Source organism: Staphylococcus sp. HMSC034C12 (assembly GCF_001835895.1).
Taxonomy (GTDB): domain Bacteria; phylum Bacillota; class Bacilli; order Staphylococcales; family Staphylococcaceae; genus Staphylococcus; species Staphylococcus hominis.
Genome location: NZ_KV826322.1, coordinates 1 through 57671, shown reverse-complemented (window position 1 = coordinate 57671; position 57671 = coordinate 1). Strand labels below are relative to the sequence as shown.

Genomic DNA, 57671 nt, shown 5'->3' with positions numbered 1-57671 from the left:
TCCTATGTGGGTTGAATATGAATTTCAACTTAATGAAAAATATTTCAAAATTATTCGTCAAGGTGCTTTTACTAAAGAGGGAAACACTAGTCAAACACCAGGAAAACTAGATGTGTATGAATATGATTCTAAAAGTGAAACATATGAATTAAGAGAAAGTAAAATCAGTGCTGGAAATCAATATATTAAGTCATTACTAGGCGTTAATGCTGAACAATTTAGACAGTTATTTATTCTTCCACAAGGTGAATTTAAAAAATTTTTAGTATCCAATAGTACAGATAAACAGGGGATATTAAGAACTTTATTTAATAGTATACGTTTTGAGGAAATTCAAAATTTGCTCAAAAATGAAATGAAAGAAGAGAAAAAACAAATTGAAAAAAGATACGATCAAATTAAATTACTATGGGAAGATGTTGACGCATTTGATGATGAGCAATTAATTCAATTGAAACAAATCCATCATATAAAAACTCAAGAATTATTGCAGGCTATTCCCAACTTCAAAACGATAGGTCATCAACTCGAAGAACAAAGACTACATATAAAAAATGAGCAAAAAGAACAATTACATTCTATAATAAAACGCATTGATTTAAATAAAAATTTAGAACAACAACTGATTGAATTAGAAGAATACCACCAATTAAAACATCAATTAGATGAACAGATTGAAGACATACAAGCATTAAAAGTAAAATTAAATCGATTAAAAGATACTGGCATGCTATTTAATTTATATGATCAACAACGTTTGAAAGAAGAGAAGTATCAAATAATAAAAACCAAAATAATAGAGACTGAAAATAAAATATCGCAAATAAATAATAAAATAAACATACTTGAAAAAGAACATAAACAATTAAACAAGATGAGTGACTCATACCACTTAAAAAGTGAGAATTTAGAACAATCGAAGCCTTTTTATCATCAATTGGATAAATATCAACAAGCATTTGAAGAGCAAGAACATATTATTCATAATTATAATGAAATGATGGAAGAGCAAGAGCAGTTAATTAATAAAGAACATAAAATGAGTCAATCTATTGATAGCTATAAAATGGATAATAAAGCTATTGATGAGTTGACTGAACAAATATATCAATTACAAAAACAATTAGATGAACAACAAAGTTTAAAAGATAAGTATGAAAAGCAAGTTTCTCTAAAACAACAATATCATCAACATTCAAAAAAGATACAAAATTTAAAAAATGATATTGAAACACTCAATCAACAGTTAGAAAGCATTGATAAACGTAATATTGATTTAAATGATAAACAAACCTTTATTATTGAAATACAGTCAGCGTTACGTATTGGCGATACATGTCCAATATGTGGAAATGAAGTTGAATCTTTAAATCAGCATATTGATTTTGAAACTATTAATCAAAATCATCAATTACTTGATAAACTTTCTGATGAAATTAATGAAAAAAAACAGCATTTAAGTAAAAGCGAAACGACGTGTGAATTACTCTCTCAAAACATATCAGATTTAGGAGAGATAGAGTATGAATCGATTAATTTAGACCAAATCAAAGAAAAGTTACAATGTGCAAAGTCTGAAAAAATACAATTACAACAACAATTAGAAGAGTTAGATAAATTACAACAACAATTTCATGCGTTACAGCAAGAGAAGCATCAGCAGGAACTTAAATTAGAGAAATTAGCTTCTCAAAAACGTCAGAATCAAACTTTAATTCAAGATTTTGAAATAAGCACAGGATATTCAAGTATTGAAACTTTTAAAAATTATTACTTAAGTCTTCGAAAAGAGATTGATGAGTATCATCAACATGTTGATGATACTAATAAAAATATGCAATCATATCAAAATGCGCTAGCTTTAGAAAAAAATAGTGTTGATAATTATTTGACTACGAGTAAAGAACTACAAAACGAATTAGATTATTTTACAACAACTATCCGAAAAGAAATGAAACGATTAGGTTTAGAAAATGAAGATGAAATAAAAAAATTAAAACATGAACTTCAAGATATAGAGCATATTGAAAAAAGAATTAATCACTTCGATAAGGAACAATATAAATATAACGTTGAAATAGAACGATTAACACGTCTTACAAGTGAAAAAGAACTTGAAGATATATCTAATCTTGAAATGCAAAAAGAACATATCGAAGAAAAATATAATCAGTATGTTAATGATGTTGTATCAATACAATATAAAATTAAGAAAAATGATGAAAAATTTGCAAAAATTGAAAAACATATTCACTATTTAGATGAAGAGTTAAAAGAGCAGCAACAAATTTTTAATTTATCTGAGGTTTTATCAGGAAAGAATCATCAAAAATTATCGCTTGAAAACTATGTATTAATCTATTATTTAGAAAGAATTATACATCAAGCAAATATTAGATTAGATATAATGAGCGGGCGAAGATATCAACTTAAACGAAGAGAATCAATATCACAAGGATATAGTGGATTAGAAATCGATGTATTTGATTTATATTCTAATAAGTCAAGACATATTAGCTCATTATCAGGAGGAGAAACGTTTCAAGCATCACTGGCTCTAGCATTGGGATTAAGTGAAGTCGTACAACAAGAATCTGGAGGGATAACGTTAGAATCAATGTTTATCGATGAAGGATTTGGCACACTTGATCAAGAAACTTTAGAAACATCTCTTGATACATTATTAAATTTAAAAACATCTGGACGGATGGTAGGAATTATCTCTCATGTGAGTGAGTTAAAACAACGAATCCCATTAATACTTGAAGTAAATACAAATCAGTATCAAAGTTACACAAAATTTAAATGGAAGTAACAAAAAACATTGGAATATTAATATTCCAATGTTTTTTGATTTATTTATTTGTTTTTAAAAGATCTCGAATTTCTGTAAGTAATACCGTATTTGTATCAATTTCTTCTTCTGGTTCTTCTTTTCTTATAATTGTATTGGCAATCTTAACAAAGATAAATAATGCAAAAGCAACGATAATAAAATCAATAATTGACTGAATGAAAAGACCATACTTAATGCCCCAAATCTGCCAATCTTTAGCAAAATCGACCGAACCGAACAGTTTACCAATCAATGGCATGATAATATAAGTTACTAAGGATGATACAATTTTATTAAATGCTGCCCCCATAACTACAGCAATTGCTAAATCTAAAACATTTCCTTTAAATGCAAACTCTTTAAATTCTTTTAGCATAGTAATCTCCTATTTATTTGATTTTTATATAATATATCATACAAAACATAAATAAATTAGTAAATATTAAAATTAATGAAATTTGATTAAGATTAAAACGTTTGTTATTATATTAAAGTGGTTTACCGAAAAATTAATTAATTATTTTTATAATTAATTGTGTATTTTTCATTTTGAAAAAATTTAATATTAGGATGAAGGGAGTTATATTAGTTATGAATTCTTCTTCTGAATCAAGTAAGAAAGGAAAGAAATTTTCGCCGGTATTTATTTATAGTGCGATTATCGTAGCGATTATTGTACTAATTGGGGCAATTGTTCCGGAACAATTCGATTCAATTACTAGTTCAATAAGTGGATGGATTACTGATAAACTTGGTTGGTATTATTTAATACTTACAACTATTATTGTTTTCTTCTGTGTCTTTTTGATTTTCAGTCCAATTGGGAAATTAAAACTTGGCAAACCTGATGATAAACCAGAGTTTAATACGATTTCATGGTTTGCCATGCTATTTAGTGCAGGTATGGGTATTGGTTTAGTATTCTATGGTGCAGCAGAACCTATGTCACACTTTGCAGCACCACCAACTGCTAGTCCAAAAACGACAGAAGCCTTTACTGAATCACTTCGTTCTACTTTCTTCCATTGGGGATTTCATGCTTGGGCAGTTTATGGTGTCGTAGCTCTTGCCTTAGCATACGCTCAATTTAGAAAAGATGAACCAGGACTTGTTTCTAGAACATTACGCCCATTGCTTGGAGATAAAGTAGAAGGACCTATTGGTACGATTATTGATGTACTTTCAGTATTCGCTACAGTAGTAGGGGTAGCTGTATCATTAGGTATGGGTGCATTACAAATTAACGGTGGTTTAAATTACTTATTTGGTGTCCCAAATAATGTATGGGTTCAATCACTTATTATTGTTGTTGTTACAATTTTATTTATTATTAGTGCTTGGTCTGGTCTAAGTAAAGGAATTCAATATTTAAGTAATGCTAATATTGGTTTAGGTACAATATTAATGATTGTTGCTTTAATTGTTGGACCGACTGTATTAATTTTGAACATGTTTACAAGTTCAATTGGTAGTTTGTTCAATACATTCTTATTCAACAGTTTTGATACAGCAGCATTAAATTCTCAAAAAAGAGAATGGATGTCTTCTTGGACACTATATTATTGGGGCTGGTGGTTAAGCTGGAGCCCATTCGTAGGTGTATTTATTGCACGTGTGTCTAAAGGACGTTCAATTCGTGAATTTATTTCAGGTGTATTACTTGTTCCGGCTCTAGTAAGTTTCTTATGGTTCAGTGTGTTTGGCGTATTAGGTATTGAAATGGGTAAAAAACATTCTGAGCTATTCAAGATGTCAGCAGAAACGCAACTCTTTGGCGTATTTAATCATTTACCTTTAGGAATGATTTTATCACTTGTTGCACTTATATTAATCGGTTCATTCTTTATTACATCAGCCGATTCAGCAACATTTGTATTAGGTATGCAAACAACATATGGCTCATTAGAACCATCTAACGTGGTAAAAGTAACATGGGGTATTGCACAATCTCTTATTGCCTTCATCTTACTCTTAGCAGGTGGTGGAGATGGCGCAGAAGCATTAGGCGCACTACAAAGTGCTGCAATTATTAGTGCATTACCATTCTCCTTTGTGGTCATACTAATGATGATTAGTTTCTATAAAGATGCTAACCAAGAACGCAAATTCTTAGGATTAACATTACAGCCTAATAAACATAGACTAAAAGAATATATTGAATATCAACAAAAAGACTATGAATCTGATATATTAGAAAAACGTCAAAATCGACGTAATGCAGAGAAAGCAGAACAATAATTAAAAAAAACGCCTAAGACAACTTATTTGTCTTAGGCGTTTTTTAATATAGTTAGATCGAAATATAAAGACTTTCAAAAGAAAATCCACATCCAATATATGTTGATATTGGAGCCAAAAATTCAAAATGAATTTCTATTCTACTTTCCTTTTTATTTCATTTAGCTTATTGAAAAAAATTCTCATTTAATAAAAAATACTTATAGTTTAAATGTACTATGATAAGTATTTCTTATATTAACTGATTATAAAACCAAAATTCAAATCACTCAAATTCTAGTGATATATAGTTGTTTTAAAAAACATATAATTATACAATTTAATTAAAGAAGTATAATTATGAATGTTTAATATTCAAGGGGGATAATCAAATGACTTCTAACATTAAAGAACAAGCAAAAAAATCATTTGAAGTTCGAGGTAAATCATATACATATTATGATTTAAAAAGTCTTGAAGAACAAGGTTTAACTAAAATTAGTAAGTTACCTTATTCTATTCGTGTTCTACTAGAATCAGTATTAAGACAAGAAGATGACTTTGTTATTACAGATGATCATATTAAAGCATTAGCCCATTTTGGTAAAGAAGGTAATGAAGGAGAAGTACCTTTCAAACCTTCTCGCGTAATCTTACAAGATTTTACAGGGGTGCCTGCGGTTGTCGACTTAGCTTCATTACGTAAAGCTATGAATGATGTAGGTGGAGATATTAATAAAATTAATCCAGAAGTACCGGTTGATTTAGTCATCGATCACTCTGTACAAGTAGATAGCTATGCAAACCCACGTGCGTTAGAACGCAATATGAAATTAGAATTTGAAAGAAACTATGAACGTTATCAATTTTTAAACTGGGCTACAAAAGCATTTAATAATTATAATGCTGTACCGCCTGCAACAGGTATCGTACACCAAGTTAACTTAGAATATTTAGCTAAGGTAGTTCATGTAAGAGACGTGGACGGTGAACAAACTGCTTTCCCAGATACACTTGTTGGTACAGATTCACATACTACTATGATAAATGGTATTGGTGTATTAGGCTGGGGTGTTGGTGGTATTGAAGCTGAAGCAGGTATGCTTGGTCAACCATCATATTTCCCAATTCCTGAAGTGATTGGAGTACGCTTAACTAATTCATTACCTCAAGGATCAACTGCCACTGACTTAGCATTACGAGTAACTCAAGAGCTACGTAAAAAAGGTGTAGTTGGTAAATTTATAGAATTCTTCGGTCCTGGTGTTGCCGATTTACCATTAGCTGATCGAGCGACTATTGCTAACATGGCTCCTGAATATGGTGCAACTTGTGGTTTCTTCCCAATTGATGAAGAGTCACTTAAATATATGAAATTAACTGGCCGCTCTGAAGAGCATATTGAGTTAGTTAAAGCTTATTTACAACAAAACAATATGTTCTTTACATCAGATAAAGAAGATCCACAATATACAGATGTAATTCATTTAGATTTATCGACAGTTGAAGCTTCACTATCTGGTCCTAAACGTCCTCAAGATTTAATTTTCTTAAGTGATATGAAAAAAGAATTCGAAAAATCTGTAACAGCTCCTGCTGGAAACCAAGGTCATGGTTTGGATCAAAGCGAATTTGATAAATCAGCTAATATTCAATTTAACGATGGTTCTGAAACAACTATGAAAACAGGAGACATTGCAATTGCAGCGATTACTTCATGTACAAACACATCGAATCCTTACGTTATGTTAGGTGCTGGTTTAGTTGCGAAAAAAGCAGTTGAAAAAGGATTAAAAGTGCCTGAATATGTTAAAACATCATTAGCACCAGGTTCAAAAGTAGTGACAGGTTACTTACGTGATTCTGGATTACAAAAATATCTTGATGATTTAGGATTTAATCTAGTAGGTTATGGATGTACAACTTGTATTGGTAACTCTGGACCGCTATTGCCAGAAATTGAAAAAGCTATTGCTAAAGAAGATTTACTAGTTACTTCTGTATTATCTGGTAACCGTAACTTTGAAGGTCGAATCCATCCATTAGTAAAAGCGAACTATCTTGCTTCACCTCAATTAGTCGTTGCGTATGCTTTAGCTGGTACAGTTGATATTGATTTACAAAATGCACCACTTGGTAAAGGTAAAGATGGTCAAGATGTATACTTAAATGATATTTGGCCTTCAATTAAAGAAGTTGCTGATACAGTAGATAGTGTTGTAACACCTGAATTATTTAAAGAAGAATATAAAAATGTATACAACAACAATGAAATGTGGAATGAGATTGATGTTACTGACTCTCCATTATATGACTTCGATCCTAATTCAACATATATTCAAAATCCAACATTCTTCCAAGGTTTATCAAAAAAACCAGGTACCATTGAACCATTAAAAGATTTACGTGTAATGGGTAAATTTGGTGACTCAGTTACAACTGACCACATTTCTCCAGCAGGTGCTATTGGTAAAGATACACCAGCAGGTAAATACTTATTAAATCATGACGTGCCTATTCGTGATTTTAACTCATATGGTTCTCGTCGTGGTAACCATGAAGTTATGGTGCGTGGTACATTTGCGAATATTAGAATTAAAAACCAATTAGCACCAGGTACAGAAGGTGGCTTTACAACATATTGGCCAACTGATGAAATTATGCCAATTTATGATGCTGCAATGAAATATAAAGAAGATGGCACTGGCTTAGCAATATTAGCAGGCAATGATTATGGTATGGGATCTTCACGTGACTGGGCTGCTAAAGGTACTAATTTATTGGGCGTTAAAACTGTAATAGCACAAAGTTATGAACGTATTCACCGTTCTAACTTAGTTATGATGGGTGTATTACCATTACAATTTAAAGATGGAGAATCAGCTGATTCACTTGGTCTAAATGGTAGAGAAGAGATTTCTGTAGATATTAACGAAGATGTACAACCACATGATATTATTAAAGTTCATGCAAAAAAAGAAAGTGGAGAAGTGGTTGATTTTGATGTCATTGTTCGTTTTGATTCACAAGTTGAAATCGACTATTATCGTCACGGTGGCATTCTACAAATGGTATTAAGAAATAAACTTGCTCAATAATACGATTATTCGAAAAAGTATTTAAAAATTTGAATGTATTTTGAATCCTTAGATGGCAATCTCATCTAAGGATTTTTTCTTCATTCGTGTCATTGAGCTATTTCAGTAATAAAAGTAGTAAATGGGAATTCTATAGCAATCATCCTTTTTATGTTAATATTGAAAGTGAACTTAATTGGAAAGAGGTACATAAATATGATTTATAGTATGACTGAAATTGAAGCGAGATACCAAGAAACAGATAAAATGGGAGTAATTTATCATGGGAATTATGCTACATGGTTTGAAGTTGCTCGTACTGATTATATTCGTAAATTAGGTTTTAGTTATGCAGATATGGAAAAAGAAGGTATCATCTCACCCGTCGTGGATTTACAAGTTCAATATAAGAAATCCATTTTTTATCCTGAAAAAGTTAAAGTGAAAACATGGGTAGAACATTATTCAAGATTGCGTTCAACGTACTGTTATGAAGTATATAATGAAAAAGGGGAATTAGCTACCACAGGTTCCACTCAGCTATTATGTATTAAAGCAAGTGATTTCAGACCAATTCGTTTAGATCGTTATTTTCCAGAATGGCATCAAATATATAGTGAAGTCGAAGCATTGAATAACGAAGGTAAGGAATTAGAAGTCACACAACGTAGCGATTTGAATATATAAATATAAGACCATAAATATCTGTAAATATTAGATATTTATGGTCTTTTTTTAATTAGTTGTAGAATAAACAATTTCGTCTTCATGGTCTACTTTTTCAACTAGAACTTTATGATCTTCAAAATACCATAAGTCATCTTCTGAAACTACAACAATTAAATCATTATAATTTTCGTGATAACCTATCTCAACATCATTGCTCAATTCCACACGAAATGCTGGGCTAAAACCTTGTTTAAGTTGAAATTCTCCACCATACCTCACATAAAATTGTAAGACTTTATTCTCTTCAGGTAAATCTAATTCATTTTTAAACCATTCAACTGCTTCATCAGTCAAGTTGATTTTCATTGTATGACCCATCCTTTATATTAATTATTATGATATTTATAATGTAAAAATTGTTTGAACTAAAACATATTGTTCTCATGATTAAACATGAACTGTTTATCATATTTAATTAATAGAACTAATAGTGCAAGAAACACCCATTTTACATCCATTTGATTTTTGGTTCTTCACCTTTAAAAATTCTAATAATATTAGAACGGTGTCTAAAAATTAAAATGATTGATACAAAAGCACTCATTCCAAATAATATGTAATCATGAATAATTAATGAACCTATCACACAGCTGATTGCCGCAATAATACTAGATAATGACACATACTTTGTTAAATATAAAATTCCAAAGAATATGACCGCTAAAATTAAAAGTAAGATTGGATTAACTCCTAATACAACTCCGGCACTTGTGGCTACAGCCTTACCCCCTTTAAATTTAAGATAAATAGGATAAACGTGACCGATTATTGCAAAAATACCGACAATTAATCCATGTGTGAAGAATGTACTAATTGGTCCCTGCGCATGCACTGAAAACCATAATGGGAAAAATACAGTAATGAATCCTTTAAATATATCTAAAAAAGTAACGATAAATCCAGCTGGTTTTCCTAAAACTCTAAAACTATTTGTGGCACCAGTATTACCGCTTCCAAATTCTCTAATATCTTTTTTAAAAAAAACTTTTCCTATAACATAACCATTTGGAATAGCTCCAATGAGATAGCTTAAAATCAACATGAGAACTATCATCATAATTTGTTTACACATCCCTTATATAATGTAGGTATATTTTATCACAAAGTATTCCTGACAACGATTAAAAATTGAAAAAACGTCTTATATATTAAGTTAAATGTTTATCTTATAGAACTCATACTTGCATTTTAATGCGTTTTATATAAGAATAACTATTGTAAAGTTAAAAAAACGAACGTACGTTTGTAGGAGGCGAACGCATTGGCAACAAAAATGACAAATCATTATTCAGATGATTCGATTCAAGTATTAGAAGGACTTGAGGCAGTTAGAAAACGTCCTGGGATGTATATTGGGTCGACTGATAAACGTGGATTACACCATTTAGTATATGAAATTGTCGATAACTCCGTCGATGAAGTTTTAAATGGTTATGGTAATGAAATTGATGTAACAATCAATAAAGATAATAGTATTTCAGTGGAAGATAATGGGAGAGGTATGCCAACTGGTATGCATGCGTCTGGTAAACCTACTGTAGAAGTTATTTTTACTGTATTACATGCTGGAGGTAAATTTGGACAAGGTGGATATAAAACTTCTGGAGGACTTCATGGTGTTGGTGCTTCCGTAGTTAATGCTTTAAGTGAATGGTTAGAAGTTGAAATTCATCGAGATGGACAAATTTATAAGCAATCTTTTAAGGATGGTGGTATTCCAACTTCTGGTTTAGTGAAAGCGGGAAAAACTAAGAAAACAGGTACAAAAGTCACATTTAAACCAGATTCAAGTATTTTTAAAGCAACAACGGCATTTAATTTTGATATATTAAGTGAGCGCTTACAAGAATCTGCATTCTTATTAAAAAACTTAAAAATTACATTGAAAGATCTACGTGATGGAAAAGAACGTGAAGATGTTTATCATTACGAAGAAGGTATTAAAGAATTTGTAAGTTATATCAATGAAGGTAAAGAAGTATTGCATGATGTTACGACGTTTACAGGTGCTGCAAATGGAATCGAAGTAGATGTTGCTTTTCAATATAATGATCAATATTCTGAAAGTATATTAAGTTTTGTTAATAATGTACGTACAAAAGACGGCGGAACTCATGAAGTAGGATTTAAAACAGCAATGACACGCGTATTTAATGACTATGCACGCCGTATCAATGAACTTAAAGATAAAGATAAAAACTTAGATGGTAATGATATTAGAGAAGGATTAACAGCAGTGATTTCTGTACGTATTCCAGAAGAATTACTGCAATTTGAGGGACAAACTAAATCTAAGCTTGGTACATCAGAAGCGCGTAGTGCAGTAGATTCTGTTGTTTCTGAAAAATTACCTTATTATTTAGAGGAAAAAGGACAATTATCTAAATCACTTGTGAAGAAAGCTATTAAAGCGCAACAGGCAAGAGAAGCGGCTCGTAAGGCACGGGAGGATGCACGTTCTGGTAAGAAAAACAAACGTAAAGATACATTATTATCAGGAAAGTTAACGCCTGCTCAAAGTAAGAATACTGAGAAAAATGAATTATATCTTGTCGAAGGTGATTCAGCAGGGGGATCAGCTAAACTTGGAAGAGATAGAAAATTCCAGGCTATTTTACCTTTACGAGGTAAAGTGATTAATACTGAAAAAGCAAAACTTGAAGATATTTTCAAAAATGAAGAAATTAATACAATTATTCATACAATTGGTGCTGGTGTTGGTAATGATTTTAAATTAGAAGATAGTAATTATAATAGAGTTATTATTATGACTGATGCTGATACAGATGGCGCCCATATTCAAGTGTTATTATTAACATTTTTCTTCAAATATATGAGACCTCTTGTTCAAGCAGGTCGTGTTTTTATTGCATTACCTCCGTTATACAAATTAGAAAAAGGTAAAGGGAAATCTAAAAAAGTAGAATATGCTTGGACAGATGATGAATTGGACAAACTTCAAAAACAATTAGGTAAAGGCTTTATTTTACAGCGCTATAAAGGTTTAGGTGAAATGAATCCTGAGCAATTGTGGGAAACTACAATGAATCCTGAGACAAGAACGTTGATTAGAGTCCAAATCGATGATGAAGTACGTTCTTCTAAACGTGTAACAACATTAATGGGAGATAAAGTTGCACCAAGACGTGAATGGATTGAAAATCATGTTGAATTTGGCATGCAAGAAGATCAAAGTATTTTAGATAATACAGAAGTTCAAATACTTGATACTGAAGAATATGATGAGGAGGAAGTCAATTGAGTGAGATAATTCAAGACCTATCACTTGAAGATGTTATTGGTGATCGCTTTGGAAGATATAGTAAATATATTATTCAAGAACGTGCGTTACCGGATGTGCGTGATGGTTTAAAACCTGTACAACGTAGAATTTTATTTGCTATGTATAGTAGTGGCAATACGTATGATAAAAATTTCCGTAAAAGTGCGAAAACAGTTGGGGATGTTATTGGTCAATATCATCCACATGGTGATTCTTCAGTTTATGATGCAATGGTACGTTTAAGCCAAGATTGGAAGTTGCGTCATGTATTAATCGAAATGCACGGTAATAATGGTAGTATTGATAATGATCCACCTGCTGCGATGCGTTATACAGAAGCGAAGTTAAGTCAACTTTCTGAGGAGTTGGTTCGTGACATTAATAAGGAAACAGTGTCCTTTATACCAAACTATGATGACACAACACTTGAACCTATGGTGTTACCGGCAAGATTTCCAAATTTACTAGTAAACGGTTCGACTGGTATTTCGGCAGGATATGCTACTGATATTCCTCCACATAATTTAGGTGAAGTAATTCAAGCAACATTAAAATATATTGATAATCCTAATATTTCAGTAAATCAATTAATGAAATATATCAAAGGTCCTGATTTTCCGACAGGCGGTATTATTCAAGGTATTGATGGTATTAAGAAAGCCTATGAAACAGGAAAAGGAAAAATTGTTGTTCGTTCAAAAGTAGATGAAGAAGCGTTAAGAAATGGACGTAAACAATTAATTGTGACAGAAATTCCTTATGAAGTGAATAAAAGTTCGCTTGTGAAACGTATTGATGAGCTTCGTGCTGATAAAAAAGTAGATGGTATTATTGAAGTACGTGATGAAACAGATCGTACAGGTTTAAGAATTGCTATTGAATTAAAAAAAGATGTTAATTCAGAGTCTATTAAAAACTATTTATATAAAAATTCTGATTTACAAATTACTTATAATTTCAATATGGTCGCTATTAGTGATGGACGTCCAAAATTAATGGGTCTACGTGAAATTATTGACAGCTATTTAAATCATCAAATTGAAGTTGTAGCTAATCGTACAAAATACGACTTAAATCATGCTGAAAAGCGCATGCATATTGTAGAAGGTCTTATGAAAGCTTTATCTATATTAGATGAAGTGATTGCGCTGATTCGTCATTCTAAAAATAAAAAAGATGCAAAAGATAATTTAGTAAAAGAATTTGACTTTACTGAAGCACAAGCAGAAGCCATTGTGATGCTTCAATTATATCGTTTAACTAATACTGATATTGTTGCACTTGAAGAAGAACATGAAGAATTACAAAAATTAATAGAAGCGTACCGAAATATTCTTGATAACCATGACGCATTATTAAATGTTATTAAAAAAGAACTTACAGAGATTCGAAAACGTTTTAAAACATCACGTTTATCTTCAATTGAAGCGGAAATATCAGAAATAAAAATTGATAAAGAAGTTATTGTACCAAGTGAAGAAGTGGTTTTAAGTGTGACTAGACATGGATATATAAAACGTACGTCTACACGTAGCTTTAATGCAAGTGGTGTGACAGAAGTAGGTTTAAAAGAGGGAGATAGTCTACTCAAATACCAAACTGTAAATACTCAAGATACAGCTTTAGTATTTACAAATAAAGGAAGATATCTCTTTATTCCAATTCATAAAATTGCAGATGTGCGATGGAAAGAGTTAGGTCAGCATGTATCGCAAATTGTGCCTTTAGAAGAAAACGAGAGAATTATAGATGTATTTAACGAAAAAACATTTGATGGTAAAGCATTTTATATTATTGCAACTCGTAATGGCATGATTAAAAAGAGTAATCAATCATTATTTAAAACCACGCGATTTAATAAGCCACTCATTGCAACAAAATTAAAAAATGAAGACGAAGTGGTAAATGTACTTCGCATAACTCAAGAACAAATGATTACTGTTATTACACATAAAGGCATGTCATTAACGTATTCTACAGAAGAACTTTCAGATACAGGATTAAGAGCGGCTGGTGTGAAATCTATCAATTTAAAAGATGAAGATTATGTTATTATGACTGATACTGTTGATCAGAATAATTCAATAATTATGGCTACCCAAAGAGGAGCAATAAAACGTATTGCTAAAGATATATTACAAGATGCCAAACGCGCACAAAGAGGTATTACACTTTTAAAAGAATTGAAAAAAAATCCTCATCGTATTGTAGCTGCATATGTTGTCAGAGATGAAACATACTATACACTTTATTCAGATAAACATGCTGAAACAGGTGAAATTTCTAATATTCATCTTTCTGAACAATATACAAATGGTTCATTTGTAGTTGATACAAATGAATTTGGAAATGTAAAATCAATGATAATAAATTAATATGATTTTAAAATTTTTGTTTTCAAGTAATTCATAAGATGATAAAATTAATTTAATATTTAACTATTTATAACTCACAAGAGATTTATATTGTTGATAAGTATATCAAAGTGATGACATGAAAAACATGTACATTTTGACCTTTAATACTACAATATAAATCTCTTGTAATGTATATCATAACAATAATTTTGATGAGAGGGATTTAATTGAGAGATTTTGATAGTTTAATACCTGATTGGTTTAAATCTGTTGTTCAAGTTGGAAATGATTTAATCTGGTCACAGTATTTAATAGGTTTACTATTGACAGTAGGTATCTTCTTTACTATTAGTTCTAAATTTGTTCAATTACGAATGTTACCTGAAATGTTTAGAGCATTAGTTGAAAAACCAGAAACTTTGAAAAATGGAGAGAAAGGTATTTCACCTTTTCAAGCATTTGCTATTAGTGCAGGTTCCCGTGTTGGAACAGGAAATATTGCTGGTGTAGCAACAGCAATTGTGTTAGGGGGTCCTGGGGCAGTTTTTTGGATGTGGATTATCGCATTTATCGGAGCTGCGAGTGCATTTATAGAAGCAACACTTGCACAAGTTTACAAAGTTCATGATAAAGAAGGTGGCTTCCGAGGAGGTCCAGCTTATTACATAACCAAAGGTTTAAATCAAAAATGGCTTGGTATCACATTTGCTGTGTTAATTACTGTTACATTTGCATTTGTATTTAACACTGTTCAATCGAATACTATTGCTGAATCTTTAAGAACACAATATCATATTAGTCCAGTCATTACTGGTATTATTTTGGCTGTCATTACAGCAATCATTATCTTCGGTGGTGTACGTAGTATTGCAACGTTGTCATCTTTAATTGTTCCAATAATGGCTATCGTTTATGTTGGTATAGTTTTATTTATCTTACTAATGAATTTTGATCAAATCATTCCAATGATTGGTACAATTATTAAAAGTGCGTTCGGAATGGAACAAGTCGCTGGTGGCGCGGTAGGTACAGCGATTTTACAAGGTATAAAACGTGGCTTATTCTCTAACGAAGCAGGTATGGGTTCAGCACCCAATGCGGCTGCTACTGCTGCTGTACCACATCCAGTAAAACAAGGATTACTTCAATCTTTAGGTGTCTTCTTCGATACAATGCTTGTTTGTACAGCAACAGCTATTATGATTTTACTTTACTCAGGCTTAAAATTTGGTGAAAAAGCGCCACAAGGTGTAGAAGTTACACAATCTGCATTGAATGAACATCTTGGTTCTCCAGGTGGTATCTTCTTAACTGTCGCGATTACGCTATTTGCATTTTCTTCTGTAGTTGGTAATTACTATTACGGACAATCTAATATAGAATTTCTATCTAAAAATAAAGCAATTTTATTTATTTTTAGATGCTTAGTTGTTGTATTAGTATTTATAGGCGCAGTTGTTAAAACTGAAACCGTATGGAGTACAGCGGACTTATTTATGGGATTAATGGCCATTGTAAACCTTGTTTCCATTATAGGTCTTTCAAATATTGCATTTGCTGTTATGAAAGATTATATTCAACAAAAACGTGCCGGTTTAAAACCGGTATTTAAACCAGAAAACCTTGAGATTAATTTATTTGGTATTGAATCTTGGGGACGCGAAGATAAAATATCTAAAAAACATTAATAATTTAAATCAACACTTCTTTTCTCCATCTCTTAGAGTAATGCGAGAAAGAAGTGTTTTTTAAAAGAATGACTTTTCAAATATAATGTTTAACTATATAATTTTAATAGTAAAAAAGGATGATAATGATGAGCAAATATCATATTTCAAAAATTTTAAATAATAACGTCATCATATGCATCAATAGTAATCAAGAAGTTATTTTAATCGGTAAAGGCATTGGTTTTAATAAAAAGCCTGGAATGGTCGTAGATGATAATGCTTCTATTGAGAAAGTGTATAAATTAGATCAAAAACAACAACAAGAATATTATAAATCTCTAGTTGAAATAGCTGATGAAGAGGTCTTACAGGCAATTATTGAATCAGTTAACTATATTACAAGTACAACTTATATGAAAGATGATAAACAACTAGTCATTGCCTTAACCGATCATATTACTTTTGCATATAAACGCTTAAAACAAAATCAAATAATTAGTAATCCCTTTGCAATGGAAACTAAACATTTATATAGTGAGGCATATGATATCGCCACACAAGTTATACAGCGATTAAATGAGAAATTAGACGTCACATTTCCTGATGATGAAATAGGTTTTATAGCATTGCATATTGCTTCAAATAAAGAAGATTTACCTATGAGTGAAATATCTTTAATTAATAAAATGATAAGTAAATGTGTATTAATTATCGAAAATGACATAGGGTATCCTGTAAATCCTCGAACTGTTCAATATCAACGATTTATTAGACATATTCAATTCCTAATTCGTCGTTTAAATAAAAAGGAATACGTTCATGCACAAGATGAGTTTATCAATATGGTCAAAACATATTACCCTAATTGTTATAGTACAGCATATAAGATTTCTAAAGTTATTCAAAAAGATCTAGATATTGATATAGATGATTCAGAAATTGTTTATTTAGCTTTGCATATTTATCATTTTCAATCTCAAAATAACACACAAAATTAATAAGCTACATGGTATGATATAATATAGATTATTTTATTTTAGATTAAAGGGTACGGTGAAAATGATATGTCAATGGACCACAAAAAGGTTGAAGGAAAGAAAGCTAATAAGCTAAGCTTTTCTGAAACACGCTTTATGAAGTTTCTGGGTGGTAAAGATTTATTATTTGCGCTAGTTTCATTAGTATTACTTGGTATTACTATATTCATCTTTGACAAAATTTCTTATGTTTTTCAGCCTTTTGTCATTATCTTTAATACTATTGCAGCGCCAATTATTTTATCGCTTATTTTGTATTATTTGTTAAATCCAGTAATTAATTTGATGGAACGTTATAATATTCCAAGATTATTAGCAATTACAATAGTCTTTCTAGTGATTATTGGAGGTGCAACATTAATTATTGATTTATTAATTCCTGTGATTGGTGATCAAATTAAACAACTTGCAAATAACTTCCCAAAATATATTGAAAAATTTAATAGAGCTATTGATAAAGTGACACATATGTCTATTTTATCTTCATTTTATAATCAAATTCAGGAATGGCTTGATTCTACTTCTAAAAAGATTCCATCGTTAACATCAGATTATTTTAGTGGATTTGGAACTAAAATTAGAACATTTGCAGAAGCTATTGTGAATGTCGGTGTTGTGATTGCAACTACACCATTTGTATTATTCTTTATGTTGAAAGATGGAACTAAATTTAGAGACTATACAACTAAAATTATGCCACCTAAATTTAGAAAAGACTATCATGATTTATTAGAAAAAATGAGTGTACAGGTCGGATCATATATTCAAGGCCAAATTATTGTATCATTTTGTATTGGTATTTTATTGTTTATTGGTTATTCGATTATTGGTTTGGATTATGGGTTAGTTCTAGCTTCAATTGCTGCAGTAACGAGTGTAGTCCCATACTTAGGACCAACAATTGCAATTTCTCCGGCAATTATTATTGCGATTATTACTTCACCGTTTATGCTATTAAAATTGATTATTGTGTGGACGTTAGTTCAATTTATTGAAGGTCATTTTATTTCTCCTAATATTATGGGGAAAACATTAAAAATTCATCCTCTAACAATTATCTTTATTTTATTAAGTGCGGGTAATTTGTTAGGTATTGTAGGAGTTATTTTAGGTATTCCTGGCTATGCTATTTTAAAAGTATTAGCTTCTCACATTTTCTTATTATTTAAACGTCGTTACAATAAATATTATGGTGACGATGCAGGTCAATATGAAATTAAAAAAGAAGAACATAAAAATTACACAGAAGCAGAATAAAGCACTATATTAAAAAGCCTGAGACATAATGAGTTGTCTTAGGCTTTTTAATATAGTACTAATCATCTTGCAAAAGTGGGACGATGAATTCTCTTCCACTCTCTTTTATCTTACAATTATGTTAGTTCAATAGTCTAAAGATATATAACTAGAATATGATATGATATATTTTATATTAATATAATGTAAAGGATAATAATGAATAATGACTGAAGAACATAAAAATAGATTAATATCTATATTAAAAGTGGTATTTGCTATCACACTTTTTATTGTAGTAGTTGCTACTTTATATCATGAATTGTCACATATTAACTTCAAACAAACATTAGAAGCATTTAGTAAAATCAATCGATGGTTTTTAATTGGTTTATTTATATGTGGTGGCGCATCAATGCTACTTTTAAGTTTATATGATGTCATTCTTGTTAAAACTTTAAAGTTGAGTATACCACTGAACAAAGTATTTCGTTTGAGTTATATTATTAATGCATTTAATGCTATTGTTGGATTTGGTGGATTTATAGGCGCAGGATTTAGAACATTTATTTATAAAAATTATACTTCTGATAGAAAAAGATTACTTCACGCTATTTCAATCATATTAGTTTCAATGTTAACTGGTTTAAGCTTCTTATCTATTTTAGTCGTACTTCATATTTTCGATGCTTCTCATATTCTTGATAAAGTACGTTTTGTAAAATGGGTATTGTACGTAGTCGCTTTATTTTTACCTATTTTTATAGTGTATACAGTCGTTAAACCGGTTACTGAACATAATAAATTGGTAGGGATATATTGCACGCTTGTTTCAAGTATTGAATGGATAGCTGCTGCTGTTGTACTTTACTTGTCGGCATGGATTATTGATATTCATGTAGCTTTTACAACATTACTTGGTATTTTTATTATTGCTGCACTCTCTGGACTGATTAGTTTTATTCCAGGTGGATTCGGGGCATTTGATTTAGTTGTTTTATTAGGACTAAAATCTTTAGATATTCCTGAAGAAAAAATATTGATTGCCTTACTGCTATATCGTTTTGCTTATTATTTTGTACCTATTATCATTGCTTTAATTCTATCTACGTTTGAATTTGGCAATTCTGCGCGTAAGTACTTTGAAGAATCTAAATATTTTGTACCCGCTAAAGATGTTACCTCATTCATACTGTCTTATCAAAAAGATATTATTTCAAAAATCCCAGCATTTGCTTTATCTATTCTTGCACTATTAACAAGTTTTATTTTCTTTATTAATAATGTGACGATTGTTTATGATGGATTATATGATGCTGATCATTTTATTTACTATATCATGTTGTCTATTCATACAAGTGCATGTTTAATATTACTTGTTAATGTAAGGGGTATATATAAGCAAAGTAAGAGAGCAATTATTTATTCAATGATTTCACTTGTGTTAATATTTCTTGCAACGTTATATACGTATGCTTCTATCATGTTACTTACATGGCTCATCATTATTTTTATCTTACTTATTTTAGCTTATCGACGTGCGAAAGTATTTAAACGTCCATTTAGATTAAAAAACTTAATATTTACCTTAGTCATTAGTGTGATTGTTTTATATATTAATCATTTCATTATTTCTGAAACTTTATATGCTTTAGATTTATATCACTTGGAAATGGATACGTCATTATTAAAATACTATTTCTGGTTAACTGTGATAGTTGTTATATTATTAATTGTTGGTATTGCATGGTTATTTGGTCGTCGCTTTGAACGCCCACATCAATTACAAGAATATTCTCAATGTAAATCAATCATAGAAACATATGGAGGGAATTATTTAAGTCATTTGATATATAGCGGTGATAAAGATGTATTTATGTATGACAGTGAACAAGCTTTTCTTATGTATAGATATAAATCAAATGCGCTGGTCGTATTGGGAGATCCAATTGGAAATACGGCATCATTCCAATCATTGTTGGCTGATTTCTATAGTTATGCTGAAAAGTTAGGTTATGATGTCATTTTCTATCAAGTATCTGATCGTTTTATGCCGTTGTATCATAATTTTGGAAATCAATTTTTTAAATTAGGCGAAGAGGCTATTATTGATTTAACACAATTTACTACTTCTGGAAAAAAACGACGTGGTTTTAGAGCAACACTGAATAAATTTAATGATTTAAATATTAAATTTGACATTATAGAACCACCATTTTCTAAAGCGTTTATAGAAGAGCTTAGAAAAGTAAGTGATAAGTGGCTCGATGGACGTACTGAAATGCATTTTTCTGTTGGGCAATTTACAGAACAGTATTTAGATAAAGCCCCAATTGGAATTATGAAAAATGAAGAAGGTAAGATTATTGCTTTTTGTACATTAATGCCGACATACTATAACGAAGCAATTTCAGTAGATTTAATTCGTTGGTTACCTGAATTAGATTTACCTCTAATGGATGGATTATATCTACATATGTTATTATGGGGTAAAGAAAAAGGGTATAAAGCTTTTAACATGGGTATGGCTACCTTATCAAATGTAGGTCAACTCGATTATTCTTATTTACGAGAACGTATTGCGGGACGTGTGTTTGAACATTTTAATGGTTTATATCGTTTTCAGGGGTTACGAAGATATAAAGAAAAATATAGTCCCCAGTGGGAACCGCGATTTTTGGTGTATAGAAAAGATAGTTCTCTCTGGTACAGTATGTTAAAAGTAATGCGAGTGATTAGACATAAATAAAAAAGATATCCGAAAACAATTTCGGATATCTTTTTTATTATGAGTTAGAACGAGGATCATAATTTGCACGATCTCGCTGTTCTTGTGCGTAACGTTCAGGATTTTTTTTATAGAAATTTTGATGATATTCTTCTGCTTTATAAAAATTTGAAGCGGGAAGAACCTTAGTAGCAATGGCTTTATCAGAATGCATCGTTTGTTCTAAATCTTTGATATAGTTAATCGCAACTTTTCTTTGATCATCATTTGTATAAAAAATAGCTGTTTGATACTGTGACCCTCTATCTTGGAATTGACCCCCAGCATCTAATGGATCAATGACTGAAAAAAATATTTCTAATAATTTATGATAAGAAAATAAAGCAACATCATACTCTATTTTAACAGTTTCATAGTGTCCAGTAGTTCCGCTCTTTACTTGTTCATAGGTTGGATTTTTAACTGATCCTCCCATAAAACCTGATGTTACTGATTCAATACCTTCAAATTGATCAAACGGTTTTGTCATACACCAGAAACAGCCTCCTGCGAAGTATGCTGTATTAATATTCATTTACGCCATCCTTTCATAACACCTTTGTAATATTTATTGAAAACACTTGATTTTTTAAGATATTTTATATAACTTATTTATATATTATAGTATATCCGAATATTATTTTGAAGATTTTAGAGAGTGTAAGGTAGGTAAATATGACAGAAGAGAAGGATAATACAATATTAAGACGACAAACGGGGACAACGATACCTTCTAAACGACGCAAGAAGAAAAAATTTCGAAAATTACCTTTTGTAATACTGATTATTGTAGTTTTACTTATTGCAATGATTACGTATGTCGTTCATGGATATCAAAGTGGTATGAAATATGCACAAGAACATGCAAAAGATATTAAAATTCATAAATTTAATGGAGCCGTTAAAAATGACGGGAAAATCACAGTATTAATGCTCGGTGCTGACCAAGCTAATGGTGGAAAATCAAGAACTGACTCTATTATGGTTGTACAGTATGACTATATTAAGAAAAAAATGAAAATGATGTCAATTATGCGTGATATTTATGCGGAAATTCCTGGTTATGACAAATATAAAATTAATGCTGCATACTCACTTGGGGGACCAGAGTTGTTGAGACAAACACTAAATAAAAATTTAGGTATTAATCCTGAATACTATGCAGTCATTGATTTCACTGGCTTTGAAAAAATGATTGATGAATTAGAACCTAATGGTGTGCCAATTGATGTTGAAAAAGATATGTCAGAAAATATAGGGGTTTCATTAAAAAAAGGACACCATCGATTAAACGGTAAAGAATTATTAGGTTATGCGAGATTTAGACATGATCCAGAGGGAGACTTTGGACGTGTGAGACGTCAACAACAAGTTATGCAAACACTTAAGAAAGAATTGATTACCCCAAGTACAATCGTGAAATTACCTAAAGTAGCTGGTATATTGAGAGGATATATTAATACAGATATGCCAAACTCAGCTATTTTCCAAACAGGACTAAGTTTTGGAATACGAGGCGATAAAAATGTGGAAACACTAACTGTACCGTTAAAAAATTCTTATCAAAATATCAATACTAATAACGATGGTAGTGCATTAGATATTGATAAAGAGAAAAATAAAAAAGCAATAGAATCATTTTTAGACGAATAATAAATAAGCAGGCCAAAGTGGCCTGCTTATTTATTATCTATTTAACTACAATAATATTATTATGTAAACTTTGAAGATTATAATATTATTAATCTGATTTTCTTACGCCAGCTACACCGTAGTGATTTTTCTTCATTTCATCAATGACTACATGGATTGCTTCTCTATTTGCGCCTGTTGTTTTCTCTACTGCATTTGTAACCTCAGTGACTAAGTTTTTTAATTGCTCATCTGAGCGTCCTTCTAATAATTTTACATTTACAATCGGCATGATGTTTTCCTCCTTACATAATTATGTGCTTAGTATATCATTTTTAAAAAATGAACTTCAAGATATTTAAATAGAACATTTGTTCTTTTTAATGTTGTAAGAGAACAAGTGTTCTTATATAATTGAATTATCTAAGGAGGGGGTTGATATGTATGATTATAATTTACTTGAAGATAGAGACATACTATGTGTAGATCAGAAAAGTTTTTATGCTAGTGTGTCTTGTATAGAAAAAGGATTAGATCCTTTAATGACAAAATTAGCAGTGGTAGCTGACACTAAGCGACAAGGATCTGTTGTTTTGGCAGCAACACCTAAATTAAAAGAACTTGGTATTAAAACGGGATCTAGATTATTTGAAATTCCACAACGTAATGATATTTATATTATTAATCCAAGTATGAGAAGATATCTAGAAGTATCATTAGAAATTTCTAAAATTGCTCTTAAATATGTTCCAGGGGAAGATTTACATCAGTATAGTATTGATGAATTTTTTATGGATGTAACAAATAGCTACCATCTTTTTAATACTACAGTATATTCTTTTGCTAAGTGTTTTCAAAAAGAAATTTTGGATAAGACGGGAATATACTGCACAATAGGTATTGGATCTAACTTGTTACTTAGTAAAGTAGCTATGGATATCGAAGCTAAACACACCAAAGAAGGTATTACTGAGTGGCGGTATCATGACATTCCCGATAAATTATGGTGTATTTCACCATTAAAATCATTTTGGGGAATCAATAAAAAAACAGAAATAAAGTTAAATAAAAAAGGAATTATTACAATAGGTGATTTAGCCCATTATCCTCATAGATATTTGAAGAAAGACTTTGGTATATTAGGCACTGATATGCATTTACATGCTAACGGTATAGATCAAAGTAAAATAAGAGAAAAAAGTAAAATTAATAATCCAACTATATGTAAAAGCCAAATTTTGATGAGAGACTATCAATTTAATGAAACAAAAATTGTGATGCAAGAGTTGATTGAAGATGTTGCTTGTAGATTAAGAGAAAGAAAGCAATTAGCACGTACTATACATTTTTCATTTGGATATACTCAAGGTGGAGGAATACATAAACAACACACTTTAACTGATGCTACAAATCTAGAACAAGATATATTTAAAGTCGTTAATGATTATGCGAATCAGTTGTGTGATAAACAGGCTTTGTATCGTACGTTAAGTGTTTCACTAACACAGTTCATTAATGAAGAAAATCGACAATTAAATTTATTTGTAGATGAATATAAAAGACAAAGAGATGAAAATTTAGCTAAAACGATTGATACGTTACAAAAGAAATATGGTAAAGGCATCGTTTCAAAAGCAATTTCTTATACTGAATCTGGAACAAAACATAATAGATTAGGATTAATGGCAGGTCATAAAATGTAAATAAACGGAAGTAGGTCAAAACTCATTTTGAATTTTGGCCCACTTCTATTTTTATGGAATATAAGTATCAAATTCATTTAAAGCAACAATACCTAATTCACGATCTTTTGGAGTTTTAAAGGTAACTTGTAAAGCACCTAAAATATCCTCACGAACTTCTAAAATTTTTAAGTTTCTTATAGAAATATTATGTAAACTAAGTATAGAAGTAACTTTATTAATCATACCCGCTTTATCTGGAATATCAATATATAAATCATACCCAACATTGACTACACCATGTTGCTTAAGAGGTAATTGATCTCTAAAAATTTTTGCATCTTCAAAGAATTGATATATTTGTTGTTCTTCTTCATTTTTAAGTTTAACTATCATATCCTTAATATTGGTTTGCATATCTTCTAGTAAACTAATGATATTTTGTTTATTACTAAGTGAGATATCCTTCCACATTTCGGCATTACTACTTGCAATTCTTGTAATATCTCTAAATCCACCAGCAGCAAGCTGTTTGACTAAAGCATGATCATTTGCATGGCTTGAACTCAAGTGTACTAAACTAGAGGCAATAATATGTGGAACATGACTAACAATTCCCGTTACATAATCATGTTCTTTCGCATTAGTAATAATAAATTTAGCTAGTGTAGGGGAGAGCAAATATTGTAATGTTTTAGCCGCTTGTGTATTACGTTCATCATCGTAAACTAAAATATAGTATGCATTTTCAAATAAGTGTTTTTTAGAATTAAGGACACCAGATTTATGGCTACCAGCCATTGGATGCCCACTAACAAGATGAATATTTGATTCTAATAAACGTTTTTCAAAATTTTGAATGATAAGTTTTGTACTGCCAGTATCCGTTACAATCAAATGTGATTTGGTTTCATAATTAGGTAATGAATTTAGATATATTGCTGTTTGATGAACTGGAGTAGCAAAGATAATAATATCCGCTTCCTTAACACCAAGAGCATAATCATTAATCTTTTTGTCAATTATACCAATAGACATTGCTTTATCTAATTGAGTTACATCAGTATCATAGGCAGAAATTATAAGATCAGATTGATAAAATTTTAAATTACTAGCTAAGCTTCCACCAATTAATCCTAAACCAACAAATAAAATATTTTTCATATGAGCCCTCCTTATTTCTAAATATTCAGAATATCTATATTTTAAATTAGTCATTTATTTTAAACAATACTATTCATTAGAGTTCACTATTTATCTAGGTTAAAATATATTTAAAGTATTAAAGGGGGAAGTTGAATGGAATCAAAGATATTAGAATTAATTCAAAACTTAACTAACATTAATAGTCCTTCGGGAAATGCTTATAATGCAATAAGTTATGTAAAACAAAAAGTAGAACATTTAGGATATTCAACTCAATTAACAAATAAAGGTGCATTAATTATCACAGTTGAGGGTGAAGATAATGAACGTCAACGTTGTATTACTGCTCATGTAGATACTTTAGGTGCAATGGTAAAAGAAATTAAAGAAGATGGTCGTTTAACAATCGATCTAATTGGTGGATTTAAATATAATGCGATTGAAGGAGAATATTGTCAGATTGAAACAGACTCTGGCGAAACGTACACAGGGACAATATGTTTACATGAAACAAGTGTTCATGTATATCGCGAAAATGAAAAAATACCAAGAGATATTGAACATATGGAAGTCCGTATAGACGAAAAAACGTCTTCTAAGAAAGAGACAGAAGATTTAGGAATAGAAGTAGGTAATTTTATTAGCTTTGATCCAAGAACAGAAATAACATCATCTGGATTTATTAAATCCCGACACTTAGACGATAAAGCAAGTGTAGCAATGATATTAGATTTATTAGAAAGAATAAAAAATGAACAAATTAAATTACCACATACTATTCAATTTTATATTTCTAATAATGAGGAAATAGGATATGGAGCGAATGCATCTATTTCTAATAAAATTGTAGAATTTATTGCTTTTGATATGGGAGCACTTGGAGAGGGACAATCTTCTGACGAATATACAGTATCTATTTGTGCTAAAGATGCGTCTGGACCTTATCATAAAGAATTAAAAACACATCTAGTAAACTTATGTAAATTTAATCATATTCCGTATAAAATAGATATTTATCCTTATTATACGTCAGATGCGTCTGCAGCATTAAAAGCAGGAGCAGATATTAAACATGGATTATTTGGAGCTGGTATTGAGTCCTCTCATGCACTGGAACGAACACATATTGATTCTATACATGCCGCTCAAAACTTATTATATGCCTATTGCTTGTCATCAATAAATTGAAATAAATATTGACAAGGAAGATTTATTTATGTATTATACTGAATTATAATAATATTTTAATAATTCTGAGAATTGAGTAGAAGATATGTGATGTAGCAAATAGAAAGCTAATGGATGATGTAAATTAGCACAGCATATGTTTGAATTGGACTTAGAAGATTAAATTTAATAACAGTAAAGTGAACATGTAATGTTAATTAAGGTGGCACCACGGTAACGCGTCCTTATCTATGGAACGTAATCGTGGTGTCTTTTTGGTATAAATATAGTAATTATTAGCTAGATAATCATAGAAAGTTAGTGGTTGATGAAAACTAACATCACTAATAATGAAATTGGGTTTATACTTATAAAAAATCAAATAAAAAATAAGTGAACTTTAAATATTTTGATAATTCGAAATATTTAGTTAATTAAGGTGGTACCGCGCGTCAGCGTCCTTTTAAATAAGGATGCTGATATTTTTTTGAGAAAGGATTAAAGCTTAATGAAACTATATTATGAAATACTTAGAGCAAATATTACACCCGAAGTTTTAGGAAAGTTAAAGAAAAATAAGATTATTTTAGAAAGTACCAGTCAAAAGCAGATTAAAGGTAGATATTCTATTGTAGCATTCGAAAGCTATGGTTCTGTTGTGTTAAATAATGACTTACTAAAGATAAAAACAAAAAAACAAAATGTTGAAATTACTGAAAAGTCTTATGAATATTTAAAAGATTATATCAATCAATTTAATATTCAGATTACAGATGAAAAATTAAAACATTTACCATTTGTATCTGGCTTTATTGGTACGTGTAGTTTTGACTTAGTAAGACATGAATTTCCAATTTTAAAACAGCAATCTATACAAGAAATTAAGGATAGCAATGATATTGAATTTCACATGATAGAAGATGTATATGTATTTGATCATTATAAAGATGAATTATATGTTATTGCTACAAATCAATTTTCAGAAGTAGAACAGAAAGATTTAGAAAAAAGAGTAAAAGATAGAATAAAGGAACTATCTCAAATTAAAGCTTATACAGATGATTATATTCGTCCTCCTACGCCTTCAAATATCATACCAAATGTATCAGGTGATGAATTTATAAATACTATAAAGCAATTGAAAAAGCTTATAAAAGAAGGCGATATGTTTCAAGTTGTACCATCTAGAATATATAGCTACAATCATCATTTTAAAAATAATACATTGCAATTAAGTTATCAATTATACCAAAACTTAAAAAGACGTAATCCAAGTCCATATATGTACTATATTAATATGAATACACAAATTATTATAGGCAGTTCTCCAGAGAGTTTTGTAGCTGTACAAGATGGAACGGTTATTACGAATCCAATCGCTGGAACAATTAAAAGAGGTAAAACCATAAAAGAAGATAAACAAAATGCAGAGCAATTATTGAGTGATGAAAAGGAATTAAGCGAACATCGAATGCTTGTTGATTTAGGCAGAAATGATCTACATAGAGTCAGTAGAACCGGTAGTTCAAAAATTACAAAATTAATGGAAATTGAAAAATATGAGCATGTCATGCATATTGTAAGCGAAGTAAAAGGTGAGATTAAGCAAAAATTATCTCCTATGACAGTAATTGCTAATTTATTACCTACAGGAACTGTTTCAGGAGCTCCAAAACTTAGAGCAATTAGGCGTATATATGAGACATATCCATATAAACGTGGACTATATAGTGGGGGTGTAGGCTACATTAATTGTAATCAGAATTTAGATTTTGCTTTAGCAATAAGAACAATGTTAATTGATGATACTACTGTGAAAGTCGAAGCAGGGTGTGGGGTGGTTTATGATTCAGTACCAGAAAAAGAATTAGAAGAAACATTATTAAAAGCAAAAAGTTTATTGGAGGTAACACCATGATTTTAATCATTGATAATTATGATTCATTTACATATAACTTAGTTGATATAGTAAGTCAATTAGATGATGTCATTGTTAAATATCCGGACGATAAAGATGTGCTTAACTACGTTAACCAAAGTGATGGTCTCATCATATCTCCAGGACCTGGTCATCCTTTAGATAGTAACCATCTATTGAATATTATTGAAAGGTATAAATCTTTACCGATATTAGGCGTATGTTTAGGTGCACAAGCAATAACATGCTATTACGGTGGCCGTGTTATTCAAGGCGAAAAAGTCATGCACGGTAAAGTCGATATATTAACAGTTATTCAACATACTAAATTATATAACAACTTAGCAAATCAATTTAATATAATGCGTTACCATTCATTAATAAGTGATGAAATCTCTTTTCCATCACAATTAATAATTACTGGAAGGACAAAAGATTGCATTCAATCTTATGAGACAAAAAATGGATTACATTTTGGTATTCAATATCATCCTGAGTCGTTTGCAACAGATCAAGGACAACAAATAATTAAAAATTTTATCGATATCGTAAAGGAAAGAGGTAAATATGATGACCTTAACATTACTCAACCAAATTCAAAGTCATGCAACACTCTCACAACATGAAACTACTGAATTTATTCAATATCTCATCAATCCAGAATGTCATACTCAAGATAAAGTAAAGTTATTACAAGCTTTCACAAATAAGTCGATACAACAAAAAGAATTAACTTATATAGTGAAAAGTCTTATTCATACGATGTATTCAACTCAACCTGAATACAAAGGAAGTATATGCGTTTGTGGAACAGGAGGAGATAAATCAAATAGTTTCAATATTTCAACGACAGTATCATTTGTAGTAGCAAGCGCAGATGTTCCAGTCATTAAACATGGAAATAAAAGCATTACATCTAATTCTGGAAGTACCGATTTATTACAACAATTACACATTCCTACTACGAAAGTAGCAAATGTAGCCAAACAAGTATCTAAAACACATTTAGCATTTATCAGCGCTATGGAATCTTATCCAATTATGAAATACATTCAACCTATTAGAAAACGTATTCATGAACCAACTATTTTCAATATTGTCGGACCATTAATCAATCCTTTTAAATTAGATTATCAAGTAATGGGGGTCTACGATGCTTCCCAATTACCCATGATTATTAAAACTATGAAAGATTTAGGACGACGAAGAGGCATCGTACTTCATGGAGCGAATAGAATGGATGAAGCAACGTTATCTGGGGATAACGAAATATATGAATTACATGAAGATGGGGCTATTTCACATTATGTTTTAAATGCACGAGATTATGGCATAGCTCATGCAAATAATATAGAACTTCAAGGTGGCACACCTGAAGAAAATAAAAACATTACCATTGACATATTAAGTGGAAAAGATCATTCCCCTAAAAGAAATGTCGTAGTGCTGAATGCAGCATTAGCCTTATATATATCAAATAGAGTGGATAGTATTAAAAAGGGCGTTGATTTAGCAAAATATTTAATTGATAGTGGCAAAGCTTTAAAACAATGTCAGTTGATGAAAGGGGAATAAAATTGACAATATTAGATGAGATTGTACAGTATAAAAAACAGTTACTAAACGATGGGTATTATACAGATAAAATAAAACATATTAAAAAAGTTGATGTATCTTATAAGTCAGCTCTAGAAACCACTTTGAAAAGGGAATCAACATTGAGTATTATTGCAGAAATAAAATCTAAAAGTCCTTCTGTAAAAGCATTCAAGGACATTAACTTAGAGCATCAAATTGCTAAATATGAAAATCATGGAGCAAGTGCTATTTCAATTTTAACCGATGAAAAATATTTTGGAGGAAGTTTTGAACGTCTACAAACGTTAACACAACTCACACATTTACCAGTATTATGTAAGGATTTTATCATTGATCCGCTTCAAATTGATCTTGCTAAGAGAGCCGGAGCTTCTATTATTTTATTAATAGTAAATATTTTAACCAATGATACACTTCAGTCTTTATATCATTATGCAATATCTCAAAACTTAGAAGTCTTAGTTGAAGTTCATAACAAAGAAGAGTTAGAACGCGCTTATCAAATTAAACCTAAAATCATTGGTATAAATAATAGAGATTTAAAAACATTTATTACTAAAGTAGAACATACTAATGACATTTTGGAAATGAAAAAAGAAGGTTATTACTATATTTCTGAAAGTGGTATTACAACTTTAAATGATGTAAAAAAAATTGTAAGTAGTGGCATAGACGGATTACTTGTGGGAGGAGCTTTAATGAATAGTAATAATATATCATCGTTATTACCTTCATTAAAACTAAATAAAGAGAAATGAATATACTAAAATTTTGTGGTTTTAAAACAAAAAGTGATATTTTAAAAGCCAATTCCTTAGACATAGATATGATAGGTTTTATTCATTATCCAAAAAGTAAACGTCATTTAAATATAGAACAAATTAACTATTTAAATCAATTTGTAGCAAAGCACATTCATCGAGTTATAGTTGTTGTGAATCCTACATATAAAGAATTAAATACATTGTTGCAACAAACCAATGTGAACGGCATTCAATTTCATGGTAATGAAACAATTGAATTAATCCAAAAAGTTAAATTAAATTTTAAGAATATTAAGATAATTAAAGCGTTGCCGGCTACAGAAAACTTGAATAGAGATATGAATCAATATAAGCCATGGGTAGATTTATTTATTATTGATACCCCTTCAATTCAATTTGGTGGTACTGGTCAAACGTTTAATTGGAAAATATTAGAATCAGTAAGCCAAGACATTCCTTATCTTATTGCAGGAGGAATAAATATAAGTGCTATTCAACAGATTGAAAAGCTGGATTTATCACATAAAGGCTATGATATATCCAGTGGTATAGAGACAAATGAATGCAAGGATAAATTGAAAATGGAAACAATTATAAATTACGTTAAAGGGAGCTTAGAATATGAAACAGATACAAACGGAAGCAAATGAACTAGGTTTTTTTGGTGAGTATGGAGGACAATATGTACCGGAAACATTAATGCCAGCTATCATTGAATTAAAGAGAGCGTATAAAAAAGCAAAAAATGATCCTAAATTCCAACAAAAGATAGCATATTATTTAAAGGATTATGTTGGGAGAGAAACACCCTTAACTTATGCGAAATCATATACAGAAACATTAGGTGGGGCTAAAATTTATTTAAAAAGAGAAGATTTAAATCATACTGGTGCCCACAAAATCAATAATGCCATAGGTCAAGCATTGCTCGCTAAACGAATGGGCAAAAATAAACTTGTTGCAGAAACGGGAGCTGGACAACATGGAGTTGCAAGTGCCACAGTGGCTGCATTATTTGATATGGAACTGATTGTTTTTATGGGAAGAGAAGACATCAAAAGACAACAACTTAATGTATTTAGAATGGAATTATTAGGAGCTAAAGTTGAAGCTGTGGATGAAGGTCAAGGAACTTTATCTGACGCAGTTAATAAAGCGCTACAGTATTGGGTAAGTCACGTGGAAGATACACATTATTTATTAGGATCAGCTTTAGGGCCGGATCCTTTTCCAACGATGGTTAGAGATTTTCAGAGTGTAATTGGTCAAGAAATAAAATCACAAATATTAGAGAAAGAACATCGTTTGCCAGATGCAGTAGTTGCTTGTGTAGGAGGAGGTTCTAATGCAATAGGAACATTTTATCCTTTTATCGAAGATGATGTGAAATTATACGGTGTGGAGGCAGCTGGCAGAGGTAAGGATACTAATCAACATGCACTTGCGATAGGGAAAGGAAAGACCGGTGTGCTTCATGGATCAAAAATGTATTTAATCCAAGATGAACATGGACAAATTGAATTGGCACATTCTATCTCAGCAGGATTAGATTATCCAGGTATTGGACCTGAACATTCATATTATCATGATATTGGAAGAGTAACCTATGAATGTGCTAGCGATGAAGAAGCAATGGAAGCACTTGTCCGCTTCACCAAAATAGAAGGTATTATCCCCGCTATAGAAAGTGCACATGCATTAAGTTATGTAGAAAAATTAGCACCTAAAATGAAACAAAACGATATATTAGTAGTGACAATATCTGGACGCGGAGATAAAGATATGGAAACGATTCAACAATATATACAACAGAGAAAGGAGGATAAAAATGAGTAAATTATTTATTCCTTACATCATGGGTAATAGACAATTTTTAGAAAATGTAAAATTACTTGATAAAAGTGGAGCAGATATTATAGAAATTGGTGTTCCATTTTCAGATCCTGTAGCTGATGGACCCATCATTATGAAAGCTGGTCATGAAGCACTTAAAGATCATATAACAATCGACTATATATTTGATGAGTTAGATAAACATCAAAATGAAATTAATTGTAAATGTGTTCTAATGACATACTATAATGTTATTTTAAGTTATGGAGAAAAAGCCTTTTTTAAAAAATGCGATGATATTGGTGTTTATGGAGTAATTATTCCAGATTTACCATTTGAATTAATAGAACAATTAAAACAACAATTAAATCATAATAGAGTAGTAAAAATAATTTCATTAATAGCAATGACGACAGATATAAATCGTATACAAAATATAGCAAAACATGCTGAAGGATTTATCTATACTGTAACTATGAATGCTACTACAGGAGAAGATGGAACGTTTCATCCAAAGCTTAAAGACCAGATAAAAATGATTAAATCTTTTACAGCTCTTCCAGTTGTAGCAGGATTTGGAATAAGAACTACAGACCATATAAAAGATTTGGTAAAAGATGTAGATGGTGTTGTTATTGGAAGTGAAATCGTTCGAAGATTTGAAAATGATGACTTAAATCAAACAGGAGAATACTTAAGGGAGATTAGACAAATTTTAAATAACTATTAGCATAGTATAAAATAAAAGCTATTTAGAGTATTCATAGCATGAAATACTTAAGAATTAGTAGCAATGTAGTATTAATTGATTTAAAATAAAATTAGATATGAATTTAAGAGCTGAAAATCATTCTTTTTCAGCTCTTATTATTTGGAGAAGATAGAAGAAGCCAAGAATTTAAGAGCATTTAGGTTAATTGGAAGTATATACAGGTTTATATTTTAGTTTTAACCTTATCTAGTGTATACTTATTGAGATTAGACCGATGCGTATTCACAACATATACATAAGCTAAAATTTTAAAATTAGTCAACTCAAATTAAATAAAGATTCTAAATTAGGAGTTATAGAGATAATGAAGTTTACAAATTTAACAGCTACAGAATTTGGCGATTTTACTGAAAAAATGCCATATAGCCATTTTACACAAATGACTGAAAATTATGAGTTAAAAGTTGCCGAGAAAACTGAAACTCATTTAGTAGGAATTAAAAATAAAGATAATGAAGTCATTGCTGCTTGTATGCTAACTGCTGTACCCGTTATGAAAATTTTTAAATATTTTTATTCAAATCGTGGTCCAGTCATTGATTATGAAAACAAAGAGCTCGTTCACTTTTTCTTTAACGAATTAAGTAAATATTTAAAACAGCAACGTTGTTTATACGTACGTATAGACCCTTATTTGCCTTATCAATATCGTAATCATGATGGTGATATTACAGGGAATGCTGGGAATGATTGGTTCTTTGATAAAATGAAGCAATTAGGATATCAACACGAAGGGTTTACAACAGGATTTGATCCAATATTACAAATTCGGTTCCATTCAGTTTTAAATTTAAAGGATAAAACTGCTAAAGATGTATTAAATGGAATGGATAGTTTACGAAAAAGAAATACTAAAAAAGTCCAAAAAAATGGTGTTAAAGTAAGATTTCTTACTAAAGAAGAATTACCTATTTTCAGATCATTTATGGAAGATACATCAGAGACTAAAGAATTTTCTGATAGAGAGGATAGTTTCTACTATAATCGATTTGATCATTTTAAAGATAGAGTATTAGTACCTCTCGCATATATAAAATTTGATGAATATCTTGAAGAACTTCATGCAGAACGTCAGACATTAAATAAAGACTTAAACAAAGCTCTAAAAGATATTGAAAAACGACCAGATAACAAAAAAGCACAAAATAAAAAAATAAATTTAGAACAGCAATTAAAAGCAAATGAGCAAAAAATTGATGAAGCAACACAACTTCAATTAGAACACGGTAACGAATTACCAATATCTGCTGGATTCTTCTTTATTAATCCATTTGAAGTTGTATATTATGCAGGTGGAACGTCAAATAAATATAGACACTTCGCTGGAAGTTATGCAGTTCAATGGACTATGATTAATTATGCAATTGATCATGGCATTGACCGTTATAATTTTTATGGGATTAGTGGTCATTTTACAGATGATGCTGAAGATGCAGGTGTTGTGAAATTTAAAAAGGGATTTAATGCAGATGTAATTGAATATGTTGGTGATTTCGTTAAACCTATAAATAAACCGATGTATTCACTATATACAATACTTAAAAAAATTAAAAAAAGATTGAATTAAGAGGGGAATAGTGCGAATATGAAATTTACAGAGTTAACAGTTAAAGAATATGAAACCTTCGTACAAAATCCATCATTAGAGAGTCATTACTTCCAAGTTACTGAAAATATAAAAACTAGAGAAAATGACGGATTTGAAGTTGTGTTATTAGGTGTAAAAGATGAAAGTAATAAAGTGATTGCTGCAAGTCTTTTCTCAAAAATTCCAACTATGGGAAGTTATGTATACTATTCAAATCGTGGACCAGTGATGGATTATTCCGATTTAGGTCTTGTTGATTTTTACCTACGAGAATTAGAAAAATACCTACACCAACATCAATGTTTATATGTAAAACTTGATCCATATTGGATTTATCAAATTTACGATAAAGATATCAATTCGGTAGAAGGTCACGAAAAAAATGATGCTTTAGTTAATTTATTTAAATCACATGGTTACGAACATCATGGTTTCACTACGAAATATGATCGCTCTAGTCAAGTGAGATGGATGGGCGTAAATTATCTAAAAGGTGAAACACCTGCATCATTGAAAAAGCAGTTTGATAGTCAACGTAAAAGAAATATAAATAAAGCGATAAACTATGGAGTAAAAGTAAGATTTCTTAAAAGAGATGAACTAAATATTTTCTTAGACTTGTATCGTGAAACAGAAGCACGTACTGGTTTTGTATCAAAAACAGATGAATATTTTTATAATTTTATAGATACATACGGCGATAAAGCATTAGTGCCATTAGCATATATTGATTTAGATGACTATATTAAATCATTGCAAACCTCTTTAAATGATAAAGAAACGCGTCGTGATCAAATGATGTCTAAAGAAAATAAAAGTGACAAACAGCTGAAAAAAATTGCTGAATTAGATAAACAAATAGAACACGACCAAAAAGAACTCTTACATGCAAGTGAATTACGTCAAACTGATGGACAAATTTTAAACTTAGCTTCTGGAGTATACTTTGCAAATGCTTATGAAGTAAATTATTTCTCAGGTGGCTCATCAGAAAAATACAATAATTATATGGGACCATATATGATGCATTGGTTCATGATGAATTATTGCTTTGATCATGGATATGATCGATATAATTTTTATGGTTTATCTGGTGATTTTACTGAAAATAGTGAAGATTATGGTGTTTATCGCTTTAAAAGAGGGTTTAATGTGTATATCGAGGAGTTAATTGGGGATTTCTATAAACCAATTAATAAACCTAAATATTGGCTATTTAAAACATTGAATCGTATACGTAAGAAGATTAAAAAATAACAATTAGAATAAAAAGCATATTGGCAATCTTGCCAGTATGCTTTTTTATAATTAGTGATAGAGACTAATTATAAATAGTGTAGGTAAATTCTAAGTTGTAAATACAAGTTGCATCCTACAAATTAATAATAGCATATCAATTATTTTTATCAATGATACACCAAAAGAAATTTATTTTTAATATTTTATAATAAATGAAATTTATAGTGTTTTATAATTTGAATAATAAATACATAGTTATAATATCATTAAATAACTAATCTAATTGGAATCATTCCGCTTTAGATTGTTTTGAGAAATAATTAAGAACGATTGTATGAATCGTAATGCCAATATCCATGATTCAATACTTTAGATAATGATTACCGAACTGTAGAAAAAATAACTTTAAATAAATACTACTAAAATTAGAATGCATGGGCATATGTAAACGAGTTAAGGTATATATTAAAACTTTAAATAATCTGTATTTTGTTAAAAAGCTTAAATTGAAGATATTCATATAAAAATACAGATTTCGACAATTTAGTTTACATAATATATATTATAGGAAGTTGTATATATAACGATCAGGGGACCTATTCTATTTTAATTACACTTCAATGATATATTTTAGTTATAATTCTTTGGTTAACATTGATCTATCTAAAATGATTGACTTAGTTATAATTTGTTATGATAAAAATCAACTACATTATATGTATTATATATAATGTAGAAAATACTAATATGAATTTAGTGTTCGATATTTGTGACATAATTTATTTTGATAATTAATATAGTAATGAATCAATTATTGAATGCTTAGCTAGTTTACATAATGCAAGATACCATATGAATTTGCAGATAAATAATTTATATCTTTTGTTCTACCTTATCAATTTAAAGATTATCGGTGATATTGGAACCATTATTTCTAATAACAATTATTTCAAAGAAAGACTTTAATATCATAAAAAGTGATCCATTCTTATAAGTTTGACTATCGTCTCGTCTATTAAGACGATTTTACTAAATATACCTTTCCAGTATTATGAGCAACATACCCCTTTTAAAATCATCAAATAAGTCAATAAGGCTACTTATTTTAAGTCTAATATACATGTTAAAGAAATCACCAACAATATAAAAGGAATATGTAATATTTTAGGTAAAATAAGATAATAAAATGTAAATATTTAATTGATAATGATTATCATTTTCTATTATAATACTTTCTAGGAGGTTAGAAAATGCAAAAATCATTTAAATATATTCTATTAATTTTATCAGTTATTTTAATCTTATCAGCATGTGATAAGCAATCGGATTCAAATTCTTCATCTAGTAAAGATACCATTACAGTAAAAAATACATATGAATTTAAGGATAAGAATCATACACATAGTAGAGGCAAAAATAAAACAGAAACAGTTAAAGTACCAGTTAATCCGAAACGTGTAGCAGTACTAGATTATGGCGCGTTAGATATTATGCAGCAAATGGGACTTCAAGACAAAATAGTTTCTATTGCTAAAGGACAAGGTGCTTCATTTTTGCCTTCTTCCCTTTCGGAATTTAAAAACAGTAAATATACAAATCTAGGCAATCCAGGAAGACCTAATTATGATGAATTAGCTAAATCAAAACCTAATGTTATCTTTGCTTCATTTAGACAAGCACATACGAAAACAATAGATGAAATGAAAAAAGCGGCGCCTAATGCTAAGATTTTATTTGTTAGTCCCGATAATGATAATTATATTTCATCAATTAAAGAACATACGACATTGTTTGGTAAAATTTTCAAAAAAGAAGAAAAAGCAAAAGCACTTAATCATAAATTAAGTGAAGAAGTGAAAGAGGCTAAAAAAGTAATTAATAAAGATACCGTATTACTTTTAAATGTTGATGATAAAGGCATTAGTGCCTTCGGACCAACTGGTAGATTTGGAGGCTTCTTAAATAAAGATTTAGGAATTAACCACGCTGATCCTAAAATGAAAGCAAATTCAGCTGGTAATATAGTTACTAATGAGTATTTAAATAAAATTAATCCTGATAAATTGTTTGTAATTAATCGAACTAAAAATGCGGATGACAAAACGTTACCTTCTGCTTTGAATAATCAAGTGATAAAAGATATGAAAGCAATAAAAAATCACCAAGTCTATCAATTTGAAGCTAATGCTTGGTATTTTAGTGAAGGTGGCATTGAAACAACTATTCATCAATTAAACAAAATTGAAAAAGCCTTTAAAAAATAATCCTTTTATACACTATTAAAAATATAAATGGGAGTGGGATAACGAATTCAAAATGAATTCTATCCTACTCCCTTATATTTATCTTCTATCACGACGACGATACATGTACTCGTCGTTATCATATTTTTTCATCTCTTTTTCCAATTGCTTTTCTTTACGTTCTCGGCGCCATCCTCTTGTAAAATACCATAAAAGGAAACTAATCATTAAACTGATAATGGCAAGAAAAGCGGCATAGCCTAATAAAGGCTGGAACGTTATATTATAAAAATTAGGAATAAAGAAAGCTAATACTGCTAAAACAACGAAGGTAATTACTGCTGCTGAAAACCATTTTTTCAGTACCAATGTACAAAAGACAGTTAATACCATCATTGCTAGGATTGTGATCCAAAGATAATTTGGCATATCAAATATCGTCATAAAAAACGCCTCAACTTTTATATTTTATAATATGTAATATACAATACTTTTATAAATAATTATACCTTCTTAATTATTAAAATGACTCAGACTAAAGGCTTAAAACTGAGTTTACAAATAATATTATGTATAATATATATGAGAATAACTATTTAGGAGTGAATAAAATGAACACAGGCTTACCACTCAGAAAACATGTTCCAGATAATGAAAAATGGAATTTAGAAGATTTATTTACGAATGATGAAGCATTTTATAATACTTTAAATGATGTATTAGAGAAATCCGCTCAATTTAATCAAAAATATAAAAATAATTTATCAGAAACTAAAATTATTCTAGATGCACTTAAAGAATATGAAGACTTACTTATACAATTTGATCGATTAGGTAATTATGCTGAACTTAGATTAAGTGTTGATACTACAAATGAATTAGCGCAAACATTAAATGCCAAACTATCAACATCTTATGGTAAGATATCTAGTTTATTATCATTTGTTGAATCTGAAATAATGATACTCTCTGATGATAAATTAAAAGAGCTAAAAGAGCAGTTCAATAGTCCTCATTATCTAGAAAAATTAATAAAACGTAAACCTTATCAATTATCTTCAGAAGTTGAAGAAGTGCTTGCCAGTTTGTCGCCTACTTTTCAAAGTGCTTATGAACTCTATGGAACAACTAAAATGCTTGATATTGCGTTTGAATCGTTTGAACATAATCATGAAATGTATCCTTTAGATTATGCAACTTTTGAAAATGAGTATGAAGACAGTTCAGATCCAGAGTTTAGACGTAAAAGTTTCGAAGCTTTTAGTAATGCATTGCGTAAATATCAACACACAACAGCTGCAACATATAATCAACATGTACAACAAGAAAAAATTGAGGCTAATTTAAGAGGCTATGATTCTGTTATAGATTATTTACTACAAGAACAAGAAGTTACACGTGAAATGTATGATAGACAAATTGATGTCATCATGAGTGATTTAGCACCTGTGATGCAAAAATATGCTAAAATACTGCAAAGAATTCATAACTTAGATAAAATGCGATTTGAAGATTTAAAAATATCAGTTGATCCTAGTTATGAACCAGATATTTCAATAGAAGACTCAAAACAATATATTCACGGTGCTTTAGGTGTTTTAGGCGATGACTATATTAAAATGGTTGATAATGCTTATAATCATCAATGGATTGATTTTGCTCAAAATAAAGGTAAAGATACTGGTGCGTATTGTGCTAGCCCTTATTTTACGCATTCATATGTATTTATTTCATGGACAGGTAAAATGGCAGAAACTTTCGTATTAGCGCATGAATTGGGTCACGCTGGTCATTTTACATTGTCACAAAAACATCAACATTTATTAGATTCAGAAGCATCTATGTATTTTGTAGAAGCACCTTCTACAATGAATGAAATGCTGATGGCAAACTACTTATTTAGTAATAGTAATGATGCACGGTTTAAACGATGGGTGATTGGCTCAATTATATCTCGCACATATTATCATAATATGGTCACGCATTTACTGGAAGCAGCATATCAAAGAGAAGTATACAAAAAAGTTGATAACGGTGAATCTTTAACAGCACCCGTTCTTAATAAGTTAATGAGAAACGTTTATGAACAATTCTTTGGTGATGCGGTTGAACTTACTGATGGAATGGAATTAACGTGGATGAGACAACCACATTATTATATGGGATTATATTCATATACGTATTCAGCTGGATTAACTATTGGCACAGTGGTCTCTCAAAAAATTAAAAAAGAAGGACAAAAAGCAGTCGATGCATGGTTAGAAACGTTAAAAGCTGGAGGAAGTAAAAATCCAGTTGAACTTGCAAAAGTAGCAGGAGTTGATATAACAACAAATGCCCCACTTAAATCTACTATTGCGTATATTTCAGAATTAGTAGATGAAGTAGAAACACTTACAAATGAAATTGAACATAATTAATATATTATAAAGGAGTGAGACACGATTCAAAATGAATCGTGTCTCACTCCTTTACTTTGATTTTTTTAGTTTGAATAAAACTATCAACTATAAAGTAGTTTAACGATCATATTTATCAAAATGTTCACCAGTAAAGTAATAATAAATACTTTCTGCTATATTTCTTACATGATCCCCTACTCTTTCTAAGTTACGTGCAGCTAAATGCGCTTGACCAGCTACAAATGGATCATTATCAATTAGATAAGTTGTGTTAACAATATTCACGTATAAATCATCAATATCTTTATCACGTTCGATAATTTCTTTAATCAATGTTAAATCTTCACTTTTAACAGCAGTATTTAAGTCTTCTAACATTAATAATGCAAGTTTACCCATTGTTTTTAAACGTGTTAAGACATAATGATCTGTAATTTTTACTCTTAGTCGAATATGAGCGATATTTGCAGCATTATCCCCCATTCTTTCAAAATCAGTAGAAATTTTTAAAGCTGCCATCATCATTCTTAAATCAGTAGCAATTGGTTGTTGTTTCGTAATTAACATGATTACTTGTTCGTTAATGTCATAATCAAATTTGTTAATTTCTTTATCTTTTTCAATGACGTGTCTAGCAAAGTTTCTATCATCTTCACTTAATGATTCAATAGCATTGTTAACATTTGAATAAACACGAAGACCAAGACGACGAAGTTCTTTAATTAAATCGTCCAATTGGCCTTCATATTTTTGTCTAATAATTTTCATTAAGCATTAACCAAAACGACCAGAAATATAATCTTCTGTTTGTTTGTCTGAAGGATTAGAGAAGATTTTATCAGTATCGTCATATTCATTTACATAACCATTAAGGAAGAATGCTGTTTTATCAGAAACACGTGCAGCTTGTTGCATGTTGTGTGTAACCATAATGATAGAATAATTTTCTTTTAATTCTTGAACCAGTTCTTCAACTCTTAAAGTAGAGATAGGATCTAATGCTGATGTAGGTTCATCCATTAAAATAACATCTGGTTCAATTGCTAAACATCTAGCAATACAAACACGTTGTTGTTGTCCCCCAGATAATCCATACGCATTTGTATGTAATCTGTCTTTTAATTCATCCCAAATTGCAGCACCACGTAATGACTTTTCAACAATTTCATCAAGTAATTTTTTATCTTTAATACCATGGATTTTTGGACCATAAGTAATATTATCATAAATTGATTTAGGAAATGGATTTGGTTGTTGGAATACCATTCCTACATTCGTTCTTAATTTTTCTTTTGAATAGTTGTTATCAAAAATATTTTGTTCTCTGTATAAAATTTTACCAGCAGTTTTAACTGATGGTACTAATTCAACCATACGATTTAATGTTTTAATATACGTTGATTTACCACAACCAGAAGGACCGATAATAGCAGTGACATTATTTTCTAAGATATCTAAATTGATGTTTTGTAAAGCATGATTTTCACCATACCATAAATCTAAATTTTGAGTTGAATAAACTACTTTTCTTTCACTGTCAGGTTTAATATTTTTTTTATTTTCGCTATTAGTTGTTACAATTGTTGTCTTTTGAGACTGATTGTCGTTTGTTGGATGAGTGTGATTTGAGTGTTGATCAACAACATCATTTGTATGTTGTTCAATGTTCTTTTTCTTTTCATCTACGTTGATTTTTGCCATATATAAAACTCCTTTTATTTTAAGAGAGAAAGCAGAAATCTTTCTCTCTATCCCAAATAACTTTAATAATAAAATGCTTAATATTTTCTAGAAAATTTATTACGTAAGAAAATTGCTAAACCGTTCATTAATAATAAGATAACAAGTAATACGATAATACCTGCTGAAGCCACGTTTTGGAATTCAGCTTGTGGCATTTTAGCCCAAGTATAAATTTGAGTTGGTAAAGCAGTAAACATTGAGAATAAACCAGATGGTACTGCTAAGAAAATAGTTGGAATACCGATTAAGATTAATGGTGCTGTTTCACCTAATGCACGTGAAAGTGATAAAATAAATCCCGTTAAAATACCAGGTAAAGCAGCGGGTAAAACCACTTTTCTAATTGTTTGCCATTTATTTCCACCTAGACCATAAGATGCTTCTCTTACAGAATTAGGTACGGCACGAATCGCTTCCTGGCTTGAAACGATAATAATCGGTAAGATAAGTAATGACATTGTTAAAGCAGCAGCGATAACAGTATTTCCTAAAGATAATGATTCAATACCAGCGCCACGTACAAATAATGTTAATCCTAATAAACCAAATACAATTGAAGGCACACCAGCTAAGTTAGAAATACAAATTTTAACGAAACTTGTAAACATATTATCGCGTGCGTATTCTTCAAGATAAATTGCTGTACCAACACCTAAGATAATAGAGATTGGGATGATAGTAATCATTAACCATAATGTACCAGCTAATGCGCCTTTAATCCCAGCTTGTGATGGTGTTGAAGATGAGAAACTTGTAAAGAATTCAGGTGTTAAATGTCCTACACCTTTTACAAGTGTTTGAATCAGTAATGCGGCAAGAACGATTAAAGCAAATACAATACATGCAAAGAATAGCCATTTATTAAGACTATTTTTTTTATCGCGACTAGATAGGTTTTTTTCGACTTTACTTTTGTCAACTAAACCTTTAGTTCTTGGATCAGTCGTTGCTGTCATATTAATACTCCTCTCTATAACGCTTAGAAATCCAGTATGAAATTAAGTTCATAATTAATGTGAAAATGAATAATGTGAAGCCAACTGCATAAATACTATAGTAAATATCTGAACCGAATGTCGCATCACCTGTAGCAATTTCAACAATATAACCTGTCATTGTTTGAATAGAACTTGTTAATGTTAAAGATGATGTCGGTGAACTACCTGCAGCTAATGATACGATCATTGTTTCACCAATAGCACGAGAAATACCAAGTACAATTGAAGCAATTACACCAGAAGCGGCAGCTGGTAATACGACTTTAGTTGCAACTTCAAATTTAGTTGAACCTAAACCAAAAGCACCTTCACGCATTTTATTAGGTACAGAAGCCATTGCATCTTCACTCATACTTGTAATAATTGGAACAATCATTATTCCAACCACGATACCAGGACTGATAGAGTTAAAACTATCGAGTTGAGGTATAAATGTTCTTAATAAAGGTGTTACAAAAGTTAAAGCAAAGAAACCGAATACGATAGTTGGAATGCCAGCTAAGATTTCAAGAATAGGTTTAATAATACGTCTTGCTTTATCGCTTGCATATTCACTTAAGTAGATTGCAGCGCCTAATCCGATAGGAACAGCTACTAAAGTACCAATGAAAGTAATTTTTAAAGTACCAAGAATTAATGCCCAAATACCATATTTAGGGTCAGAACTTGTAGGATTCCAATCTTTAGTAAAAAGAAACTCAGTAATTGAAACACGTGTAAAGAATGTGATTGTTTCAGTGATTAATGTAAATAATATACCGATAGTTGTTAAAATAGAGATGGCAGCAATAATTCCTAAAATAATTGGCACGATTTTATCAGAAAATCCACCTTTTTTAGCGTTATTTTTAGCTATCATCTCTCTAACATTAGTGTTAGAAGCCATATATAACCCTCTCTTTTTATTTCTCCCAATAGATTTTAAAAAAAGAGCAGGAAATTATCAGGTAACGAATGAGTTCAAATTAATTTAAAACACTTTAACAATCACCCATGTATATATCCTGAACAACTCATGTAAATGAATGTTACATGAGTTGTTAATTCCCAGCCCTTTATATTAATAATGATTATTATTTGTCAGAATCTTTTTTGTATTTATCTAATTCTTTAATTTCATCTTTATAAACTTTGCTTGGTGAAGCAACGTATCCAGCATCTTCAGCTGATTTACCTTTGTCATCTAAAGTGAATTTCAAGAATTCTCTCATAACATCATTATCTTCTAATGATTTTTCTTTAACATATAAGAATAATGGTCTACTTAAAGGATAAGAACCATCTTGGATAGTCTTTTTAGTAGGTTCTACAGATTTACCATCGTCACCTTTAATTTTAACTTCTTTTAATTTATCTTTATTTTGTTTATAGAAGTTATAACCGAAGTAACCAATACTTTCTTTGTTTTTCTCAACTGATTGAACGATAACGTTAGTATCTCCATTTTTTTGAGCTTTGATATCTTGTTTATCCATAACTTCTTCTTCCCAGAAGTCATAAGTACCATGACTTGAGTTTGGAGAGAAAGCTTTGATTTCTTTGTTAGGCCAGCTAGAATCTACATCTTTCCAAGTTTTAGCTTCGCCACTGTAGATTTTTTTCAATTGATCTTTAGATAATTCTTTTACAAAGTCATTATCTTTATTAACAGCAACAGTTACACCATCTTGTGCAATTTTAAATTCTTTATATTTAATGTTTTTGTCTTCTAATTTTTGTTTTTCTTCATCTTTGATAGGTCTAGAAGCTTGTGAGAAGTCAGTTTCACCAGCGATGAATTTTTCAAAACCAGCACCAGTACCTGCTTGACCAGATGAAATAGTTGCGCTTGGATGATCTTTAGACCATTTTTCATTTAATTTTTCAACGATTGGAGCAACAGTAGATGAACCTTCACCTTTTGCAGAACCTTTAAGGTCTTTTCCATCTCCTGAACCACTGCCGCCACTATTTCCACCGCCACATGCGCCTAAAAGAACAGTAGCACCTAAAACAGTTGTACCAACTAATTGCCATTTCTTCATTAAAACATCCTCCTAATTATAGATAACCCAAAATGTTATATGTATTTCTTACAATGCTTATATTACATACCTTTTGTTAATGTAAAATAGAGTAATTGTAAATATTTTGTTAATTTATCAAAAAACTTATGTTTTATATAAATAAAACCCATAAAAAAAAACCATCGAGAGTGTTACCTTTCAATGGTTTTGAACTATCTATATAATATGGAAGAAACTCGATTTTCATGAACTCATTATTCTTGAATAAGACTTTTACCTTTTTTAGTTAATGTGATTTTTCCAGTTTCAATATTTATAATTTTTCTTTTATATAAATGACCAATTGCACGTTTAAATGAACCTTTACTCATGTTAAATACTTCTTTAATTGCTTCCGGACTTGATTTATCCCAAAATGGAAGTTCTCCATCATACTCTACTAACAAATCAAAGATAACTTGACCATCCTCATCTAAACGTTCATGTGCGAGGGGTAAGAATGAACCGTTCAATTCACCTTTTTCATTATGTCCGATAATACGTACTTCTACAGCTTCGCCTAATCTTGGCTCATGTTTACGTTCAGACTCATGTACAAACACTTTGTAACCATCCTCAGTTAATAAAAAAGTCCCGATACGTAATAAACGATATGGTCTTGCTTTTAATACTTGATTTTGCATATCATCATTAGATACAGGTGTAAACATTTTTTCCACAATTGTTTCACTAGCTAAACGTGCGAACATTTGATGATTTCTATCGATTCTTAATGTGACTAATACATAATCTCCTGATTGAGGCCATAACGATTTAACTTTAGGTAAATCTTCCCATGGAATAAGCACCTCTCTTGGTAAACCAACATCTACTCTTGCACCATCTCTATCTGTTTTTAATACTTTTGCAAAATCATATTTATCTTTTGTAATGTCAGGCATATTTTGAGTAGCAAATAATTCACCTGAACGGTTTGGATAAATGAAGAAACTGTATTCTTCTCCAATTTCGAATTCATCTTCCTCATTGATTTCTGACTGATTTAACTTCACTTGTTCACCATTTGGACCTTTTAATAAATAAGTAGAGCCTTCCAATCCAAGAACTTCTAGAAATTCAATTGAACCAACGATATCTTTGTCTAATGCCATAGTTGTCTCCTTTAAGCAGTTTATTTCTAAGTATTATAACATGAGTTTTATAAAGTATCATTGGCATAAATGATATAAGGTCGAATATAGGAACATTATATGATATAATTTTTTGCGTTAGATAAACGATGAATAAAGGAGTAAATGAATGTTACAAGTTACGGATGTAAGTTTACGTTTTGGTGATCGTAAACTATTTGAAGATGTAAATATTAAATTTACTGAAGGTAATTGTTATGGACTTATCGGTGCGAATGGTGCAGGTAAATCTACTTTCTTAAAAATCTTATCTGGAGAAATTGATTCACAAACGGGTCATGTTTCTCTTGGAAAAGATGAACGTTTAGCAGTATTAAAACAAGATCACTTTGCTTATGAAGATGAACGTGTATTAGATGTAGTTATAAAAGGACATGAACGTCTATTTGAAGTGATGAAAGAAAAAGACGAAATTTATATGAAACCTGACTTCAGTGATGAAGATGGCATTCGTGCAGCTGAATTAGAAGGTGAATTTGCTGAAATGAATGGATGGAATGCCGAAGCAGATGCAGCTTCCCTACTATCAGGACTTGGTATTACCCCAGATTTACATGATAAGCAAATGTCAGAGTTAGAAAATAATCAAAAAGTAAAAGTATTATTGGCACAAAGTTTATTTGGAGATCCAGATGTTTTATTACTCGATGAGCCTACCAATGGTCTTGATATTCCTGCCATTAGTTGGTTAGAAGATTTCTTAATTAACTTTGAAAATACTGTCATTGTAGTATCTCATGATCGTCATTTCTTAAATAATGTATGTACACATATTGCAGATTTAGATTTTGGTAAAATCAAAGTCTATGTTGGTAACTATGATTTTTGGTATCAATCAAGTCAACTTGCTCAAAAAATGGCTCAAGAACAAAACAAGAAAAAAGAAGAAAAAATCAAAGAATTACAAGACTTCATTGCTCGTTTCTCTGCGAATGCGTCAAAATCAAAACAAGCAACAAGTCGTAAGAAGCAATTAGAAAAAATTGAACTTGATGATATTCAACCATCTTCAAGACGTTATCCTTATGTGAAATTCACCCCAGAAAGAGAAATTGGTAATGATTTATTAGTAGTTGATGGTATCTCAAAAACAATTGAGGGTGAAAAAGTTTTAGATAATATTTCATTCACTATGAATCCAAATGATAAAGCTATTTTAATTGGCGATAGTGAAATTGCTAAAACTACCCTATTAAAAATACTTGCTGGTGAAATGGAACCAGATGAAGGTTCATTTAAATGGGGAGTGACAACTTCATTAAGCTATTTCCCTAAAGATAATTCTGATTTCTTCGAAGGCGTAGATATGAATTTAGTTGAATGGTTACGTCAATATGCTCCTGAAGATGAACAAACTGAAACATTTTTACGCGGTTTCTTAGGACGTATGCTATTTAGCGGTGAAGAAGTTAAGAAAAAAGCAAGTGTATTATCAGGTGGAGAGAAAGTACGTTGTATGTTAAGTAAAATGATGCTTTCAAGTGCCAATGTTTTACTACTTGATGAGCCAACGAACCATCTTGATTTAGAAAGCATTACAGCTGTTAACGATGGATTAGCTTCATTCAAAGGATCAATTATCTTTACTTCATATGACTTTGAATTTATTAACACAATCGCTAATCGCGTGATTGATTTAAACCAACCAGGTAGTTTATCTAAAGAATTGCCATATGAAGAATATCTAAAAGAAATTGGTGTGTTACAAAATTAAAATAATAGGATTTTAATAAAGCATCTTCTATTTTTAAAATTTAAACTATGCATAACACTGTCGCTAAATAACGAACTTTAGCGACAGTTTTTTTTATAAAATACTATTATTTTCGAATTATTGTTATTATTTATACAAATTACTTATTATTACTATCTCTTTTCTTTAACAGTAATATTACTTCAATAATTTTCAGTTTATTTCAAAAAATCACAATAATCGGTTTACAGTTAAAAGGTGCTTATGTATAATTAAAAACATAGTAATTGAATAAGAAATTGATGAGGCGCATCAATCATTAGTATATATTAGAACACTGTCTGCCACGGCTAATATAGAAAGGGTGCGATGCCGAAACGAATTGCAACCGCAGTAAGCGTTCGTTGGACTTTGTGGTTAAGAGCTGAGAGTTTGTCATTATTATTTAATAATGGAGTGCATCACTTGTATATAAATTACGAGCAAGTTCGCACATTCCGAACTTGCTCTTTTTTATGACGTGTGCCCCTAAATTCTAGGAGGTAAAATCTTGAAACGACGTGTTTTGAAGTTCGGTGGTTCATCTGTCGCCGATTTTACAAAGATAAAAAATATTGCAGAAATGCTTAAACGCCGTGTAGATGACGGTGAACAACTTATTGTTGTCGTAAGTGCTATGGGCAAAACAACAGATCAATTAATGGAAAATGTTTCTCATCTTACAACAACTCCAAAAGATGAAGAACTTGCTCTATTATTAACAACTGGTGAACAACAAACAGTTTCTTATTTGTCGATGGTATTAAATGATATTGGCGTAAGTGCTAGAGCTATGACTGGATATCAAGCAGGTATCAAAACAGTAGGTCATCATTTAAAAAGTCGAATTGCAGAAATTAATCCTGAAACATTTAATAAGGAATTTAAAGACAAGGATGTTTTAGTTGTAGCAGGTTTCCAAGGAGTGAACGACGAATTAGAGTTAACTACACTTGGTCGTGGTGGTTCAGATACGACTGCTGTTGCATTAGCAGCTAGTAATCAAATCCCTTGTGAAATTTACACTGATGTTGATGGCGTTTATGCTACTGATCCAAGAATTTTGAGTGAGGCAAAACGTTTAGATTATGTGTCTTATGAAGAAATGATGGAAATGAGTGCTTTAGGTGCTGGTGTGTTAGAAACAAGAAGTGTAGAACTTGCTAAAAATTATGATATCCCCTTGTATTTAGGTAGAACGTTATCAAATGTGAAAGGAACATGGATTATGCCAAGAACAGAAATATTAGAAAAAAAAGCCGTAACTGGAGTTGCATTAGATATACATATGATGCATGTAACAATTAGTTACCCTCTTCCAGATAATCGCCTTCTAACTCAATTATTTACTGCTTTAGATGAAGGTTCAGTTAATGTGGATATGATTTCTCAAATCGTAAATGTTGAAGGTTTACAACTATCTTTTTCTATTAAAGATAGTGATGTACAACAAATTTCAAGTATCTTAGAGGAACTTTCTACAACATTTGATGCTTTAGATTATAAAATTAATGAAGCTTACGTCAAAATTTCGTTAATTGGTTCAGGAATGCGTGATATGTCTGGTGTAGCTTCAAAAGCATTTATTACGTTAATTAATTCTAATATTCCATTTTATCAAACAACAACTTCTGAAATTAGTATTTCTTATGTTATTGATGCAGAAAATGGAAATAAAGCGGTTGAAGTTCTATACGATGCTTTTGATATTTAAACTTAAGTTAAAATAAGTAATTCAAAATTCAATTAATATTTAAATGGAGTGATTCTTTTATGACAAGATTAGCAGTAGTTGGAGCAACAGGATTAGTCGGAACAAAAATGTTAGAAACAATTGATCGTAAACATATCCAATTTGATGAGTTGGTATTATTCTCATCAGCAAGATCAGCAGGTAAAGAAATTGAGTTTCAAGGGAAAACATATACAGTTCAAGAACTTACAGAAGAAGCAGCAAGTGAAAAATTTGATTACGTGCTAATGAGTGCAGGTGGCGGAACAAGTAAACAATTTGCCCCTATTTTCGAAAAAGCTGGAGCAATTGTTATTGATAATTCAAGTCAATGGCGTATGACAAACGATGTGGATTTAATTGTACCAGAAGTTAACCAACCAGAATTTAAACGTGGTATCATTGCTAATCCTAACTGCTCAACAATTCAGTCGGTCGTGCCACTTAAAGTTTTATACGATGCTTTTGGATTAAAACGTGTAGCTTATACAACATATCAAGCAGTTTCGGGTTCAGGGGTTAAAGGTAAGAGAGACTTAGCTGAAGGTGCGAATGGTAAAGCTCCAGAAGCTTATCCACATCCTATTTATAATAATGTTTTACCACATATTGATGTTTTTTTAGAAGATGGATATACAAAAGAAGAGCAAAAAATGATTGATGAAACACGAAAAATTTTAGGACAACCTGACTTACGTGTGACTGCAACATGTGCACGTGTACCTGTTCAAGATAGTCATAGCGTAGAAATTGATGTTACTCTTGATAAAGAGGCAACAGTTCAAGAAATTAAAGATTTATTTGAAAACGATAATCGTGTTGTTTTAGTAGACAATCCTGAAAATAATGAATATCCTTTAGCTATTAATTCAACAGGTAAAGATGAAGTGTTTGTAGGTAGAATTCGTCGTGATGACTCACTTGATAATACTTTCCATGTTTGGTGTACTTCAGATAACCTACTTAAAGGTGCAGCTTTAAATGCAGTTCAAGTGTTAGAACAAGTCATTAAATTAAAAGGAGCTAGATAATATGGCACATATTTTTGAAGGTGTAGGTGTAGCGCTTGCTACTCCATTTACTAATAATGAAGTTGACTATAAAGCATTAGAACGACATGTTCAATTTTTACTTGATAATAATGTTAAAGCAATTATTGTAAACGGCACTACAGCAGAGAGCCCTACTTTAACAGAAGAAGAGAAAGAAACAGTACTTCAAGCGGTGATTAAACAAGTTAATCATCAAGTGGCTATTATCGCTGGAACTGGTACAAATAATACAGCTAAATCTATTCAAGCTTCATTACGTGCTAAAGAATTAGGTGTAGATGGTATTATGTTAATCACACCTTACTATAATAAAACGAATCAACGTGGCTTAATTAAACATTTTGAAACCATCGCGAATGAAGTTAAGTTACCTGTTGTTTTATATAATGTACCTTCAAGAACGAATATGACAATTGATCCTGAAACAGTCGAAACATTAAGTCATAATGATTACATTGTAGCTATTAAAGATGCTACAAATGACTTTAACTATTACGAAGAAGTGAAAAAACGTATTCATCAAGATGAATTTGCTTTTTACAGTGGTAATGATGATAATGTCGTAGAATTCTATAATCGTGGAGGTAATGGCGTAATTTCTGTCATTGCTAACGTTATTCCGAAAGAATTTCAAGCACTTTATGATGCTAAACAAAATGGGAAAGAAATTGAGAAAGACTTTGAACCGATAGGTCAATTGTTAGATGCACTTTCAGTTGATGTCAACCCTATTCCAATTAAAGCTCTAACAAGTCATTTAGGATTTGGAAATTATGAATTAAGATTACCTTTATTACCACTAGAGAAAGAAAAAGCAAATGTATTAGTGAATGCTTATAAAGCATTTAAAACGGAGGAATAAAAATGAAAATTTTACTCATTGGATATGGCACAATGAATCAACGCGTTGCCAGATTAGCAGAAGAAAAAGGTCATGAGATTGTTGGTACAATTGAGCCAGAAGAACATCAACATTCACCATATAAAGCTTATCATCATATTGCAGACGCACAAAATGAAGCCGATGTAGCGATCGACTTCTCTAATCCTAATCTATTATTACCTTTATTAGATGAAGAGTTTGAATTACCTTTAGTGATTGCTACTACTGGTGAAAAAGAAAAACTGATTCAAAAATTAGAACAATTAAGCGAACGTATGCCTGTTTTCTTCAGTGCAAATATGAGTTATGGCGTCCATGCATTAACTAAAATTCTAGAAGCAGCTGTTCCCCTTTTACAAGATTATGATATTGAGTTAACTGAAGCTCATCATAATAAAAAAGTGGATGCGCCAAGTGGCACACTCGTCAAACTTTATGATGTTATTAAAGAATTACGTGAAAATGTAACGCCTGTTTACGATCGACATGAGCGAACTGAAAAACGTGAAAAAGATGAAGTCGGTATTCATTCAGTTCGTGGCGGTACAATTGTAGGCGAACATGATGTTTTATTTGCTGGCACAGATGAAACAATTACCATTTCTCATAAAGCGCAATCTAAGGACATTTTTGCAAATGGCGCAATTACAGCTGCTGAAAAATTAAACACAAAATCAAATGGTTTCTATACATTTGACAACTTATAAAATAACTTAAGGAGACTCTAAACTATGGTACAACACTTATCTGCACAAGAAATTATTCAATATATTAGTGATGCTAAAAAATCAACACCATTAAAAGTATACGTAAATGGACAATTCAATGACGTCACTTTTCCTAATACATTTAAAGTATTCGGATCTGATGATTCAAAAGTAATATTTTGTGAAGCGGATGATTGGAAAACATTTTATGAAACCAATCAATCATATATTACTGACTTAGAAATTGAAATGGACCGTCGTAATTCTGCTATTCCTTTAAAAGACTTAACTAATACAAATGCACGTATTGAACCAGGTTCATTCATTCGTGAACAAGCTATTATCGAAGACGGTGCCGTTGTGATGATGGGAGCAACAATCAATATTGGCGCTGTTGTAGGTGAAGGTACTATGATTGATATGAATGCAACATTAGGTGGTCGTGCGACAACAGGTAAAAATGTTCATGTAGGTGCCGGTGCAGTATTAGCGGGCGTTATTGAGCCACCTAGTGCTTCTCCAGTAGTAATCGAAGATAATGTATTAATTGGCGCAAACGCAGTTATTCTAGAAGGTGTAAGAGTTGGCGAAGGCGCTATTGTAGCTGCTGGTGCTATCGTGACTCAAGATGTTCCTGCTGGTGCGGTTGTAGCTGGTACACCTGCTAAAGTCATTAAACAAACATCTGAAGTTCAAGACTCTAAACGAGAAATCGTTGCAGCGTTAAGAAAATTAAATGATTAATGACAAACTTGAATAATTGAATGCTAAAGGCTGGGACAACATGTTCTCAGCCTTTACGATTAAATGAATACATAAGTTGAATAATAAATGAATAAAGGATTGATTAAGATGAGCGAATTAGAATTTGTCACACAACATAGAAGACATTTACATCAACATCCAGAATTAAGTCTTCATGAATTTGAGACAACTCAATATATTACTCGATTTTTAGATGAATTAAATGTATCTTACGAGCAACCTCTTGAAACGGGTGCTATTGCATATTTAGAAGGTAATAGTGACCATACAATTGCATTTCGGGCAGACATTGATGCCCTACCCATTTTTGAAGAAAATAATGTCGATTATCGTAGTCAAACAGATAATGTGATGCATGCTTGTGGTCACGATGGTCATACAACAGCATTGATGTTATTTGTTAAACGATGTAAGGCGATGGCTGATCAACATCAATTACCTCATAATGTCGTGTTTATCTTCCAACCAGCTGAAGAAACAGGCGGTGGCGCAAATCGCTTAATTAAAGCCGGTGCTTTTAATCAATATCCTATTGAAGCAGTATTTGGCATTCATGTAAATCCTTTCGCTGACGAAGGACAAGTCGTGATACGCGATGAAGAAATTACAGCAAGTGCCACTGAATATCGTTTTTTCTTAAAAGGATTATCTAGTCATGTAGCTGATAAAGAGCAAGGTCATTCATGTGGCGAAGCACTGATTCATGTTTTAAATCAAGTTGGTCAAATACAGCAATATCATTTAAATGGACTAAAACGTAATATTGTTCATATGGGCCACTTTAATGCAGGTGAAGCAATTAATACGGTTCCTAGTAATGGTTATTTAGAAGGAACTATTCGTACTTATGATGCCACTGATTTAAATATCGTGAAAAATCAAATGAATAAAATTGCAAAAAGTGTGAAATTATTATTCAATGTTGATTGTGAAGTCAAATTTGAAGAAGGATATCCTGCTACAATGAATAGTCCTAAACTACGTCATATCGTTGAACAATCTATTCTATCTGCTAATTTAAAAGTTATTGAAAAGCCTCTGCCATTTTTATTCGGCGAAGACTTTAGTTTTTATGGCCAACAATTAGCACCGTCTTACTTTGCTTTTGTAGGAACTCGAAATGAAGATAAAGGCTTTATCACAGGCTTACATACATCGCATTTAAATTTTGACGAAAAAGTGCTTATTGATGTTGCCAATTACTATGAACAAATATTGAACCATTATGGAAAGGAGTAAATTAAATTGACAGCAGTTTGGTCAGTTGATTCAAAAATCTTTTTAAGAAATGCAACTAAAGTAAAGAATAATCAATCAATAATGGCAGTTGTAAAAAATAATGCTTATCATTATGGATTAGAGTTTGCAGTAAGAACATTTTTAGAAGCAGGTATCCATACATTTAGTACGACTTCCTTAAAAGAAGCAGTGAGAGTTCGTAAACTTGCACCTCATGCTACAATTTTTTTAATGAATGCAGTTTATGACTTTGATACAGTTCGAAATAATAATATTCAAATGACGCTTCCCTCTTTAGAATATTATTATCAGTACAAAAGTGAATTAAAAGATATTAATGTTCACTTAGAATTTGAAAATTTACTCCATCGTTCAGGTTTCAAAAATCTTGATGAAATTAAAGAAGTACTTCATCATCATGAAAATGATAATGGAAGTGAAATGAATATCGTTGGCCTATGGACGCATTTTGGATATGCAGATGAATTTGATGTTCCAGAATATGGGATTGAACGTGAAGCATGGTTAAACGTAGTTAATACATTATTAAATGAAGGATACCAATTTGAACTTATCCATGCGCAAAATAGTGCGAGTTATTATCGTGAAGGACAACAACTTCTTCCCTATCATACACATGCACGTGTAGGTATCGCTTTATATGGTTCAAGACCATATAGCAAATTAGATGAACATGAGATTGAACAAGCCTTAACCGTAAAAGGAAATGTAATTCAAGTTCGTGAAGTAAATAAAGGTGATTATTGTGGTTATAGTTTTGCATTTGAAGCAACGCATGATCATACACATCTTGCAGTTGTTGATATTGGCTATGGTGATGGTATTTTAAAAAAACGTGCAACACACGAAGCATTAATTAATGGCAAACGTTACCCTATTCGAGCATTAATGATGAGTCATATGTTTGTTGAAGTCGATGATGATGTTCATGCACAAGATGAAGTGATACTATATAATAATGATATACGCATTGATGAATACACATTCAAAGGTGTTGGCGCTAATTCAGAACAACTTAGTGCGATGAATCACGATTCTCTTATAAAGGAGTTTAGATAAAATGTCAGTTAAATATAATGATTACGGTGAATTAACAATGGCGGGTACAAGTTTAAAAACACTAGCTCAAAGTTTTGGTACGCCTACCATTGTTTATGATGAAGATGAAATTCGCAATCAAATGCGTCGATTTCATAATGCTTTTCAAAAAAGTGGATTAAAATACAATATTTCATATGCTTCTAAAGCCTTTACTTGCATTCAAATGGTAAAGTTAGTTCAAGAAGAAAACTTACAATTAGATGTCGTATCTAAAGGCGAACTTTATACAGCATTAGAGGCTAAATTTGACCCTAGTCGCATCCACTTCCATGGCAATAATAAAACGAAACGTGAAATACAATATGCTTTAGAAAGTGGCGTTGGCTACTTTGTTATTGATTCTTTAAAAGAAATTGAATTAATCGATCGCTATGCAACTGATAGAGTTAATGTTGTCATTCGTGTGAATCCTGGCGTAGAGGCGCATACCCATGAATTTATTCAAACTGGTCAAGAAGATAGTAAATTTGGTCTTTCAATTCGCCATGGTCTTGCAATTCAAGCAGTTGAAAAAGTCAAATCATCAAAACACCTTCATTTAAAAGGAATACATTTCCATGTAGGATCACAAATTGAGGGTACTGAAGCTATGATTGAAACAGCTAAAATTGTTTTAAATTGGCTTAACGAGCATCATATCCAAGTTGAATTACTTAACTTAGGTGGCGGTTTTGGTATTAAATATGTCGAAGGTGATGTAAGCTTCCCAATTGAAGAAGGTATTGCTGAAATTACAGATGCGATTAAATCTGAATCAGAAAAATTAAACTATGACGTTCCTGAAATTGGTATTGAACCAGGACGTTCAATTGTTGGCGAAGCGGGTATTACGTTATATGAAGTTGGAACAATTAAAGACATTCCTGAAGTAAATAAATATGTTTCTATTGATGGTGGTATGAGTGATCATATTAGAACTGCTTTATATGGAGCCAAATATCAAGCATTACTTGTAAATCGTCATGAGAAGGCAGACGAAACGGTAACTATTGCCGGAAAATTATGTGAATCTGGAGATATTATTATCCGAGATGCTATGTTACCTTCTTCTGTAAAACGTGGAGATTATTTAGCCATTTTATCTACTGGCGCATACCATTACTCTATGGCATCTAATTATAATCAAATGCAAAAACCACCTGTTTTCTTCTTAAAAGATGGAAAAGCACGTGAAGTTATCAAACGTCAATCATTACGTCAATTAATAATTAATGATACAAAATAAAATAACGAGAAAGTTTATATTTACCCGTTCAAGTTGCACCATAATAAAGAGAGGCTGGGACATAAAGTATCTGGATAAGTGAA

General features: G+C 30.8%; 46 protein-coding genes and 1 riboswitch (1 of these 47 running past the window's edge). Of the genes, 33 read left to right on the top strand and 13 right to left on the bottom strand.

Going from position 1 to position 57671, the window contains the following annotated elements; all coding sequences use genetic code 11:
• A protein-coding gene (sbcC, locus tag HMPREF2629_RS05260) for an exonuclease subunit SbcC (RefSeq protein ID WP_049419847.1) crosses the window boundary here: on the top strand, positions 1-2815 show its 3' portion. Its footprint begins 221 nt before the window's first position; 2815 of the gene's 3036 nt are visible here — the last part of the coding sequence; its start codon lies beyond the left edge, outside the window; its stop codon occupies positions 2813-2815.
• A gap of 40 nt (positions 2816-2855) precedes the next feature.
• On the opposite strand, the gene mscL is transcribed toward sbcC, so the two are convergent.
• On the bottom strand, positions 2856-3212 hold the full coding sequence (mscL, locus tag HMPREF2629_RS05255) for a large conductance mechanosensitive channel protein MscL (RefSeq protein ID WP_017174669.1): 357 nt from the start codon (positions 3210-3212) through the stop codon (positions 2856-2858).
• 215 nt (positions 3213-3427) lie between these two features.
• On the opposite strand from mscL, the gene HMPREF2629_RS05250 reads away from it, so the two are divergent.
• The 3 genes from HMPREF2629_RS05250 to menI all read left to right on the top strand — a co-directional run bounded on the left by HMPREF2629_RS05250 (position 3428) and on the right by menI (position 8817).
• Positions 3428-5074 (top strand): glycine betaine uptake BCCT transporter, encoded by a 1647-nt coding sequence (locus tag HMPREF2629_RS05250; RefSeq protein WP_017174670.1) that lies wholly within the window; start codon positions 3428-3430, stop codon positions 5072-5074.
• Positions 5075-5445: 371 nt separating this feature from the next.
• Positions 5446-8151, top strand: coding sequence for an aconitate hydratase AcnA (acnA, locus tag HMPREF2629_RS05245; RefSeq protein WP_049420535.1), 2706 nt, complete (start codon positions 5446-5448; stop codon positions 8149-8151).
• A 195-nt stretch (positions 8152-8346) separates the two neighbouring features.
• On the top strand, positions 8347-8817 hold the full coding sequence (gene menI, locus HMPREF2629_RS05240; protein ID WP_019835485.1) for a 1,4-dihydroxy-2-naphthoyl-CoA hydrolase MenI: 471 nt from the start codon (positions 8347-8349) through the stop codon (positions 8815-8817).
• 48 nt (positions 8818-8865) lie between these two features.
• Here menI and HMPREF2629_RS05235 read toward each other — a convergent pair whose 3' ends face one another.
• Both HMPREF2629_RS05235 and plsY read right to left on the bottom strand, forming a co-directional pair.
• The gene (locus tag HMPREF2629_RS05235) at positions 8866-9165 is read right to left on the bottom strand and encodes a HesB/YadR/YfhF family protein (RefSeq protein ID WP_019835484.1); all 300 of its coding nucleotides are present in this window, start codon (positions 9163-9165) and stop codon (positions 8866-8868) included.
• Positions 9166-9307: 142 nt separating this feature from the next.
• Positions 9308-9916: a glycerol-3-phosphate 1-O-acyltransferase PlsY gene (gene plsY, locus HMPREF2629_RS05230; protein ID WP_019835482.1), complete on the bottom strand. Its 609-nt coding sequence runs from the start codon at positions 9914-9916 to the stop codon at positions 9308-9310.
• Positions 9917-10132: 216 nt separating this feature from the next.
• Here plsY and parE point away from each other — a divergent pair, with 216 nt between their 5' ends.
• The 6 genes from parE (at position 10133) to mprF (ending at position 21191) form a co-directional block, all read left to right on the top strand.
• Positions 10133-12121: a DNA topoisomerase IV subunit B gene (parE, locus tag HMPREF2629_RS05225; RefSeq protein WP_037541070.1), complete on the top strand. Its 1989-nt coding sequence runs from the start codon at positions 10133-10135 to the stop codon at positions 12119-12121.
• Positions 12118-14517 carry a DNA topoisomerase IV subunit A gene (gene parC, locus HMPREF2629_RS05220; protein ID WP_019835481.1) on the top strand — a complete coding sequence of 800 codons (2400 nt, stop codon included), beginning with the start codon at positions 12118-12120 and terminating at the stop codon, positions 14515-14517. The genes parE and parC overlap by 4 nt, the downstream gene beginning before the upstream one ends.
• Positions 14518-14726: 209 nt before the next feature.
• Entirely contained in the window at positions 14727-16187 is a 1461-nt protein-coding gene (locus tag HMPREF2629_RS05215) for a glutamine transporter AlsT (protein WP_017174677.1), read from the top strand.
• Positions 16188-16315: 128 nt separating this feature from the next.
• Positions 16316-17167, top strand: coding sequence for a glucose PTS transporter transcription antiterminator GlcT (gene glcT, locus HMPREF2629_RS05210; RefSeq protein WP_048762426.1), 852 nt, complete (start codon positions 16316-16318; stop codon positions 17165-17167).
• A 66-nt stretch (positions 17168-17233) separates the two neighbouring features.
• Positions 17234-18463: an AI-2E family transporter gene (locus HMPREF2629_RS05205; protein ID WP_048762427.1), complete on the top strand. Its 1230-nt coding sequence runs from the start codon at positions 17234-17236 to the stop codon at positions 18461-18463.
• Between the two features lie 205 nt (positions 18464-18668).
• Positions 18669-21191 carry a bifunctional lysylphosphatidylglycerol flippase/synthetase MprF gene (gene mprF / locus HMPREF2629_RS05200; RefSeq protein WP_048762429.1) on the top strand — a complete coding sequence of 841 codons (2523 nt, stop codon included), beginning with the start codon at positions 18669-18671 and terminating at the stop codon, positions 21189-21191.
• Positions 21192-21228: 37 nt separating this feature from the next.
• Here mprF and msrA read toward each other — a convergent pair whose 3' ends face one another.
• Positions 21229-21744, bottom strand: coding sequence for a peptide-methionine (S)-S-oxide reductase MsrA (msrA, locus tag HMPREF2629_RS05195; RefSeq protein WP_002449832.1), 516 nt, complete (start codon positions 21742-21744; stop codon positions 21229-21231).
• A 140-nt stretch (positions 21745-21884) separates the two neighbouring features.
• Between msrA and HMPREF2629_RS05190 the strand changes: the two genes are divergently transcribed.
• A complete protein-coding gene (locus tag HMPREF2629_RS05190; protein ID WP_049419820.1) occupies positions 21885-22862 on the top strand; it encodes an LCP family protein in 978 nt (325 codons plus the stop codon).
• An 88-nt stretch (positions 22863-22950) separates the two neighbouring features.
• Here HMPREF2629_RS05190 and HMPREF2629_RS05185 read toward each other — a convergent pair whose 3' ends face one another.
• The gene (locus HMPREF2629_RS05185; RefSeq protein WP_070436430.1) at positions 22951-23133 is read right to left on the bottom strand and encodes a 2-hydroxymuconate tautomerase; all 183 of its coding nucleotides are present in this window, start codon (positions 23131-23133) and stop codon (positions 22951-22953) included.
• 148 nt (positions 23134-23281) lie between these two features.
• Here HMPREF2629_RS05185 and HMPREF2629_RS05180 point away from each other — a divergent pair, with 148 nt between their 5' ends.
• A complete protein-coding gene (locus tag HMPREF2629_RS05180; protein ID WP_017174683.1) occupies positions 23282-24544 on the top strand; it encodes a Y-family DNA polymerase in 1263 nt (420 codons plus the stop codon).
• Positions 24545-24595: 51 nt separating this feature from the next.
• On the opposite strand, the gene HMPREF2629_RS05175 is transcribed toward HMPREF2629_RS05180, so the two are convergent.
• Positions 24596-25687 carry a prephenate dehydrogenase gene (locus tag HMPREF2629_RS05175; protein WP_048683130.1) on the bottom strand — a complete coding sequence of 364 codons (1092 nt, stop codon included), beginning with the start codon at positions 25685-25687 and terminating at the stop codon, positions 24596-24598.
• A gap of 135 nt (positions 25688-25822) precedes the next feature.
• On the opposite strand from HMPREF2629_RS05175, the gene HMPREF2629_RS05170 reads away from it, so the two are divergent.
• From HMPREF2629_RS05170 to HMPREF2629_RS05120, 11 genes are all read left to right on the top strand, one after another.
• Positions 25823-26857, top strand: a complete 1035-nt coding sequence (locus HMPREF2629_RS05170) for a M42 family metallopeptidase (RefSeq protein WP_037541014.1) — start codon at positions 25823-25825, stop codon at positions 26855-26857.
• Positions 26858-27344: 487 nt separating this feature from the next.
• Positions 27345-28754: an anthranilate synthase component I gene (locus HMPREF2629_RS05165; protein WP_049419821.1), complete on the top strand. Its 1410-nt coding sequence runs from the start codon at positions 27345-27347 to the stop codon at positions 28752-28754.
• Entirely contained in the window at positions 28751-29380 is a 630-nt protein-coding gene (locus HMPREF2629_RS05160) for an anthranilate synthase component II (RefSeq protein ID WP_017174687.1), read from the top strand. Before HMPREF2629_RS05165 ends, HMPREF2629_RS05160 begins: the two co-directional genes overlap by 4 nt.
• The gene (trpD, locus tag HMPREF2629_RS05155; protein ID WP_176719191.1) at positions 29325-30329 is read left to right on the top strand and encodes an anthranilate phosphoribosyltransferase; all 1005 of its coding nucleotides are present in this window, start codon (positions 29325-29327) and stop codon (positions 30327-30329) included. The genes HMPREF2629_RS05160 and trpD overlap by 56 nt, the downstream gene beginning before the upstream one ends.
• A 2-nt stretch (positions 30330-30331) precedes the next feature.
• A complete protein-coding gene (trpC, locus tag HMPREF2629_RS05150) occupies positions 30332-31111 on the top strand; it encodes an indole-3-glycerol phosphate synthase TrpC (protein ID WP_017174689.1) in 780 nt (259 codons plus the stop codon).
• Complete coding sequence (locus HMPREF2629_RS05145; RefSeq protein ID WP_048681664.1) at positions 31108-31767, top strand: phosphoribosylanthranilate isomerase; 660 nt, start codon at positions 31108-31110, stop codon at positions 31765-31767. The genes trpC and HMPREF2629_RS05145 overlap by 4 nt, the downstream gene beginning before the upstream one ends.
• The gene (gene trpB, locus HMPREF2629_RS05140; RefSeq protein ID WP_049419822.1) at positions 31739-32953 is read left to right on the top strand and encodes a tryptophan synthase subunit beta; all 1215 of its coding nucleotides are present in this window, start codon (positions 31739-31741) and stop codon (positions 32951-32953) included. Before HMPREF2629_RS05145 ends, trpB begins: the two co-directional genes overlap by 29 nt.
• The gene (gene trpA / locus HMPREF2629_RS05135) at positions 32946-33680 is read left to right on the top strand and encodes a tryptophan synthase subunit alpha (RefSeq protein ID WP_049419823.1); all 735 of its coding nucleotides are present in this window, start codon (positions 32946-32948) and stop codon (positions 33678-33680) included. The genes trpB and trpA overlap by 8 nt, the downstream gene beginning before the upstream one ends.
• A gap of 346 nt (positions 33681-34026) precedes the next feature.
• Positions 34027-35289, top strand: coding sequence for an aminoacyltransferase (locus HMPREF2629_RS05130; protein WP_017174693.1), 1263 nt, complete (start codon positions 34027-34029; stop codon positions 35287-35289).
• Between the two features lie 18 nt (positions 35290-35307).
• Positions 35308-36567, top strand: coding sequence for an aminoacyltransferase (locus tag HMPREF2629_RS05125; RefSeq protein ID WP_017174694.1), 1260 nt, complete (start codon positions 35308-35310; stop codon positions 36565-36567).
• Positions 36568-37799: 1232 nt separating this feature from the next.
• Positions 37800-38813 carry a siderophore ABC transporter substrate-binding protein gene (locus tag HMPREF2629_RS05120; RefSeq protein ID WP_017174695.1) on the top strand — a complete coding sequence of 338 codons (1014 nt, stop codon included), beginning with the start codon at positions 37800-37802 and terminating at the stop codon, positions 38811-38813.
• 78 nt (positions 38814-38891) lie between these two features.
• Here HMPREF2629_RS05120 and HMPREF2629_RS05115 read toward each other — a convergent pair whose 3' ends face one another.
• Entirely contained in the window at positions 38892-39236 is a 345-nt protein-coding gene (locus HMPREF2629_RS05115; RefSeq protein WP_017174696.1) for a membrane protein, read from the bottom strand.
• A gap of 167 nt (positions 39237-39403) precedes the next feature.
• Here HMPREF2629_RS05115 and pepF point away from each other — a divergent pair, with 167 nt between their 5' ends.
• Entirely contained in the window at positions 39404-41212 is a 1809-nt protein-coding gene (gene pepF / locus HMPREF2629_RS05110) for an oligoendopeptidase F (RefSeq protein ID WP_017174697.1), read from the top strand.
• Positions 41213-41311: 99 nt separating this feature from the next.
• Here pepF and phoU read toward each other — a convergent pair whose 3' ends face one another.
• The 6 genes from phoU to cvfB all read right to left on the bottom strand — a co-directional run bounded on the left by phoU (position 41312) and on the right by cvfB (position 47092).
• On the bottom strand, positions 41312-41962 hold the full coding sequence (gene phoU, locus HMPREF2629_RS05105; RefSeq protein ID WP_017174698.1) for a phosphate signaling complex protein PhoU: 651 nt from the start codon (positions 41960-41962) through the stop codon (positions 41312-41314).
• A gap of 6 nt (positions 41963-41968) precedes the next feature.
• Complete coding sequence (gene pstB, locus HMPREF2629_RS05100) at positions 41969-42895, bottom strand: phosphate ABC transporter ATP-binding protein PstB (protein WP_017174699.1); 927 nt, start codon at positions 42893-42895, stop codon at positions 41969-41971.
• Between the two features lie 77 nt (positions 42896-42972).
• Complete coding sequence (gene pstA / locus HMPREF2629_RS05095) at positions 42973-43893, bottom strand: phosphate ABC transporter permease PstA (protein WP_017174700.1); 921 nt, start codon at positions 43891-43893, stop codon at positions 42973-42975.
• 1 nt (position 43894) lies between these two features.
• On the bottom strand, positions 43895-44821 hold the full coding sequence (gene pstC, locus HMPREF2629_RS05090; RefSeq protein WP_017174701.1) for a phosphate ABC transporter permease subunit PstC: 927 nt from the start codon (positions 44819-44821) through the stop codon (positions 43895-43897).
• A gap of 187 nt (positions 44822-45008) precedes the next feature.
• Complete coding sequence (locus HMPREF2629_RS05085; protein WP_017174702.1) at positions 45009-45959, bottom strand: PstS family phosphate ABC transporter substrate-binding protein; 951 nt, start codon at positions 45957-45959, stop codon at positions 45009-45011.
• A gap of 236 nt (positions 45960-46195) precedes the next feature.
• Positions 46196-47092: an RNA-binding virulence regulatory protein CvfB gene (gene cvfB, locus HMPREF2629_RS05080; protein WP_017174703.1), complete on the bottom strand. Its 897-nt coding sequence runs from the start codon at positions 47090-47092 to the stop codon at positions 46196-46198.
• Between the two features lie 148 nt (positions 47093-47240).
• Here cvfB and HMPREF2629_RS05075 point away from each other — a divergent pair, with 148 nt between their 5' ends.
• The 9 genes from HMPREF2629_RS05075 to lysA all read left to right on the top strand — a co-directional run bounded on the left by HMPREF2629_RS05075 (position 47241) and on the right by lysA (position 57588).
• Entirely contained in the window at positions 47241-48845 is a 1605-nt protein-coding gene (locus HMPREF2629_RS05075; protein ID WP_017174704.1) for an ABC-F family ATP-binding cassette domain-containing protein, read from the top strand.
• A gap of 273 nt (positions 48846-49118) precedes the next feature.
• Positions 49119-49294: riboswitch (Lysine riboswitch) on the top strand.
• A gap of 77 nt (positions 49295-49371) precedes the next feature.
• A complete protein-coding gene (locus HMPREF2629_RS05070) occupies positions 49372-50577 on the top strand; it encodes an aspartate kinase (protein WP_176746863.1) in 1206 nt (401 codons plus the stop codon).
• 59 nt (positions 50578-50636) lie between these two features.
• Positions 50637-51626, top strand: a complete 990-nt coding sequence (locus HMPREF2629_RS05065; protein WP_017174705.1) for an aspartate-semialdehyde dehydrogenase — start codon at positions 50637-50639, stop codon at positions 51624-51626.
• Position 51627: 1 nt separating this feature from the next.
• Positions 51628-52509, top strand: a complete 882-nt coding sequence (gene dapA / locus HMPREF2629_RS05060) for a 4-hydroxy-tetrahydrodipicolinate synthase (protein WP_048682768.1) — start codon at positions 51628-51630, stop codon at positions 52507-52509.
• Positions 52510-52511: 2 nt separating this feature from the next.
• Positions 52512-53237, top strand: a complete 726-nt coding sequence (gene dapB, locus HMPREF2629_RS05055; RefSeq protein ID WP_017174707.1) for a 4-hydroxy-tetrahydrodipicolinate reductase — start codon at positions 52512-52514, stop codon at positions 53235-53237.
• A 24-nt stretch (positions 53238-53261) separates the two neighbouring features.
• On the top strand, positions 53262-53981 hold the full coding sequence (gene dapD, locus HMPREF2629_RS05050) for a 2,3,4,5-tetrahydropyridine-2,6-dicarboxylate N-acetyltransferase (protein ID WP_019835540.1): 720 nt from the start codon (positions 53262-53264) through the stop codon (positions 53979-53981).
• A 108-nt stretch (positions 53982-54089) separates the two neighbouring features.
• Entirely contained in the window at positions 54090-55241 is a 1152-nt protein-coding gene (locus tag HMPREF2629_RS05045) for an amidohydrolase (protein ID WP_019835541.1), read from the top strand.
• 6 nt (positions 55242-55247) lie between these two features.
• Complete coding sequence (locus HMPREF2629_RS05040) at positions 55248-56321, top strand: alanine racemase (RefSeq protein ID WP_017174710.1); 1074 nt, start codon at positions 55248-55250, stop codon at positions 56319-56321.
• A 1-nt stretch (position 56322) separates the two neighbouring features.
• Positions 56323-57588 carry a diaminopimelate decarboxylase gene (gene lysA / locus HMPREF2629_RS05035; protein ID WP_070813192.1) on the top strand — a complete coding sequence of 422 codons (1266 nt, stop codon included), beginning with the start codon at positions 56323-56325 and terminating at the stop codon, positions 57586-57588.
• Positions 57589-57671: the final 83 nt, after the last annotated feature.

Bases quoted from the DNA above. Each gene is read 5' to 3' on its own strand.
- mscL (WP_017174669.1), bottom strand. From the start codon at position 3,212: ATGCTAAAAGAATTTAAAGAGTTTGCATTTAAAGGAAATGTTTTAGAT.
- HMPREF2629_RS05250 (WP_017174670.1), top strand. From the start codon at position 3,428: ATGAATTCTTCTTCTGAATCAAGTAAGAAAGGAAAGAAATTTTCGCCG.
- acnA (WP_049420535.1), top strand. From the start codon at position 5,446: ATGACTTCTAACATTAAAGAACAAGCAAAAAAATCATTTGAAGTTCGA.
- menI (WP_019835485.1), top strand. From the start codon at position 8,347: ATGATTTATAGTATGACTGAAATTGAAGCGAGATACCAAGAAACAGAT.
- HMPREF2629_RS05235 (WP_019835484.1), bottom strand. From the start codon at position 9,165: ATGAAAATCAACTTGACTGATGAAGCAGTTGAATGGTTTAAAAATGAA.
- plsY (WP_019835482.1), bottom strand. From the start codon at position 9,916: ATGATGATAGTTCTCATGTTGATTTTAAGCTATCTCATTGGAGCTATT.
- parE (WP_037541070.1), top strand. From the start codon at position 10,133: ATGACAAATCATTATTCAGATGATTCGATTCAAGTATTAGAAGGACTT.
- glcT (WP_048762426.1), top strand. From the start codon at position 16,316: ATGAGCAAATATCATATTTCAAAAATTTTAAATAATAACGTCATCATA.
- HMPREF2629_RS05205 (WP_048762427.1), top strand. From the start codon at position 17,234: ATGTCAATGGACCACAAAAAGGTTGAAGGAAAGAAAGCTAATAAGCTA.
- mprF (WP_048762429.1), top strand. From the start codon at position 18,669: ATGACTGAAGAACATAAAAATAGATTAATATCTATATTAAAAGTGGTA.
- msrA (WP_002449832.1), bottom strand. From the start codon at position 21,744: ATGAATATTAATACAGCATACTTCGCAGGAGGCTGTTTCTGGTGTATG.
- HMPREF2629_RS05190 (WP_049419820.1), top strand. From the start codon at position 21,885: ATGACAGAAGAGAAGGATAATACAATATTAAGACGACAAACGGGGACA.
- HMPREF2629_RS05185 (WP_070436430.1), bottom strand. From the start codon at position 23,133: ATGCCGATTGTAAATGTAAAATTATTAGAAGGACGCTCAGATGAGCAA.
- HMPREF2629_RS05180 (WP_017174683.1), top strand. From the start codon at position 23,282: ATGTATGATTATAATTTACTTGAAGATAGAGACATACTATGTGTAGAT.
- HMPREF2629_RS05175 (WP_048683130.1), bottom strand. From the start codon at position 25,687: ATGAAAAATATTTTATTTGTTGGTTTAGGATTAATTGGTGGAAGCTTA.
- HMPREF2629_RS05170 (WP_037541014.1), top strand. From the start codon at position 25,823: ATGGAATCAAAGATATTAGAATTAATTCAAAACTTAACTAACATTAAT.
- HMPREF2629_RS05165 (WP_049419821.1), top strand. From the start codon at position 27,345: ATGAAACTATATTATGAAATACTTAGAGCAAATATTACACCCGAAGTT.
- HMPREF2629_RS05160 (WP_017174687.1), top strand. From the start codon at position 28,751: ATGATTTTAATCATTGATAATTATGATTCATTTACATATAACTTAGTT.
- trpD (WP_176719191.1), top strand. From the start codon at position 29,325: ATGACCTTAACATTACTCAACCAAATTCAAAGTCATGCAACACTCTCA.
- HMPREF2629_RS05145 (WP_048681664.1), top strand. From the start codon at position 31,108: ATGAATATACTAAAATTTTGTGGTTTTAAAACAAAAAGTGATATTTTA.
- trpB (WP_049419822.1), top strand. From the start codon at position 31,739: ATGAAACAGATACAAACGGAAGCAAATGAACTAGGTTTTTTTGGTGAG.
- trpA (WP_049419823.1), top strand. From the start codon at position 32,946: ATGAGTAAATTATTTATTCCTTACATCATGGGTAATAGACAATTTTTA.
- HMPREF2629_RS05130 (WP_017174693.1), top strand. From the start codon at position 34,027: ATGAAGTTTACAAATTTAACAGCTACAGAATTTGGCGATTTTACTGAA.
- HMPREF2629_RS05125 (WP_017174694.1), top strand. From the start codon at position 35,308: ATGAAATTTACAGAGTTAACAGTTAAAGAATATGAAACCTTCGTACAA.
- HMPREF2629_RS05120 (WP_017174695.1), top strand. From the start codon at position 37,800: ATGCAAAAATCATTTAAATATATTCTATTAATTTTATCAGTTATTTTA.
- HMPREF2629_RS05115 (WP_017174696.1), bottom strand. From the start codon at position 39,236: ATGACGATATTTGATATGCCAAATTATCTTTGGATCACAATCCTAGCA.
- pepF (WP_017174697.1), top strand. From the start codon at position 39,404: ATGAACACAGGCTTACCACTCAGAAAACATGTTCCAGATAATGAAAAA.
- phoU (WP_017174698.1), bottom strand. From the start codon at position 41,962: ATGAAAATTATTAGACAAAAATATGAAGGCCAATTGGACGATTTAATT.
- pstB (WP_017174699.1), bottom strand. From the start codon at position 42,895: ATGGCAAAAATCAACGTAGATGAAAAGAAAAAGAACATTGAACAACAT.
- pstA (WP_017174700.1), bottom strand. From the start codon at position 43,893: ATGACAGCAACGACTGATCCAAGAACTAAAGGTTTAGTTGACAAAAGT.
- pstC (WP_017174701.1), bottom strand. From the start codon at position 44,821: ATGGCTTCTAACACTAATGTTAGAGAGATGATAGCTAAAAATAACGCT.
- HMPREF2629_RS05085 (WP_017174702.1), bottom strand. From the start codon at position 45,959: ATGAAGAAATGGCAATTAGTTGGTACAACTGTTTTAGGTGCTACTGTT.
- cvfB (WP_017174703.1), bottom strand. From the start codon at position 47,092: ATGGCATTAGACAAAGATATCGTTGGTTCAATTGAATTTCTAGAAGTT.
- HMPREF2629_RS05075 (WP_017174704.1), top strand. From the start codon at position 47,241: ATGTTACAAGTTACGGATGTAAGTTTACGTTTTGGTGATCGTAAACTA.
- HMPREF2629_RS05065 (WP_017174705.1), top strand. From the start codon at position 50,637: ATGACAAGATTAGCAGTAGTTGGAGCAACAGGATTAGTCGGAACAAAA.
- dapA (WP_048682768.1), top strand. From the start codon at position 51,628: ATGGCACATATTTTTGAAGGTGTAGGTGTAGCGCTTGCTACTCCATTT.
- dapB (WP_017174707.1), top strand. From the start codon at position 52,512: ATGAAAATTTTACTCATTGGATATGGCACAATGAATCAACGCGTTGCC.
- dapD (WP_019835540.1), top strand. From the start codon at position 53,262: ATGGTACAACACTTATCTGCACAAGAAATTATTCAATATATTAGTGAT.
- HMPREF2629_RS05045 (WP_019835541.1), top strand. From the start codon at position 54,090: ATGAGCGAATTAGAATTTGTCACACAACATAGAAGACATTTACATCAA.
- lysA (WP_070813192.1), top strand. From the start codon at position 56,323: ATGTCAGTTAAATATAATGATTACGGTGAATTAACAATGGCGGGTACA.